General features: G+C 64.5%; 63 protein-coding genes and 1 riboswitch (2 of these 64 cut by a window edge). Of the genes, 28 read left to right on the top strand and 35 right to left on the bottom strand.

The features are described 5' to 3' along the window. A protein-coding gene (locus ASG57_RS13840; protein ID WP_035698168.1) for a L,D-transpeptidase crosses the window boundary here: on the top strand, positions 1-1,084 show its 3' portion. 131 nt of this gene lie to the left of the window's left edge; the window shows 1,084 of its 1,215 coding nt (coding positions 132-1,215); its start codon lies off the left edge, out of view; its stop codon occupies positions 1,082-1,084. A gap of 56 nt (positions 1,085-1,140) precedes the next feature. On the opposite strand, the gene ASG57_RS13845 is transcribed toward ASG57_RS13840, so the two are convergent. Further along, a complete protein-coding gene (locus tag ASG57_RS13845) occupies positions 1,141-2,103 on the bottom strand; it encodes a D-2-hydroxyacid dehydrogenase family protein (RefSeq protein WP_057196544.1) in 963 nt (320 codons plus the stop codon). A 129-nt stretch (positions 2,104-2,232) separates the two neighbouring features. After that, positions 2,233-2,448, bottom strand: a complete 216-nt coding sequence (locus ASG57_RS13850; protein ID WP_057196545.1) for a hypothetical protein — start codon at positions 2,446-2,448, stop codon at positions 2,233-2,235. A 234-nt stretch (positions 2,449-2,682) separates the two neighbouring features. On the opposite strand from ASG57_RS13850, the gene ettA reads away from it, so the two are divergent. Continuing rightward, entirely contained in the window at positions 2,683-4,332 is a 1,650-nt protein-coding gene (gene ettA, locus ASG57_RS13855; protein ID WP_057196546.1) for an energy-dependent translational throttle protein EttA, read from the top strand. A 7-nt stretch (positions 4,333-4,339) separates the two neighbouring features. Then, positions 4,340-5,566: a lytic murein transglycosylase gene (locus ASG57_RS13860; RefSeq protein ID WP_057196547.1), complete on the top strand. Its 1,227-nt coding sequence runs from the start codon at positions 4,340-4,342 to the stop codon at positions 5,564-5,566. A 77-nt stretch (positions 5,567-5,643) separates the two neighbouring features. Here ASG57_RS13860 and ASG57_RS13865 read toward each other — a convergent pair whose 3' ends face one another. Together ASG57_RS13865 and ASG57_RS13870 are read right to left on the bottom strand one after the other, a co-directional pair. Further along, positions 5,644-5,928 carry a hypothetical protein gene (locus ASG57_RS13865; protein ID WP_024339469.1) on the bottom strand — a complete coding sequence of 95 codons (285 nt, stop codon included), beginning with the start codon at positions 5,926-5,928 and terminating at the stop codon, positions 5,644-5,646. Between the two features lie 211 nt (positions 5,929-6,139). Next, positions 6,140-6,463, bottom strand: coding sequence for a hypothetical protein (locus ASG57_RS13870; protein WP_024339470.1), 324 nt, complete (start codon positions 6,461-6,463; stop codon positions 6,140-6,142). A 601-nt stretch (positions 6,464-7,064) separates the two neighbouring features. Here ASG57_RS13870 and ASG57_RS13875 point away from each other — a divergent pair. Continuing rightward, the gene (locus ASG57_RS13875) at positions 7,065-7,337 is read left to right on the top strand and encodes a (2Fe-2S)-binding protein (RefSeq protein WP_024339471.1); all 273 of its coding nucleotides are present in this window, start codon (positions 7,065-7,067) and stop codon (positions 7,335-7,337) included. Positions 7,338-7,467: 130 nt separating this feature from the next. Then, positions 7,468-7,956 carry a bacterioferritin gene (gene bfr / locus ASG57_RS13880; RefSeq protein WP_024339472.1) on the top strand — a complete coding sequence of 163 codons (489 nt, stop codon included), beginning with the start codon at positions 7,468-7,470 and terminating at the stop codon, positions 7,954-7,956. An 80-nt stretch (positions 7,957-8,036) separates the two neighbouring features. On the opposite strand, the gene ASG57_RS13885 is transcribed toward bfr, so the two are convergent. Together ASG57_RS13885 and ASG57_RS13890 are read right to left on the bottom strand one after the other, a co-directional pair. Further along, positions 8,037-8,639 carry an MSMEG_1061 family FMN-dependent PPOX-type flavoprotein gene (locus tag ASG57_RS13885; RefSeq protein ID WP_024339473.1) on the bottom strand — a complete coding sequence of 201 codons (603 nt, stop codon included), beginning with the start codon at positions 8,637-8,639 and terminating at the stop codon, positions 8,037-8,039. 71 nt (positions 8,640-8,710) lie between these two features. Then, complete coding sequence (locus ASG57_RS13890) at positions 8,711-9,061, bottom strand: hypothetical protein (RefSeq protein ID WP_024339474.1); 351 nt, start codon at positions 9,059-9,061, stop codon at positions 8,711-8,713. A gap of 231 nt (positions 9,062-9,292) precedes the next feature. Here ASG57_RS13890 and ASG57_RS13895 point away from each other — a divergent pair, with 231 nt between their 5' ends. Next, on the top strand, positions 9,293-9,559 hold the full coding sequence (locus ASG57_RS13895; protein WP_024339475.1) for a DUF2277 domain-containing protein: 267 nt from the start codon (positions 9,293-9,295) through the stop codon (positions 9,557-9,559). A gap of 97 nt (positions 9,560-9,656) precedes the next feature. After that, a complete protein-coding gene (locus ASG57_RS13900) occupies positions 9,657-9,878 on the top strand; it encodes a hypothetical protein (RefSeq protein ID WP_024339476.1) in 222 nt (73 codons plus the stop codon). A 25-nt stretch (positions 9,879-9,903) separates the two neighbouring features. Here the strand turns inward: ASG57_RS13900 and ASG57_RS13905 are convergent, their stop codons facing one another. The 3 genes from ASG57_RS13905 to ASG57_RS13915 form a co-directional block, all read right to left on the bottom strand. After that, entirely contained in the window at positions 9,904-10,422 is a 519-nt protein-coding gene (locus ASG57_RS13905; protein ID WP_024339477.1) for a collagen-like domain-containing protein, read from the bottom strand. Positions 10,423-10,531: 109 nt separating this feature from the next. Further along, positions 10,532-10,780 (bottom strand): helix-turn-helix domain-containing protein, encoded by a 249-nt coding sequence (locus ASG57_RS13910; RefSeq protein WP_024339478.1) that lies wholly within the window; start codon positions 10,778-10,780, stop codon positions 10,532-10,534. A gap of 187 nt (positions 10,781-10,967) precedes the next feature. After that, positions 10,968-11,735, bottom strand: a complete 768-nt coding sequence (locus ASG57_RS13915; protein ID WP_024339479.1) for an SDR family NAD(P)-dependent oxidoreductase — start codon at positions 11,733-11,735, stop codon at positions 10,968-10,970. Positions 11,736-11,846: 111 nt separating this feature from the next. On the opposite strand from ASG57_RS13915, the gene ASG57_RS13920 reads away from it, so the two are divergent. Further along, complete coding sequence (locus ASG57_RS13920; protein WP_057196548.1) at positions 11,847-12,332, top strand: molecular chaperone DnaJ; 486 nt, start codon at positions 11,847-11,849, stop codon at positions 12,330-12,332. A gap of 89 nt (positions 12,333-12,421) precedes the next feature. Here ASG57_RS13920 and ASG57_RS13925 read toward each other — a convergent pair whose 3' ends face one another. From ASG57_RS13925 to ASG57_RS13935, 3 genes are all read right to left on the bottom strand, one after another. Next, positions 12,422-12,673 carry a hypothetical protein gene (locus ASG57_RS13925; RefSeq protein WP_024339481.1) on the bottom strand — a complete coding sequence of 84 codons (252 nt, stop codon included), beginning with the start codon at positions 12,671-12,673 and terminating at the stop codon, positions 12,422-12,424. Positions 12,674-12,912: 239 nt separating this feature from the next. Next, positions 12,913-13,173, bottom strand: a complete 261-nt coding sequence (locus tag ASG57_RS38360) for a hypothetical protein (protein WP_024339482.1) — start codon at positions 13,171-13,173, stop codon at positions 12,913-12,915. A 142-nt stretch (positions 13,174-13,315) separates the two neighbouring features. Then, positions 13,316-13,699, bottom strand: a complete 384-nt coding sequence (locus tag ASG57_RS13935; RefSeq protein ID WP_024339483.1) for a RidA family protein — start codon at positions 13,697-13,699, stop codon at positions 13,316-13,318. A 462-nt stretch (positions 13,700-14,161) separates the two neighbouring features. On the opposite strand from ASG57_RS13935, the gene ASG57_RS13940 reads away from it, so the two are divergent. After that, positions 14,162-14,596, top strand: coding sequence for a hypothetical protein (locus ASG57_RS13940; RefSeq protein ID WP_057196549.1), 435 nt, complete (start codon positions 14,162-14,164; stop codon positions 14,594-14,596). Positions 14,597-14,612: 16 nt separating this feature from the next. Here the strand turns inward: ASG57_RS13940 and ASG57_RS13945 are convergent, their stop codons facing one another. The 3 genes from ASG57_RS13945 to ASG57_RS13955 all read right to left on the bottom strand — a co-directional run bounded on the left by ASG57_RS13945 (position 14,613) and on the right by ASG57_RS13955 (position 16,586). Next, a complete protein-coding gene (locus tag ASG57_RS13945) occupies positions 14,613-15,005 on the bottom strand; it encodes a hypothetical protein (RefSeq protein ID WP_057196550.1) in 393 nt (130 codons plus the stop codon). Between the two features lie 175 nt (positions 15,006-15,180). Next, a complete protein-coding gene (locus tag ASG57_RS13950) occupies positions 15,181-15,825 on the bottom strand; it encodes a glutathione S-transferase family protein (protein WP_057196669.1) in 645 nt (214 codons plus the stop codon). A 242-nt stretch (positions 15,826-16,067) separates the two neighbouring features. Next, positions 16,068-16,586: a mismatch-specific DNA-glycosylase gene (locus ASG57_RS13955; protein WP_057196551.1), complete on the bottom strand. Its 519-nt coding sequence runs from the start codon at positions 16,584-16,586 to the stop codon at positions 16,068-16,070. Between the two features lie 192 nt (positions 16,587-16,778). On the opposite strand from ASG57_RS13955, the gene ASG57_RS36675 reads away from it, so the two are divergent. Next, a complete protein-coding gene (locus tag ASG57_RS36675; RefSeq protein ID WP_162250056.1) occupies positions 16,779-18,293 on the top strand; it encodes a protein kinase domain-containing protein in 1,515 nt (504 codons plus the stop codon). Between the two features lie 26 nt (positions 18,294-18,319). Here ASG57_RS36675 and ASG57_RS36680 read toward each other — a convergent pair whose 3' ends face one another. The 8 genes from ASG57_RS36680 to ASG57_RS13995 form a co-directional block, all read right to left on the bottom strand. Then, a complete protein-coding gene (locus ASG57_RS36680; RefSeq protein ID WP_082528946.1) occupies positions 18,320-19,030 on the bottom strand; it encodes a PP2C family protein-serine/threonine phosphatase in 711 nt (236 codons plus the stop codon). Continuing rightward, positions 19,027-20,358, bottom strand: coding sequence for a serine/threonine-protein kinase (locus ASG57_RS13965; protein ID WP_057196553.1), 1,332 nt, complete (start codon positions 20,356-20,358; stop codon positions 19,027-19,029). Before ASG57_RS13965 ends, ASG57_RS36680 begins: the two co-directional genes overlap by 4 nt. 32 nt (positions 20,359-20,390) lie before the next feature. After that, on the bottom strand, positions 20,391-22,289 hold the full coding sequence (gene thiC / locus ASG57_RS13970; RefSeq protein ID WP_057196554.1) for a phosphomethylpyrimidine synthase ThiC: 1,899 nt from the start codon (positions 22,287-22,289) through the stop codon (positions 20,391-20,393). Positions 22,290-22,486: 197 nt separating this feature from the next. Next, complete coding sequence (locus ASG57_RS13975) at positions 22,487-23,095, bottom strand: thiamine phosphate synthase (protein ID WP_057196555.1); 609 nt, start codon at positions 23,093-23,095, stop codon at positions 22,487-22,489. Further along, on the bottom strand, positions 23,082-23,864 hold the full coding sequence (locus tag ASG57_RS13980; RefSeq protein ID WP_057196556.1) for a thiazole synthase: 783 nt from the start codon (positions 23,862-23,864) through the stop codon (positions 23,082-23,084). The genes ASG57_RS13975 and ASG57_RS13980 overlap by 14 nt, the downstream gene beginning before the upstream one ends. A gap of 151 nt (positions 23,865-24,015) precedes the next feature. Beyond that, on the bottom strand, positions 24,016-24,213 hold the full coding sequence (gene thiS, locus ASG57_RS13985; protein WP_024339493.1) for a sulfur carrier protein ThiS: 198 nt from the start codon (positions 24,211-24,213) through the stop codon (positions 24,016-24,018). Continuing rightward, positions 24,204-25,229, bottom strand: coding sequence for an FAD-dependent oxidoreductase (locus ASG57_RS13990; protein WP_057196557.1), 1,026 nt, complete (start codon positions 25,227-25,229; stop codon positions 24,204-24,206). Before ASG57_RS13990 ends, thiS begins: the two co-directional genes overlap by 10 nt. Next, positions 25,217-25,357, bottom strand: a riboswitch (TPP riboswitch). Its footprint overlaps the gene before it by 13 nt. A 155-nt stretch (positions 25,358-25,512) precedes the next feature. After that, on the bottom strand, positions 25,513-26,061 hold the full coding sequence (locus ASG57_RS13995) for a lytic transglycosylase domain-containing protein (protein WP_024339495.1): 549 nt from the start codon (positions 26,059-26,061) through the stop codon (positions 25,513-25,515). 226 nt (positions 26,062-26,287) lie between these two features. On the opposite strand from ASG57_RS13995, the gene ASG57_RS14000 reads away from it, so the two are divergent. Next, positions 26,288-26,503: a hypothetical protein gene (locus tag ASG57_RS14000; protein ID WP_024339496.1), complete on the top strand. Its 216-nt coding sequence runs from the start codon at positions 26,288-26,290 to the stop codon at positions 26,501-26,503. 2 nt (positions 26,504-26,505) lie between these two features. On the opposite strand, the gene ASG57_RS14005 is transcribed toward ASG57_RS14000, so the two are convergent. Continuing rightward, positions 26,506-27,828, bottom strand: a complete 1,323-nt coding sequence (locus ASG57_RS14005) for an ATP-binding protein (RefSeq protein ID WP_024339497.1) — start codon at positions 27,826-27,828, stop codon at positions 26,506-26,508. 15 nt (positions 27,829-27,843) lie between these two features. Continuing rightward, entirely contained in the window at positions 27,844-28,584 is a 741-nt protein-coding gene (locus ASG57_RS14010) for a response regulator (protein ID WP_024339498.1), read from the bottom strand. Between the two features lie 181 nt (positions 28,585-28,765). On the opposite strand from ASG57_RS14010, the gene ASG57_RS14015 reads away from it, so the two are divergent. Next, complete coding sequence (locus ASG57_RS14015; RefSeq protein ID WP_024339499.1) at positions 28,766-29,335, top strand: hypothetical protein; 570 nt, start codon at positions 28,766-28,768, stop codon at positions 29,333-29,335. Positions 29,336-29,551: 216 nt separating this feature from the next. Next, positions 29,552-30,100, top strand: a complete 549-nt coding sequence (locus tag ASG57_RS14020) for a PRC-barrel domain-containing protein (protein WP_024339500.1) — start codon at positions 29,552-29,554, stop codon at positions 30,098-30,100. An 81-nt stretch (positions 30,101-30,181) separates the two neighbouring features. Here the strand turns inward: ASG57_RS14020 and ASG57_RS14025 are convergent, their stop codons facing one another. The 3 genes from ASG57_RS14025 to ASG57_RS14035 form a co-directional block, all read right to left on the bottom strand. Next, a complete protein-coding gene (locus tag ASG57_RS14025) occupies positions 30,182-31,750 on the bottom strand; it encodes a DUF4403 family protein (protein WP_024339501.1) in 1,569 nt (522 codons plus the stop codon). Positions 31,751-31,891: 141 nt separating this feature from the next. Continuing rightward, positions 31,892-32,530: a Vgb family protein gene (locus ASG57_RS14030; RefSeq protein WP_057196558.1), complete on the bottom strand. Its 639-nt coding sequence runs from the start codon at positions 32,528-32,530 to the stop codon at positions 31,892-31,894. A 36-nt stretch (positions 32,531-32,566) separates the two neighbouring features. Next, on the bottom strand, positions 32,567-33,787 hold the full coding sequence (locus ASG57_RS14035; RefSeq protein WP_057196559.1) for a winged helix-turn-helix domain-containing protein: 1,221 nt from the start codon (positions 33,785-33,787) through the stop codon (positions 32,567-32,569). Between the two features lie 140 nt (positions 33,788-33,927). On the opposite strand from ASG57_RS14035, the gene ASG57_RS14040 reads away from it, so the two are divergent. Next, positions 33,928-34,722: a DUF899 domain-containing protein gene (locus ASG57_RS14040; protein WP_057196670.1), complete on the top strand. Its 795-nt coding sequence runs from the start codon at positions 33,928-33,930 to the stop codon at positions 34,720-34,722. Then, on the top strand, positions 34,719-34,991 hold the full coding sequence (locus ASG57_RS14045; RefSeq protein WP_057196560.1) for a hypothetical protein: 273 nt from the start codon (positions 34,719-34,721) through the stop codon (positions 34,989-34,991). The genes ASG57_RS14040 and ASG57_RS14045 overlap by 4 nt, the downstream gene beginning before the upstream one ends. Positions 34,992-35,181: 190 nt before the next feature. Here ASG57_RS14045 and ASG57_RS14050 read toward each other — a convergent pair whose 3' ends face one another. After that, positions 35,182-35,601 carry a c-type cytochrome gene (locus ASG57_RS14050; RefSeq protein ID WP_057196671.1) on the bottom strand — a complete coding sequence of 140 codons (420 nt, stop codon included), beginning with the start codon at positions 35,599-35,601 and terminating at the stop codon, positions 35,182-35,184. A gap of 114 nt (positions 35,602-35,715) precedes the next feature. After that, on the bottom strand, positions 35,716-36,432 hold the full coding sequence (locus ASG57_RS14055) for a L,D-transpeptidase (protein ID WP_057196561.1): 717 nt from the start codon (positions 36,430-36,432) through the stop codon (positions 35,716-35,718). Between the two features lie 274 nt (positions 36,433-36,706). Here ASG57_RS14055 and ASG57_RS14060 point away from each other — a divergent pair, with 274 nt between their 5' ends. The 3 genes from ASG57_RS14060 to ASG57_RS14070 all read left to right on the top strand — a co-directional run bounded on the left by ASG57_RS14060 (position 36,707) and on the right by ASG57_RS14070 (position 39,260). Next, a complete protein-coding gene (locus ASG57_RS14060; protein WP_057196562.1) occupies positions 36,707-37,759 on the top strand; it encodes a glycosyltransferase family 4 protein in 1,053 nt (350 codons plus the stop codon). A gap of 32 nt (positions 37,760-37,791) precedes the next feature. Then, positions 37,792-38,481 (top strand): class I SAM-dependent methyltransferase, encoded by a 690-nt coding sequence (locus ASG57_RS14065; protein ID WP_024339510.1) that lies wholly within the window; start codon positions 37,792-37,794, stop codon positions 38,479-38,481. 119 nt (positions 38,482-38,600) lie between these two features. Next, positions 38,601-39,260, top strand: a complete 660-nt coding sequence (locus ASG57_RS14070; protein ID WP_024339511.1) for a membrane protein — start codon at positions 38,601-38,603, stop codon at positions 39,258-39,260. A gap of 146 nt (positions 39,261-39,406) precedes the next feature. On the opposite strand, the gene ASG57_RS14075 is transcribed toward ASG57_RS14070, so the two are convergent. Beyond that, complete coding sequence (locus ASG57_RS14075) at positions 39,407-41,071, bottom strand: aminotransferase class III-fold pyridoxal phosphate-dependent enzyme (protein WP_057196563.1); 1,665 nt, start codon at positions 41,069-41,071, stop codon at positions 39,407-39,409. Positions 41,072-41,106: 35 nt separating this feature from the next. Between ASG57_RS14075 and asd the strand changes: the two genes are divergently transcribed. Further along, entirely contained in the window at positions 41,107-41,970 is an 864-nt protein-coding gene (gene asd, locus ASG57_RS14080) for an archaetidylserine decarboxylase (protein ID WP_024339513.1), read from the top strand. Positions 41,971-42,034: 64 nt separating this feature from the next. Then, complete coding sequence (locus ASG57_RS14085) at positions 42,035-42,595, top strand: NUDIX hydrolase (RefSeq protein WP_024339514.1); 561 nt, start codon at positions 42,035-42,037, stop codon at positions 42,593-42,595. Between the two features lie 39 nt (positions 42,596-42,634). Here ASG57_RS14085 and ASG57_RS14090 read toward each other — a convergent pair whose 3' ends face one another. Next, positions 42,635-43,414, bottom strand: coding sequence for a DUF2147 domain-containing protein (locus ASG57_RS14090; RefSeq protein ID WP_024339515.1), 780 nt, complete (start codon positions 43,412-43,414; stop codon positions 42,635-42,637). 193 nt (positions 43,415-43,607) lie between these two features. Between ASG57_RS14090 and ASG57_RS14095 the strand changes: the two genes are divergently transcribed. Then, the gene (locus ASG57_RS14095) at positions 43,608-44,474 is read left to right on the top strand and encodes a DUF2147 domain-containing protein (RefSeq protein WP_057196564.1); all 867 of its coding nucleotides are present in this window, start codon (positions 43,608-43,610) and stop codon (positions 44,472-44,474) included. A gap of 67 nt (positions 44,475-44,541) precedes the next feature. Here the strand turns inward: ASG57_RS14095 and ASG57_RS39645 are convergent, their stop codons facing one another. Further along, positions 44,542-44,667 (bottom strand): hypothetical protein, encoded by a 126-nt coding sequence (locus tag ASG57_RS39645; RefSeq protein ID WP_283806184.1) that lies wholly within the window; start codon positions 44,665-44,667, stop codon positions 44,542-44,544. A gap of 147 nt (positions 44,668-44,814) precedes the next feature. Here ASG57_RS39645 and ASG57_RS14100 point away from each other — a divergent pair, with 147 nt between their 5' ends. From ASG57_RS14100 to ASG57_RS14125, 6 genes are all read left to right on the top strand, one after another. After that, the gene (locus ASG57_RS14100) at positions 44,815-46,020 is read left to right on the top strand and encodes an extensin family protein (protein ID WP_024339517.1); all 1,206 of its coding nucleotides are present in this window, start codon (positions 44,815-44,817) and stop codon (positions 46,018-46,020) included. Positions 46,021-46,264: 244 nt separating this feature from the next. Beyond that, positions 46,265-47,563 (top strand): M20 family metallopeptidase, encoded by a 1,299-nt coding sequence (locus ASG57_RS14105; protein ID WP_057196565.1) that lies wholly within the window; start codon positions 46,265-46,267, stop codon positions 47,561-47,563. Continuing rightward, positions 47,560-48,399 carry an ABC transporter permease gene (locus ASG57_RS14110; protein WP_082528947.1) on the top strand — a complete coding sequence of 280 codons (840 nt, stop codon included), beginning with the start codon at positions 47,560-47,562 and terminating at the stop codon, positions 48,397-48,399. The genes ASG57_RS14105 and ASG57_RS14110 overlap by 4 nt, the downstream gene beginning before the upstream one ends. Positions 48,400-48,418: 19 nt before the next feature. Continuing rightward, positions 48,419-49,426 carry a taurine ABC transporter substrate-binding protein gene (locus ASG57_RS14115; RefSeq protein ID WP_024339520.1) on the top strand — a complete coding sequence of 336 codons (1,008 nt, stop codon included), beginning with the start codon at positions 48,419-48,421 and terminating at the stop codon, positions 49,424-49,426. Between the two features lies 1 nt (position 49,427). Then, on the top strand, positions 49,428-50,783 hold the full coding sequence (locus ASG57_RS14120) for an amidase family protein (protein WP_024339521.1): 1,356 nt from the start codon (positions 49,428-49,430) through the stop codon (positions 50,781-50,783). A 72-nt stretch (positions 50,784-50,855) separates the two neighbouring features. Beyond that, complete coding sequence (locus ASG57_RS14125; protein WP_057196566.1) at positions 50,856-51,584, top strand: Crp/Fnr family transcriptional regulator; 729 nt, start codon at positions 50,856-50,858, stop codon at positions 51,582-51,584. 15 nt (positions 51,585-51,599) lie between these two features. On the opposite strand, the gene ASG57_RS14130 is transcribed toward ASG57_RS14125, so the two are convergent. Both ASG57_RS14130 and ASG57_RS14135 read right to left on the bottom strand, forming a co-directional pair. Beyond that, positions 51,600-51,941 carry a DUF6665 family protein gene (locus ASG57_RS14130; RefSeq protein WP_024339523.1) on the bottom strand — a complete coding sequence of 114 codons (342 nt, stop codon included), beginning with the start codon at positions 51,939-51,941 and terminating at the stop codon, positions 51,600-51,602. 53 nt (positions 51,942-51,994) lie between these two features. Further along, complete coding sequence (locus ASG57_RS14135) at positions 51,995-52,630, bottom strand: TetR/AcrR family transcriptional regulator (protein ID WP_024339524.1); 636 nt, start codon at positions 52,628-52,630, stop codon at positions 51,995-51,997. Between the two features lie 195 nt (positions 52,631-52,825). Between ASG57_RS14135 and ASG57_RS14140 the strand changes: the two genes are divergently transcribed. Further along, positions 52,826-53,190, top strand: partial view of an HlyD family secretion protein gene (locus tag ASG57_RS14140; protein ID WP_024339525.1) — the start only. It continues 946 nt past the right edge of the window; 365 of the gene's 1,311 nt are visible here — the first part of the coding sequence; it begins with the start codon at positions 52,826-52,828; its stop codon lies off the right edge, out of view.

A 53,190-nucleotide genomic window follows, 5' to 3' on the forward strand; every position in this document is an offset into this window, starting at 1 on the left:
CGATCGCGTGCCGAATTTCGACGCGCTGGACGAAGACGACGAAGCCATGCCGCAGGCATCGCTGCCGCCGCCCGGTCCGGCTGATGATCCGCGCTATGGCCGCCCGATGGGAGGTCCGCCAGTCTATTCGGCCGCTCCCCCGCAAGGGCCGGTGATGTCGCCGGATGATCCGCGTTATGGTCGTCCGGCTGGCGCCACGCCGGTCTACTCGGCGGCGCCGCCGCAGGGCCCCGTGATGTCACCCGACGATCCCCGTTATGGCCGGCCGGCCGATCCGCCGCCGGTGATCTATGCCAATCGCCCGGGTCAGCAGGCGCCTGGCAATGACGGACTGCGTCCGCCGGAAGCTGTTGGCGGTCCCGCCGCGACCGGGACGGTCCAGGCCGCGCAGCCGCCCGTCGGTGCCGATGGCCGGCCGATCACGCTGGCCGCGCTGCCGCCCGAGGAGCAGCCCGACGCCGCGCCGGTGCAGCTGCCGCCGAACCTGCGCCGCCAGGAGGTCGCGTTCCAGACCAAGGAGCCGGTCGGCACGCTCGTGGTCGATACCTCCAACACCTACCTCTATTACGTGCTCGGCAATGGGCGTGCGATCCGCTACGGCGTCCGCGTGGGTCGCGACGGCTTCACCTGGACCGGCGTGCAGAAGATCACCCGCAAGGCCGAGTGGCCGGATTGGCATCCGCCGACCGAGATGATCGAACGACAGCCTTACTTGCCGCGCTTCATGGCCGGCGGCCCCGGCAATCCGCTTGGCGCCCGTGCGATGTATCTCGGCTCGACCGTGTACCGCATTCACGGCACCAACCAGCCCTCGACCATCGGCAAGTTCGTCTCTTCCGGCTGCATCGGCATGCTCAACGAGGACGTCTCCGACCTGTTCGAGCGCGTCAAGGTCGGCACCCGCGTCGTGGTGCTGCCGGGCGGCCCGCCGCCGGGAACGGCGACCGCCTCTGCGGCGCCGACACCCGGCGCTGCCGCACCCGGTACTGCTGGTCCGGCGCCAATGTCGGCCCAGGCTGGTCCCGTCCCGGGCACCCAGCCGACCGTCGTGCCGCCGCTGCCTGCGCCGGTCACTGTGCGCTGATCCCTGCAAGAAGAGCTCGACTGCAATGGGCGTGCCTTGGCACGCCCATTGTCGTTTCAGGCCAGCTTGCGCGGCAGTTCGCCGCTCCTTGTGAAGGCATCGATCGCCTCCACCATCTGACCGTAATGAGCGCGCAATCCGTCCGAGGTGGCGTAGCCGAGATGCGGCGTCAGCACGAGGTTGTCGAGCTTGCGGAAAGGATGGTCGATCGGCAGCGGCTCGACCGCGAACACATCCAACCCCGCGCCCGCGATCTGCCGCTGCTGCAAGGCTTCCAGCAGCGCCTGCTCGTCCACGATCGGCCCGCGCGAGGTGTTGACGAGGAAGGCGGTCGGCTTCATCCGCGCGAGATCGGCGCGGCTGACGAGACCGCGCGAGCGCTCGCTCAGCACGACATGGATGGTGACGATGTCGGCCTTGGCGAAAAGCTCGTCCTTGCTGGCATAGCCAACGCCAACCTCCCCGCACTTCTCAGGCGTGAGGTTCGGGCTCCAGGCGATCACGTTCATGCCGAAAGCCTTCGCGATCCCGGCCATCTTGCTGCCGAGCTTGCCGAGCCCGACGATACCGAGCGTCATCCCCTCGATTTCGACGCCGGCAAAGCTCTGCCAGGGCTCTCCGGCGTGCATGCGCGCGTTCTCGCGGCCGATGCCGCGCGTCAGTTCCAGAATCAGGCCCATGGCGAGCGGCGCCGTCGGATCGCGGGAATATTGCGTGCCGCCAACGGCAATGCCGCGCGCCTTGGCCGCCTGCATGTCGATCGCAGCGTTACGCATCCCCGAGGTCAGCAGCAGCTTCAGCTTCGGCAGGCCCTCGATGAGGCTCTTGGGAAATCCGGTGCGCTCGCGCATCGCGCAGATGATGTCGAAATCAGCCAACGCGCTGGCCGCCGCCTGCTCGGAGGCGAACGGGTGCCTGAACACCGTGACGTCGACCCGGTCGGACAGCTTCGACCAGTCGGCAACGTCGAGGGCGAGATTGAAATAGTCGTCGAGAATTGCACAGCGCAGCCGGCTCATCAGCGTTCATCCATGGCGAGAGGTGGGGGCGCTGGCGGGCGCCGTCTTCGGAACCTGGCCATGGTTGCGCGCAATCCAACCCGCACGCAAGCTGCTCGCGCCTTCAAAAATCCGATAGCGGAGAGCGGCTCAGAAGTTGCGTGGTTTCAGGCGGAGCGGCGCATCCATGCCGTGCTTGGCGCGCCAGGCCGGGCCCGGTCCGCGCATGTAGTGCAGCTCGGGCCGGTACGGGTTGAAGGCGGCGGCGAAGAAGCGCTTCCAGAAGCCCTGGATCTCCGAGACGAACCCGGAGACGTGGCCGGCTTCTGCCGGAGCATGAAGAGAGCTGGTCTCGGTCAGAGACATGATGCGGCCTCGCTGTGCTCCCGTTCGTTCTGATCGGGTGGCGCTGTTTCCGCGCGAAACCGAGCTTTCAGCCTGATTTACTAAAAGATGGTTTCAATTGTCCGGATCAGCGGCGAGATGGTATCCGGACCGTATTCATCCGTGGTGAACGGACGGAAAACGTTGCCCTTTGGGGGCGGGATCGTTACATCGGCGGCAAGCAAATTTCCTCAAATCGAAGGTTTCACGGGACCGATGGCGCGCCAGTTCATCTATTTCATGCAGGGCCTGACCAAGAGCTACCCGACCCGGAAGGTGCTCGATAACATTCACCTGAGCTTCTACCCGGATGCCAAGATCGGCGTGCTCGGCGTCAACGGCTCGGGCAAGTCGACGCTGCTCAGGATCATGGCCGGCCTCGACAAGGAATACACCGGCGAAGCCTGGGTCGCCGAAGGCGCCCGCGTCGGTTACCTCGAACAGGAGCCGCAGCTCGATCCCAAGCTGTCGGTACGCGAGAACGTCATGCAGGGCGTCGCCAAGCAGAAGGCGATCCTCGACCGCTACAACGAACTGGCAGTCAACTATTCCGAGGAAACTGCCGACGAGATGACCAAGCTGCAGGACGAGATCGAGGCGCAGGGCCTCTGGGATCTCGACAGCAAGGTCGACCAGGCCATGGACGCGCTGCGCTGTCCGCCCGACGATGCCGACGTGACCAAGCTTTCCGGCGGCGAGCGCCGCCGCGTCGCGCTTTGCAAGCTGCTGCTCGACCAGCCTGAACTGCTGCTGCTGGACGAGCCCACCAACCATCTCGACGCTGAATCCGTGTCGTGGCTGGAAGGCCATCTGCGCAACTATCCCGGCGCGATCCTGATCGTCACCCACGACCGCTACTTCCTCGACAACGTCACCGGCTGGATCCTCGAGCTCGACCGCGGCCGCGGCATTCCCTACGAGGGCAACTATTCGTCCTGGCTGGTGCAGAAGCAGAAGCGCCTCGAGCAGGAAGGCCGCGAGGACGCGGCGCACCAGAAGACGCTCGCCCGCGAGCAGGAATGGGTCGCGTCATCGCCGAAGGCGCGCCAGGCCAAGTCAAAAGCGCGCTACCAGCGTTATGAGGAGCTGCTCAAGAAGGCGAGCGAGAAGCAGACCCAGACCGCACAGATCATCATTCCGGTCGCCGAACGGCTCGGCGCCAACGTGGTCGATTTCGACGGCCTCAGCAAAGGCTTCGGCGATCGCCTGCTGATCGACAATCTCACCTTCAAGCTGCCGCCCGGCGGCATCGTTGGCGTGATCGGCCCCAACGGCGCCGGCAAGACCACGTTGTTCAGGATGATCACCGGCCAGGAGAAGCCGGACGCCGGGACCATCACGGTCGGCGAGACCGTGCATCTCGGCTACGTCGACCAGTCGCGCGATGCGCTCGACGGCAAGAAGACCGTGTGGGAGGAGATTTCCGGCGGCAACGAGCTGATCCTGCTCGGCAAGAAGGAAGTGAACTCGCGCGGCTATTGCTCGGCCTTCAACTTCAAGGGCGCGGACCAACAGAAGAAGGTCGGCGCGCTCTCCGGCGGCGAACGCAACCGCGTGCATCTCGCCAAGATGCTGAAGTCCGGCGCGAACGTGCTGCTGCTCGACGAGCCGACCAACGATCTCGACGTCGACACGCTGCGCGCGCTCGAAGAGGCGCTGGAGGATTTCGCCGGCTGCGCCGTCATCATCAGCCACGATCGCTGGTTCCTCGACCGCATCGCGACCCACATCCTGGCCTTCGAGGGCGACAGCCATGTCGAATGGTTCGAGGGCAACTTCCAGGACTACGAGAAGGACAAGATGCGCCGGCTCGGCCAGGACAGCATCATTCCGCACCGAGTGAAGTACAAGAAACTGACGCGGTGATCTCGGCATGATGCGGCGGACGTTCATCGCTGCTTTGATCTTGCTCACCTGCGGCTCGACGTCCGGCCGCGCCGCAGACGCTGGCTTCACGCAGTTCATCGCCTCGCTTTGGCCGGAAGCGCAGGCCGCAGGCGTCTCTCGCATGACGTTCGAGCGAGAGACGCGCGGGCTCGAGCCCGACTACAAGCTGCCGGACCTGCTTCTACCCGGGCGGCCCGCGACCGGCGCCCCGTCGCAGGCCGAGTTCGTCCAGGTGCCGGCGGACTACGTCAAGGAAGCCTCGATCGCGCGGCTCGCAGGCGAGGGGCAGCGGCTGCTGCAGAAATATCGCCCTGTGCTGACCGAGATCGAGAAGAACTCAGGCGTGCCGGCGACCGTGATGCTGGCGATCTGGGGCCGCGAGACCGATTACGGCCGCTACAGGCTGCCTTACGATCTCGTCCGGGTGCTGGCGACGCAGGCCTACGTCGGCCGGCGAAAGGATCAGTATCGCAACGAATTCATCCTCTCGCTCAAGCTTCTCGGCGAAGGCGTGGTGACGCGCAAGGACATGCGCTCATCGTGGGCCGGAGCCACCGGGCTCACGCAGTTCCTGCCCTCGGAGTATTACAAGCACGGCGTCGATTCCGATGGCGATGGCCGCATCGATATCTGGCGCTCCGTGCCGGATGCGCTGGCCTCCGCCGCGCAGCAGCTCGTCAACAAGGGCTGGCAGAGCGGCGTTCGCTGGGCCTATGAGGTGCAGGCTCCTGCGAAGGTTGATTGCACGATGGGCGTGCCCGAGGTGACGAAGCCGATCGGCCAGTGGCTGCGCGAAGGCTTTGTTCCGGTGCGTGGCCAAAAACTCAGCGCGGCCGAGCAAGCGCAGCCGGCCTCGTTGCTCCAGCCCGAAGGCATCTACGGCCCGTCGTTCCTGACCACGAAGAATTACTTCGTCATCAAGGAATACAATTTCTCCGATCTCTACGTGCTGTTCGTCGGCCACCTCAGCGATCGCATGACGAGCCCGTTGCCTTTCGCGACACGTTGGTCGGCTTCCAGGCAGTTGCGCACCAAGGACGTCGAGATCATGCAGCGCGAGCTCACGCGGGTCGGGCTCTACAAGGACAAGATCGACGGCAAGGCCGGCATGCAGACCCGCGCCGCACTCGGCGCCTACCAGAAGTCGGCGGGTCTCAAGGTCGATTGCTGGCCGAGCGAAGACGTGCTGCGCGCGGTCCAGGCGGCGCGATAGCAGAGGGTCAAACGAAAAACCCGGCCGAGGTGCTCGGCCGGGCTTCGATCGCGGCGCGAATGCGCGCGCCGATCAGATCAGTAGCAGACGCGGACCGGGCGAACGACCCAGCCATAACCGTCCCAATAGCGCTGGCGCTGCCAATAGCAGGGCGGGGGCGGCGGGCCGGGCTCGGCCACGTAAACGGGACCGCCATAGGCGGGACGGCTCGACGCGATCGCGCCGCCGACGATGGCGCCGCCGATCAGGCCGGCCGCGATGCCGGCGCCGATGCCGTCATGGGCCTTCGCGGACGGAGTGGCGGTCACCAGCGAACCGGCGACCGTCGCAACCGTCAGGACGGCAACTAGTGTCTTCTTCATGCTCAAGGCTCTCCTGGGAGATGGGCTCCCCTTGTTAGGGGCGCTCGGGTTTCAAAGGTTCACGCAGACGCGGATGGAATTGGCCGTGCAGCTAGGAAGCGCGCAATTGGTCAATCCACGGTAAACGCGCACGGAGCTGTGACGAGAAAAAGCGGTCTTTTTCAGGCTTCCAGATGAACGGTGCATCCATGCCGAGGTGGGCTCCAGCGCCTCAACGGCAGACTCTGACGCGGCGGGCGCGCCAAGCATAGCCGTCCCAGAAGCGCTGCTTCTGCCAAATGCAGCGACCGCCGTAATAGTCGTCGACGACGTAGGCGGGGGCGGGCGCGTAATAGCGGGGCGGGTAGTAGCCCGGCTCGTAATAGCCCGGTCCAGGTCCGTAATAATACGGAGATGCCAGCGCGCCGCCGACGATGGCGCCGCCGATGATCCCGGCCGCCACGCCCGCAGCGACGCCGCGCTGCGCCTGGGCCGGTGTGCCGGCCGTGAGGGCCAGGGTGGCGACGGCAACCACCGCCAGGAGTGGCTTCTTCATGAGCTTGACCTTTCGCACAAATTACGCGGGAACTCTTTGGGAACAGAGTTCCACACTTCGATTGAATGATCAATGAACGGCACCCCTGCCGGGGACGACCAACCGGCACGGGCCGAAGCTCCGACAACGAGGCGAGAATGAGCAAGGCGATGATCAATGCACTGATTGGCGCCGGGGTCGTTTTCGCGATCGGCTACGGTTGGATCACACACCTCCAAAATCGCGCCCGGCGGTCCCGTGTGACAGCGGGGAGCGATGGCGGGAGTGGCGGCAGCACCTATGCCGGAATAAGCGACGGCTCCTCCCTGAGAGACTTGTTTTCCGGCACCGGGTCGGGGAACTCGGCTGACACTCGCAGCTGCTCCAGTGGCGAGGGCGGCAGCAGCGGAGGCGATTGTGGAGGTGGCGGAGACGGCGGCGGCGGTGGCGGCGGTGACTAGATCCGCTCTAATCTTGATGCAGCGCAACGCTCTGCTTTGGAGCCGATCTAGGCTGCGTCCGGGCTAGTTTGGAATAGCTTCAAATACTGGTTTTTCCTTTTGCATCCGGCCGGCCCGTTAAATATCGATGATGACGCATCACCGAAGGGCGTGCCGCTTCCATGATCGTTTGTTCCTGTAACGTGCTGAGCGATGACGACATCCGCGCTGCCGTCGCCGAGTCCGACGATGCCGTGCGCCATGCCAAGCAGGTCTACGGATGTCTCGGCTGTAGCGCTGAATGCGGCCGGTGTGCCCGGACTATCAAGACCATCATCGATGAAGCGCTTGGACCCTGCGCCGATTCATGCTGCGCCGGCTGCCCCCATAGCCACGCCGTGGCCGCCAATGACGAGACGGCCGAGCCCGCCGAGTTTGCCCTCGCGGCCTGCTGAAAGCTTCAGCATCCTCCCCAGCGTTTTCCCCGGCTGCGTCTCCGTAGCCGGTTGCCCCGGTCTACGAACTCATTTAGAAGCGTTCTAAATACGGTTATGGCCGATTTGGACTGCAAGACTGGAGTGAACCATGCAGGGCGACGCAAAAGTCATCGACTATCTCAACAAGGCGCTGCGTCACGAACTGACTGCGATCAATCAGTACTGGCTGCACTACCGCTTTCTCGACAATTGGGGCCTGCTGGACATGGCGAAGGTCTGGCGCAAGGAGTCCATCGAGGAGATGGAACATGCCGACAAGCTCACCGCGCGCATCCTGTTCCTCGACGGCTTTCCGAACATGCAGGTGCTTGATCCCCTGCGCATCGGCCAGAACGTCAAGGAGATCATCGAGTGCGACCTCGCTGCCGAGATGAGCGCGCGTGCGCTCTACCAGGAGGCGGCGACCTACTGTCACGGCGCCAAGGACTACGTCACGCGTGACCTGTTCGAGAAGCTGATGAGCGACGAGGAGCACCACATCGATTTCCTCGAGACCCAGCTCGATCTGATCGGCCGCATCGGTCTGGAGCTCTACACCCAGAAGCATGTCGGCGGCCTCGAGGGGGAGGGGCACTAAGCTCCTCTCGCTTCATCGTCATGGCCAGGCCTGACCTGGCCATTGCTGCCTCAAGACGGCGTGTCTGGAAAGCTGCCCGGCTACAACTGCGTCTTGTAAAGCTCTTCCACGGCCTGCTGACTCTGCGGCTCGCCCAGGCCCGTCTGGTCGTGAATGACCTCGACAATGCTCGGCATCACCGAGCGTTGCACCTTCTCGGGCGACCAAAGCTTCGAGCGCATCAGCGCCTTGCCGCAATGGAAATAGACTTCGCTGACGGCGACGTTCAGCACGGCGCGCGGCGGCTTCCCGAACTCCACCATCGTGGCGAGCAGATCCGGATCGGCCGACAGCGTGCCGCGTCCGCCGACGCGCAGCGTCTCGTCGATGCCGGGAACGAAGAACAGCAGATGCACGAAGCCCGAGCCTTCGACGACGTTCCGAAAACTGTCGATCCGGTTGTTGCCGGAGCGGTCGGGCATCAACAGCCGGTTGGGGCCGGCGACGCGGACGAAGCCGATGCTGCCGCCGCGCGGCGAGGCATCCACGCTGCCGTCCGCGCCTGATGTCGCGAGCACGCAGAATGGCGACATCTCGATGAACTTCCTCGCATGCGCATCGATGGCGGGACGCGCCTTCGCGATCACGCGCGGAGTCGGCTTGGCATAGATGGCGGCGAGGTCTTTGGCGCTAAGATCGGTCAACGGCATGGCTCCGCTATAGCTTGGCATCAGGCTACCCGATCAAGCCGCGCCAGCCAACGAAATCCATCGTGCTAAACTGCATCAGCCGGCACGAAGCAGCTGATGATGACGGCGCCGCGGTGATGGACGTACCACACCACGGCTTGGCCGACCGGATTGCCGCGATTGCGGATGATGGCGCGTTCCGGGACCTCCGTCCATTGTCCCTCGATCGGCACCCAATAAGCGCCGTTGCGCACGTCGTATTCGGTGCGATGGCCATCGGAGATGTCGCAGCAGGGAACCCCGTTCGGCGCGATCACACTCTTGAACCAGGCGCGGATGTCGGGCGGGACGTGGTCGTACTGGCCGTTGTCGCGCGCGAACGCGGTGTTCGTCAGCATCGTCGCAGCCAACCAGACGCACAGAGCCAGCCTGTGCATGCGATCCTCCTCATCGCGTCTCGATTCGTGTCGTTGATGCGATTAAGCCCGAGCTGCCATCACAATGCATGCTCAAATAATATGCGGCGGCAAGGCGCGCATGATGCGATGCGAAATCAAGCCGTGCCCGCGTGAAGCTCAGGGGCGCCACCGAACTTAACAGGCGTGCGGGCGAGGATGTAGGATTTCGTCGCCGCCGTTCGTCGTTGAGGAAAGATCCGGAGAGATTGCATGTGCCGCAACATCAAGACGCTGTTTAACTTCGAGCCACCGGCTACCGAGGACGAGATCCACGCCAGCGCGCTGCAGTTCGTGCGAAAGCTGTCGGGCTTCAACAAGCCGTCACAGGCCAATGAGGAGGTGTTCGAACGCGCCGTGGCGGAAGTCTCGGACGCCGCGCGAAGACTCCTGACGTCGCTGCATACGCACGCGCCGGCGCGCGACCGGGAGGTCGAGGCGGAGAAGGCGAAGGAGCGCTCGCGGCTGCGGTTCGGTTAGCTCTCCCCTGGAGGCTATTGCGTGATCTGGCTCACGGAAGAGGTCGCCTGATCGCGCGAGGATGCTCGCCGGGCTTTTGGCAACCCGGAGCACGAACATGAGCCGCCCTCTTCTTCCTCTGAAAGCAGGCGCCGTCGCCTTCACGGTGCTGTGGACCGCCTGGATGATGTGGTGGAGCGGCTCATACAGCAGCGTCAACCTCGTCATCCTGACGCTGCTCGGCACGATGGTCGGCTATCTCTGGTATCGCGCCATGCGCTGGCAGTTCGAGCGCATGGGCATGCTGCCGCGCAAGGATGATCCGTCCGGGGCGTCTTGACTGCTGCGCGCGTTCTGGCGCCCGGCTAATCCTTGCCGTGTTTCTTCTTTCTCTTCCTTTTCTTGTGCTCACCGCTTTCGCCGTCATCGCTCTCGTGATCGGCGACCGGCTCATCAACTTCCCGCACGGCGGCCTCGAGCGCGTCGCGCTCGGCGGCTTCGCGCTCGCGCTGGCGGCGACGTTCGTCCCAGGCATCGAAGAGCTGCTCGAGCCACGGCAGCACCTGCTCGATCGACGGCAGCTGACCGGGGGGACCTGGTTCGCCGCGCGGTCCTTGCGGGCCTGCCGGGCCCTGAGGTCCGGCGGGTCCCTGCGGCCCGGCCGGCCCGCGCGGGCCGGCTTCGCCCTGCTTGCCTTGGGGGCCGGGCTTGCCGGGCGGGCCCGCCTTCCCGACCGGACCCGGCTTGCCCTGCGGTCCCGGCTTGCCGCGCGCGCCGTCGGGCCCGCGCCGGCCGGGATGACCTTGCGGCCCCGGCCGTCCCGGTTCTCCTTGTCGCCCGCGAGGGCCCTGAGGTCCCGGCCGTCGTCCCTGATCGTCTGCCACGCCGCTGCTCCCTTCACCGAAGCAAGCTACTTAGCGGCGTTTGACGACAGCAGCAATTCTTCCCGTGCATCGCGGGACGCCGTCCACGTCGAAGCACGCGACCCTCGCTCTAGTCCTGGCAGGCGGGCACGTCGATGCCGGAAGCGGCATAGAGCCGGATCTTGTTGCGCAGCGTGCGTACCGACAGGCCGAGCACGCGCGAAGCGCGGGTGCGGTTGCCGTCGCAGCGCGCCAATGTCTGCAGCACGAGCTCGCGCTCGACCTCGTCGACGGTCGCGCCGATCAGCAGCGGAACGACCTGGTTGGGGGCAAGAAACTGTGCGGCCGATTCGGACGCAGCGACATGAACAGTGGTCATCAACACACTCCCCGATCAACGCCCGCTCCCATCGTCGGAAGCGGATCGAGAACAAACGACCCCCAAGCCGTAGATCTACGGTGGTCGCGTTTGGTTAATGAAAGGTTAATCGCAGGGCGCCGCAGCAAATTGACCTTGAGAATGCCAAGATGCGGCCGCGATTCCCGCGGGCGGGAGATGTCTTCCCTCACACCGTCCGATATCCGCCGTCCACCATCACGATCGTGCCCGTGACATAGGCGGACATGTCCGAGGCCAGGAAGATCGCGGGTCCCACGATGTCCTCGGGCTTGCCGGTGCGCGCCAGCGGGGTGTGATCGAGGAAGGCCTGCACCAGCGCCGGATTGGTCGCGCGCACATTGGCGTTGATGTTGGTCTCGATGAAGCCGGGGCCGATTGCGTTGACGCGCACGCCTTCCTTGCCGAGTTCGGCCGCGAGCGCCTTGGTGAAGCCGAGCACGCCGTGTTTCGATGTGGTGTAGGCCGCCGAGCTCGGCGTGCGCAGATGCACGAAGGACTGGATCGAGCCGATGTTGACGATGCGCCCCTTGCTGGCGCGCAAGGGCGCGAGGAACGCCTGCGTCATGTTGAAGACGCCGTTGAGGTTGAGCGAGATGATGTCGTTCCAGTCCTTTGCCACCGTCTCGGTCTCTGCGGTGAAGGCATTGCGGCGGGTGATGCCGGCGTTGTTGACGAGGATCGAGACCTGCCCGACCTTGCCCTCGACCTGCTTGGCCAGCGCGAAGCAATCCTCGCGCCGGGTCACGTCGAGCGCGAAGCTCTCGGCCTTGCCGCCGGCTTTGCGGATCTCCTGCGCGGCCTCCGCGACGGTGTCGGCGTTGACGTCGAGCAGCACGACCTGCGCGCCTTCCCGCGCGTAGCCGGCAGCGATCGCCCGGCCGATGCCGGAGCCGGCACCCGTGACGACGGCGATGTGGTTTGCGAGCTGCGCCATGACATATTCCTCCCGGTTTCTTTTCGAAGTGCCACGAAAAGCTAACTCGAAATTAAGGGGTCGGAAACGGCGGCCTTGGCATACTGATTCTGATTGCTAAACGTTGCGCGCATGATGGAACGGCTCGACCCCTGGAAACTCGCCCTCGAACGATTGCGGTCGGCGCACTCGCCCGACTGGGCCGAGGCCGGCCGGCTGGTGGCCGAGATCGCGCGGATGAGCAGCGACGTCACGCTGCGCCAGGCCGCCGAGCAGGCCCTCCCGGTGCTGCGTCAGGCGGTGGACAACGACGATCATAGCGTGACGCTGGCGGCGCAGCGCCGTCTCGGCGTGGTGCTCGAGGTCGTCCACGATCTGACCGCGCCGCGCTTTGGTCGCCGCAATGCGATGCCGAAGAAGCTGTCGAGCGAGGATCGCGCCCGCAAGATGCTCGGCCTGCCGCTCGCCGTGCAGCTCACCTGCGAGGACATCAACCAAGCCTATCGCCGCGCCGCCAAGGGCATGCATCCCGATCACGGCGGCAGCGCGCAAGCCTTCATCGACCTCGCCGCCGCGCGCGATATCCTGATCCATCCCGGCGCGCACAAGGACGCGTGAGCGCGCATCAGCCCGCGATCACGCAACACAAACAAAACCGGGCAAGGACGGATGCCCGTCCTTGCCCGGCTCTTCGTCCGCCGATCGAATTACCAAGTGCAGCTGCCGCTCTTCAGCGCGGCATCCTTCAGCACGAGAGCGTCGATGAAGGTCGGCACGCTGGCGCTGGCGCGGTGATAGCCGGCCGGCCACGGCGTGGTCGGGATGCTCTCGTCCCAGATCTGGCAGAAGCCGCTGTCCTGCCAGCGGATCAGGTGATAGCCGGCTTCGGCCGGGCTCGCGGCGACGAACGCAGTGACGGCAAGGCCGGCGGCAGCGCACAGCACGGAAATACGACGCATGATCAGCTCCTCGAAATGAATGATGTGATGCGCCTCCCGGCAATGCGGGGAGGGCTGGCGCGGGACGCTTCTGGGCAGGCGCCCCGGACAAGATGTGAGTAGTTCCGCGGCTGGGACAGGTTCAAAGCGGGCGCGCGAAACGCAGGATCATGGCTGGAAAATGCGGGGCCGCGTCCGCAACGAGAAAGGGCGGATCGCGCCCGCGACCCGCCCTTCGAATGCGATCTGCCGCGTCCGGCTCAGAGCGTGCACTTGCGCTCGGCGCGCATCTTGATCTGGAGGTCGGAGGCCTGCTGGAAGGTGGGGAACGACTTGCTGACGACCTTGTAGGTGGAGACGCCGATCTGGAGCGGCTTGTACTGCAGGTCCTCGTTCCAGACCTGGCAGATGCCGGTGTTGTCCCAGCGGATCACGTAATAGCCGACCTTCGCCGAGGCCGGCACGGCGAACACGGAACTGGCAATGCCGGCAACGGCACAGAGGGCGAGAACGCGACGCATGAAATATCTCCTGGTGGGGAATGTGATCCAAAAACTCGTGCGGTAAAAGCCAAGCCTTGGCAAGCCGGGGAGCCGCCGCTCACGGACATGTCAGGTGCGCACGAGGCATTTGGTTCGGCCGCGTGCCCGGCAGGCCACACGCTCACCCCGCCAGCGACGCCACCGCTTCGATCTCGATCAGCATCTCCGGCCTGGGCAACGCCTGCACCACGCAGGTGGTGCGCGCCGGATAGGGCGGCGGGCCGAAGGCGCCGGCATAGAGCGCGTTCATGGCGGCCACATCGCCGGCGCGGGTCAGCAGCACGTTGACCTTGACGAGGTCGCGGAACGTTGCGCCCGCCTCGCCCAGCACGCGGCGGATGTTGACGACGACATTGGCGAACTGCGCCTCGAAGCCGTCGGGCAGCGCGCCCGATGCATCGAAGCCGGGAATGCCGGAGACGAACAGGAGATCGCCGACGCGCGTCGCAAAGGACAGCGGCGGCGCCTGGACGTGCGGCGGGGGCGCGAAATGCTGGATCGGCATGGGATCACCTCGATTGCGGTCGCTGACGCGTGAGCGTAGCGGCAGACGGCGGCCTCTCAAAACGAAAATGCGAAAACAACCCCATGCACAGTAGGCGCTGCACGGAAATCATTGATGTTTTCCAGAATTCGTGAAAGTCGAAGTAGTCGCTTGCGCCGTCGGGCAAAACAGGGGCAGAATGGCATGCTGGCGACGGTCGGTGCGCGGCCCAAGACTCCGCCGTCATGCCCCGGCCTGGACGTGGCATCCAGTGCGCTGCGTCTGATATGGCGAGAGTGACTTCCAAACGCGGACCTCTGGAATGCCGGATCGCCCGGCTGAACCGGGCGATGACAATTGGGGCGTTGCTACAACCCGCAACCCGCGTCCTCCGCCCCATCATGTTGCCGCCGCGATCGATCGGGTAAATTCCTCGCGTCTGATTCGCCAATCCTGCCCTGGAAACAGCCCCCGGAGACACCCATGAAGATCGCATCCACCTTTCGCGCCGCGCTGCTCGTCATCGCCGCTTTGGCCGGCCTCTCGAGCGCCGCGCGGGCCGACAGCGGCTTCGTGACGCTGACGATCTACAAGGCGGGCTGGATCATCGGCGGCTCGGGCGGCTCGGGCGTGCTGAACTTCCGCGGCCGCACCTATGCGCTCTCGACCGGCGGGCTCGACTACGGCCTCGTGTTCGGCGGCTCCAAGACCGTGCTGCGCGGGCGCGTCTCCAACATCAACCGTCCCTCCGACGTCGCCGGAGTCTACGGCGCGGCCGGTGCCGGCCTTGCGGTCGGCCGCGGCGCCCGCGCCATCGTGCTGACCAACCAGAAGGGCGCGGTGCTGGAGCTGACCGGCCACCAGGTCGGGCTGATGGCGAACGCCGATCTCAGCGGGTTTGCGATCACGATGCGGTAGGGGATCGCAGAATGGATCAGCGTGCCGGCTCCTTGGCACGCCTTTCGGTCGTTACCGCCTGCGCAGGCTTGCCGGCGCGGATCATCAGGAACGATCCGGAATGGCCCGGCAGGCGCCAGCGCCCGTCGATCTCGGTCGCCTCGGCGTTCACCGTGCCCTCATAGGTGACACGGTCGTAGCCGAAGCCGGGGGGCTCGTAGCGCTTGATGAACGAGACCGCACTGCCGGAGCGATGACCCGAGATCGAGGAATTGTGCGTGCTCACCGGGCAACCCGGCATCATGCAGGGCTCGGTCACGCTCCCGCTCAGCGCGCCCCCGGTCTCGACGAGGGTCGCCGTGAACGTGATCATGCCGACGCCGGGCTGGATGTAGCTGCCGTCCCAGACGCCGGAGAGATCGTCGCTCATTGCGCAGGTTTCCTCAGGTGTGGAGGCGGTTGATAACCGGCTCATTCACCCGGAGTGGTATCGCCGGAATGTCGCGGTTGCAATACGCGGGCCTGCGGCCATCGTTGCATCGAAGCACGCGCGGCATCGCGCGTTCGACGTTTAGCCGAGAGACGATGCAGCCGGCCCGTGGTTGCTACGAACGCGCGGCGTTGAACACCGCAAGCTGCGCAGCGAAGGCCTGCTGAAAGGCCGGCCGCGCTTCGCCGCGGGCGACATAGGCGGCGAGGTCAGGATACTCTTCCAGCAGCCCCGACGTGTTCAACCGCCGCAGCACCGTCACCATCATGAGATCGCCGGCGCTGAACGCGCCATCGAGCCATTCGGCATTGCCGAGGTGGCAGGACAGTTCGCCGAGCCTGACACGGACGCGGTCCTGCAGCATGGGCAGGCGCTCGGCGTACCAGCTCCTGTCGCGCTCGAGCAGCATGGCCATGCCGAGCTCGACGATCGGCGGCTCCACCGTGTTCAGCGCCGCGAACATCCGGGCGATCGCACGGCACCTGCCGTTCGCGTCAAGCGGCAGCAGCCCGGCATGGCGCTCGGCGATGTGCAGCACGATCGCGCCGGACTCGAATAGCGCGAGATCGCCGTCCTCATAGGTCGGAATCTGCCCGAACGGATGCAGCGCACGATGCGGCGGCTGCTTCAAGTCCTCGAACGAGACGAGGCGAACGTCGTAGGGCTGGCCGACCTCCTCCAGCGCCCAGCGCACGCGCATGTCGCGCGCCTGTCCTCGGCCACGATCGGGAGAGCTTTCGAAGGCGGTGATGGTGGGCATCGTCTGTAGCTCCATACTCCGTCATTGCGAGCGCAGCGAAGCAATCCAGCTTTGTCGCGGCGCAGGCAGCCTGGATTGCTTCGTCGCAAGGGCTCCTCGCAACGACGGGTTTTTGCGTCCTGGCACTCTGCTTCCAAGGACGAACGGGCGCGCCGGCTTCCGACAATGCCCGCCCTTCAATTGGTCGTACCCGGCCTTCGCCGGGACGACAGCGGAGCATGAGGCGCTATTGTTTGCTGACCCTATGAACAAAGCCACGCCGCAAGCTCCCGCCAAGGCTCCAGCGTCCAGCTCCCGGACGCCGCGCCCGACGGCGAGGGCAGCACGAAGATCTCCGGCAGGCTCGCATCGCGCGTCTGCCGCCCCAGCGCAATCGCTGCCGACGGCCGGCCGTAAAACAAGCTCGCCGCCTTCTTGCTCGTGAACGCAATCGCGCGCGGCTGGTGCTTCTCCATCTTCGCCCTGAAGCCGGCTATGTCGATCGTCTCCGGCGCGATCTGGTGATCCATCCCGGCGCCGGTCTTGGAGAGATCGGTGAAGCCAATCCCGAGTTTGATCAGCGAAGCGAACTCGCTTGGCTGATAGCGCCGCGGCGTGATGCCGGCCTCGTGGAGCGCACGCCAGAAGCGGTTGCCGGGATGGGCGTAGTAGTGCCCGAGCTCCGCCGAGCGCGTCGAGGCGGCGGTGCCGACGAAGACGAGGCGGAGGTTGGGGCGGAGGAGATCGGGGAGGCGGTGGGCTTCGCTCCTTAGCTTATTCACTGCGCAAACTGGACGGGCTATGGGCTGCGGAAATCATTCGTGCGAGGGGGGCAGGGCGGGTTAGCCCATTTCGGAAGCCAGCAAGACTGAAGTCATCTTGCCCCCGCATTTGAATTATTCAATCGCTTGTTGTGCCACAAAGCTCGCTGTAGTTGAATGTGGGTCGTTTCAACTCGATGGGCTGCGAATATCTTGAATAATGATCAGATTAAACCTGGCCTATCGATCGATGGGCGATACTCGCTGGTCAGGCAATTAGGTCTAGGGTTGTCTGGGGCAACTTGGCTTGCGAGAGATACCCTGGCAAGCTCTGATGTCGTAGTTAAATTTTTTCCCAAGCGCACCTCCGCTCAAGGCGACTACCAGCGCCACTTGATCGCACTGCATAGTCTCCTGTCTGGCATCCCCTTAGCGAGATGGGCGGCTCCGATAGCTGTAGGAGAACTTGACCAATTTGATTATCAGATACTGCCATTTTTTAATGATTACAATAGCTTAGCTGATATTATAAGGAACGGTACGGAGGGGCTACGAACAAACTTCCATTTTATTGCGGAAGTTGCCGAAGCTCTGGCCGAGTTGCATGCCGCGCAGGTCGTTCATGCCGATCTCAAGCCTTCAAATATCCTCGTTCGATCAGATCATGAAGAGGTCCGCCTTATCGACTTCGGGATGATCCGTAGACTTGATAATGCTGTGGAGCTTGTTTCGACGTGGCGGTACTTGCATCCCGTGTTTAGAGAGGGAGCTTCAGCCCACAGCGAGCGGGTTCATACCGATCGCATCACCGTTAGTCGAGGGATGTTGGCTGGCACGCCTGTTGATACCTACGTCGATGTTTATGCTTTGGGGATTATCTCCCTCGAATTGCTCACCAGCCAGACAAGTTACGATCGGCCTCTAACCGATCGTTCCGTTTCGGATCTCATCGCAAAGCATAATGAGGCATTCACGCGTCTTCCAGGCGGTCTGAAGGCGCGCATAGCAAACTTCGTAGCTCAACTGCTATCCGTTAGCCCCGATCGCGAAGTTATTGAAGCTCGTACTGCTGCTTCAATAGCGAGATCAATTTTATCAGATATACCATCTGATGTATCGTTTACGACAATTGAGCAACGGCAGCTTCGCGCAAAACACGATCAGGATGCTGGCACAGCAACGGCGGTGGTTGCACTACGAGATATTCGAGCCAATCTCGAACAGGAAACGCTAGTATTATTTGCAGAGGGAAATCGGCAGGTTTCCATTTCCGCTGCAGAGCCCGAGGCAGCAATCCTCGATCAGGTTTCGGAGGTGTTTACAAGCGCTCGCGAAAGAGTGAAGTCGGCTTGGCGCATTGGGATGGCAATGACAGTCATCTGTTTCTCGTTGATCATATTGATGATCGTAATTGCGGTGGTTATGTCGATCACAACGGGCAGCTTCGCGTGGGGCGGAATATTTGGCTCGCTGGGAGTGTCGTCCGTGATCGGAACTCTTATCTGGCGACCTTATGATAGGTTGTTTCGTGCGACGATATTCGCTCAGCAGATTGAGGTTATCCATATTCGCGTGATCGCTGGCCTGCGAAGCATTGATCGTGGAGAACAGCTTCGCGTATGCGAAGAAGCGATTGCGTCATTAAGTGACGTATTCAAGGAGCACACTGTCGGAGATAAGAGCCTCGCTACAGCGCGCAGGAAACCGGGGCGGAAAAAGCTCACATAGAAAAAAGATTGCTTTATCGAATCGCATCATAGAATGTCGATACATATGGCCGAATAGTCGTCTCTAGGGTCACGAGATTCGACCTCTCTCATGAGGCGGGCGCAGAATTCCTGCGCGGTTTTGCATTCGAGTGATAAGTCACGAAGCTCTTTGGCAAAGATTTTGGACGATATGCCGTCGGTGCATAAAACGAGCCGGTCACCCTCTTGTAGTTCAAAGTCGGTTTGAAATAACTGAAACTCACTTGCAGGGGACAAGACCGATAGGAGAACATTTCGTCTAGAGTAGCGGCGAGCGCTTGCCTTCGAGAGTACGCCACGAGCGATTAGTTCCTGAACTTCAGTTTGATCTACGGTCCTCGCGACGATGCCTTCGTTTCGAAGGTGATAGATTCGCGTGTCCCCTACATGACCCACACTAGCGTGTGTTCCTTCGATTACTACTAACGTCAGTGTTGTGCCCATGCGCGATAGTTCTGGGCGCTCCTCAGAGCGGCGCTGGAGTTGATGTTTGGCTTCTGCAAAAATCTCACTTATGGACGGTCGGGGTATCTTATCTACGGCCCGATCCACGGCCTCAACGGCTATTGTTGATGCGACTCGACCTCCAGCTTGTCCCCCCATTCCATCGGCGATTGCGGCCAACCAGGTTCCGTCCTGCGCACCCCGAGACAGCATAGCGTCTTCATTTTCAATTTTCTTGCCGACGACGGAGAAGCAGTAGCTATTTATCGTCATGTGTCTGCCGCTTCAGATTTCTCGCGAAGAATTGGATGAAGATTTCCTCTTTGAGCTCCTATTGACCGTTCGAGTCGATCCATCTCGTTGCTAAAATCTATTCCTTGAACGTCGATCTCAGTTGCGATTCGCTTTGCCAGATCGTCGGATATGCCCGTTCCCACCATTCGGACGAAGGTTCTTTCAACAAACCATCGATTGTGGCTAATGCCCAAGTCCAGAAGGGCAAGAGCAATGTTCGCCTTTAGATCGAATTCGCCCTCCCTATAAAAGACCTCCGCCCGATTGGCGATTACATCGCAATAGTCAAAATCAAATCCGCCGCTGGTTGCGTATTTTGCATAGTCTTTACCGAGTGAGGCGAAGAGATCCGGCGCATCCTGCGCGAGCTTCTCGAGCTGAGAAATGCTGAGCGAGCGAAATAGTGCATGGTTTGTGTTGCCCTTTTCGTCGTTATCATCGATCTGTTGAAAGACGCGATCCCATTCGTCGGGCGTAAGTTCCTCTTTCGAGTGAAGTAGATTGACAACCTCCTCTTCTTCTTTGGAGGTAAAGGATATTTTCTCCTTGCTCAGGGCTTCGTAAAGGTCCTCTCGAAGCTTGGCGACATTCGGGTATCGTCGTCGAACGTTCTGCTTTGTGCATCGTTGAACGATGGGTGACAGGCTACCAGAAACATTTAGTTCCACGTGCGGAAGCCGATTTACGCCACCGCCGAAGATGTCATGTAAGATCGCGCCCACAGAGTAAATGTCGGATTGAATCGTGGCGCGCTTGAAATTAAGTGCGCATTCTGGCGCTCGATACAGTGGTGTCCCGCCGCCCATGTTGCTCGCCGTCAACGTTGAAGTCAGGCCGGCCTCAGGGGACATCAAGCCAAAATCCGAGATCGCGTAGCGACTATCTTTCTTCGAAGAGTTAAATTTCAAGACATTCGCTGGCTTGAGGTCACGATGCTTGTACCCTTTTTCGTGAATGGCTTCTAGCCCCGCAAGAATATCAAACAATGGTTTTCTGGGGTCGCCGCCCAGCGTGCGATCCGCTTTCAGCTCATCTGCTAGACTGCAGCTCGCAAGCTCCATAACGAACCACGGCGGATTTGCATCCAGATCGAAATCGTGGATGTTCACAACATTTGGATGGTCGATTTGAAGCTGGTAGCGAACTTCCCGCTCAAATCGAGCTCTCAATTCCTCGGCGGTCACCCCGGGCAATGTGGGCGGTGTGAAGGTCTTCATCGCCCACCGATGACCTTTGGAGTCCTCGACTAAATCGACGACGCCAAAGGAGCCTTTTCCGATTTCTTTTAGTCTTTTGTACTTCGCCAATGTTCACCCAATCGCTAAGGGCAGTCAGTCCCTCACAACACCCGGTTACTCTCCTTCACCTTCTCCGCATCCAGATAAACGCTGCTGCCCATCTCCTTGAACTTGGCGCTCATCCTGGCCATGCCGTCCTCGGCCGTGCCGCTCATCGACATCCCCACGCTGTTCGGATCGTTCAGCGTCGCCGCGTAGTCCCGCACGTCCTGCGTGATCTTCATCGAGCAGAATTTCGGGCCGCACATCGAGCAGAAATGCGCGACCTTGTGGGCTTCCTTCGGCAGGGTCTCGTCGTGGAAGTTCTTGGCGGTCTCGGGGTCGAGGCCGAGGTTGAACTGGTCGGTCCAGCGGAATTCGAACCGCGCGCGGGAGAGGGCGTCGTCGCGCAGTTGCGCGGCGGGGTGGCCCTTGGCGAGGTCGGCGGCGTGGGCGGCGATCTTGTAGGTGATGACGCCGGTCTTGACGTCGTTGCGGTCGGGCAGGCCGAGATGCTCCTTCGGCGTGACGTAGCAGAGCATGGCGCAGCCGAACCAGCCGATCATGGCGGCGCCGATGCCTGAGGTGATGTGGTCGTAGCCCGGCGCAATGTCGGTGGTCAGCGGCCCAAGCGTGTAGAACGGCGCCTCGCCGCATTCCTTGAGCTGCTTGTCCATGTTGATCTTGATCTTGTGCATCGGCACGTGGCCGGGGCCTTCGATCATGACCTGGCAGCCCTTGTCCCACGCGATCTTGGTCAGTTCGCCGAGCGTCTCCAGCTCGGCAAACTGCGCGCGGTCGTTGGCGTCGGCGATCGAGCCCGGGCGCAGGCCGTCGCCGAGCGAGAACGAGACGTCATACTTGCGCATGAGGTCGCAGATCTCGTCGAAGTGGGTGTAAAGGAAACTCTCCTTGTGATGCGCCAAGCACCACTTCGCCATGATCGAGCCGCCGCGGGAGACGATGCCGGTGACGCGGCTGGCGGTGAGGTGGATGTATTGCAGGCGCACGCCGGCATGGATGGTGAAATAGTCGACGCCCTGCTCGCACTGCTCGATCAAGGTGTCCTTGTAGAGCTCCCAGGTCAGCTTGACCGGATCGCCGTTGCACTTCTCCAGCGCCTGGTAGATCGGCACCGTGCCGATCGGCACCGGCGAGTTGCGCAGGATCCATTCACGCGTGGTGTGGATGTTGCGGCCCGTCGAGAGGTCCATCACGGTGTCGGCGCCCCAGCGGATCGCCCACACCATCTTCTCGACCTCCTCCTCGACCGACGAGGTCACCGCAGAGTTGCCGATATTGGCGTTGATCTTGGTCAGGAAGTTGCGGCCGATGATCATCGGCTCGAGTTCGCTGTGGTTGATGTTGCAGGGGATGATGGCGCGGCCGCGCGCGATCTCCGAGCGCACGAACTCCGGGGTGAGGAAGGCGGGCACCGAGGCGCCGAAGCTCTCGCCGTCGGCAAGCGCAGCCTCCGCACGTTCGAGCTGCTTCTTGCGACCGAGGTTCTCGCGCTCGGCGACGTAGATCATCTCCTTGGTGATGATGCCGGCGCGGGCGAATTCGAGCTGGGTGATCTTGTGGCCGTCGAGGCCGCGCAGCGGCTTGTGATAGGCCGAGAAGGCACGCGCGGCGTTGTCCGTGGAGACGCTGCCATTGTCCTCCGGCTTGATCTGGCGGCCCTCATATTCCTCGACGCCGCCGCGCTCCAGCACCCAGGCCTTGCGATTGCGCGGCAGGCCGGCGTTGACGTCGATTGTCACGCTCGGGTCGGTGTAGGGACCGGAGGTGTCGTAGACCGGCAGGTTTGGTTCGCCCGCGCCTTCGGACAGGATGATCTCCCGCAGCGGCACGCGCAGGTCCGGCGCGGCGTCCGGCGTGGCGAAGATTTTTCGGGAGGAGGGCAGGGGACCGGTGGTGACGGCCGGCACGGTCTTGTCAGGGTTGGAGCGGATGTTCATGGGGAATCCTCCGGGTTAATTCTGGTGTGCGTGCGTTGGAGCGACGGCGTTGAATTCTCGCTCCGTCATTGCGAGGAGGCCGCGACAAAATTGCGTAGCAATTTTGCGCTGGTGCGACGAAGCAATCCAGACTGTCTCCGCGGAGGGATTCTGGATTGCTTCGCTTCGCTCGCAATGACGAGCGGAGAGAGTTTCGGTCATGCCGTCTCCTTGGTCACGCCGAGCCACTGCCGCACGCGGGCATCCGGATCGGGGTTCTGGATGACGTCCGAGACGACGGCGATCGAATCCGCGCCCGCGGCAAAGATCTCCGCGGCGTGCTCGAACTTGATGCCGCCGATGGCGACCAGCGGGATATCGCCGATGCGCTTCTTCCATTCCGTGATTTTGGGAATGCCCTGCGGCTCGAAGCGCATCGATTTGAGCGTGGTGAAGAAGATCGGGCCCAGCGCGACGTAGTCGGGCTTGGCTTCGAGCGCGGTGGCGAGCTCGGCGTCGTCATGGGTGGAGATGCCGAGCTTGAGGCCGGCTTCGCGGATCGCCGCGAGGTCGGCCTCGGCGAGGTCCTCCTGGCCGAGATGCAGATATTGCGCGCCGGCGACGATCGCCGCGCGCCAATAGTCGTTGACGACGAGCTTCGTCTCCGTGCCCTTGGTGATCGCCAGCGCGTCGGTGACGATCTGCAGAGCGGCGGCGTCGTTCAGCTCCTTCGCGCGCAGCTGGATGGTGCCGACGCCGAGCCTGGTCAGGCGTTCGACCCATTGGAGGCTGTCGACGACGGGATAGAAGCGATCAGGATACGGCATGCCAGAACGGGGTCCCAACGACAGGGGTGGAAGGAGAGGCGAAGTCGCGGGCGTTCATCAGCCCGGCCTCGTAGGCGGTGCGCCCGGCCTCGCAGCCGAGGCGGAAGGCGGTCGCCATCGCGACGGGATCGGCGGCCTTGGCGATCGCGGTGTTGAGCAGCACGGCATCGTAGCCGAGCTCCAGCGCCTGCGCGGCGTGGGAGGGCGCGCCGAGACCGGCGTCGACCACCAGCGTGATGTCGGGCAGCCGCTCGCGCAGCAGCCTCAAGGCATCGCGGTTGGTGATGCCCTTGGCGCTGCCGATCGGCGCGGCCCATGGCATCACCACCCTGCAGCCGGCATCGACCAGGCGGTTCGCGACCGAGAGATCCTCGGTGCAATAGGGGAACACCTCGAAGCCGTCCTTGGTCAGGATGGTCGCGGCCTCGACCAGGCCGACGACGTCGGGCTGCAGCGTGTCGTTGTCGGCGATGACCTCCAGCTTGATCCAGGCCGTGCCGAACAATTCGCGCGCGAGCTTTGCCGTGGTCACCGCCTCGCGCACGGTGCGGCAGCCGGCGGTGTTCGGCAGCACTGACACGTCGAGCTCGCGGATCAGCTTCCAGAAGGCGTCGCCGGTCTTGCCGCCGGCGGATTCGCGCCGCAGCGACACCGTGACGATGTTGGCGCCGGACGCGCGGATCGCGTCCTGCATGATCGCGGGCGAGGGATAGAGCGCGCTGCCGATCAGGAGGCGCGAGGCGAAGGTCTTGCCGTAGAAGGTCACCATGTTGAAGTCCCCGTCATTCCGGACGGGCCGCGGTACGCGGGCCGATCCGGAATCTCGAAGTTGTGGCGCGAGATTCCGGGTTCACGCTTCGCGTGCCCCGGAATGACGGGCCAAAAAGAGCCGTCGCCGCGAAGAGAGTGCGCCATCCCGCTCACCCTCCCTGCCGCGGCGTGATGATCTCGATCTCGTCGCCGGCCTTCAGCCGCGTTTCGGCCCAGCGGCTTTTCGGCACGACGTCGTAGTTCAGCGCGATGGCGAAATGGGTGCCCTCGTAGTCGAGCTCGGTGAGCAGCGCGTCGACGCTGGCCGCGTTCACCTCGCGCTGCTCGCCGTTGACGATCACGCGCATCGCATCACCTCGTTGTCGATCTGGCCGCGCTCGACATAGGCGAGGGTCAGCTCGGCGAGCGCGGGCGCGATCAGGAAGCCGTGGCGGTAGAGCCCGTTGACGCTGATCCTGCCGCCGCGGATGCCGATGCGCGGCAAATTGTCGGGATAAGCGGGGCGCAGGCCCGAGCCGAATTCGACGATGCGGGCCTCGCCGAAGGCCGGATGCACGGTGTAGGCCGCGCCCAGGAGCTCCAGCGCCGAGCGCACGCTGACGCCGGTGTCCTCGGCCTCGATCGAGGTCGCGCCCAGCATGAACCGGCCGGCCTCGCGCGGGATCACGTAGAGCGGCCAGCGCGGATGGATCAGCCGCACCGGGCGCGCTAGCTGCACCTCGTCGGTCTCGATCAGGATCATCTCGCCCTTGACGCCGCGAAGCTCGCTGTGCTCGTCGCGGGCACCGAGGCCGCGGCAGTCGATCACGATGCCCTCGGGATCCGAGTTGGCGAGATCGCTTGCGGTGACGTCGCTGCAGAACCTGATGGTGCCGCCGGCGGCGCGGATGCGCGCGTGCAGCTTCGGCAGCACGCGGCGCGGCTCGACATGGCCCTCGGCCGGGAAGAACAGCGCGTCGCGGAAGCGGCCCTCCAGCGAGGGCTCGAGCTCGGCGAGGCCCGCGGCATCGAGCCGGCGGTGGTCCTCGGTCATGCGCGCGAAGCGCTCGAAGTCGTTGCGCTCGCGCGGATGAGCGACGACGAGCGAGCCGTTGAAGGGCGTGTCGGGCAGCTCGCGCCGCCATAGATCGAGCGAGCGCAAGCCCAGGCGGCTGATGATGGGTTCTGCGACCTCGGCCTCGCAATAGGGCGCCAGCATGCCGCCGGCCCAATGGCTGGTGGCCTCCGTCATCGCCTCGTCGCCGCGCTCGTGCAAGGTGACGGCGTGGCCGGCCTGCGCGAACAGCAGCGCCTGCCATGCGCCTGCAATGCCTGCGCCGATGATGGATACCGGGGAATCCGGTCGCTTGGTGGTCTGCAACATCCCTGTCCCTTCGCCGGCATGACCCGGATCAGGTTCAAAGGGTCACCGCGGTCTTGGGCAGCCGGTGTTGGCGGATTGCCCATTTAGCGGTATCTCAGCTCCTCCTCGGAGCACCCCTCGGAACGGGTCTAATGTATGCCAGTGGCGGGCGGTGTCAACGCGTGTTGCCGCGGACGAGTCATTCCGGGGCGGACCGCAGGACCGGGCCCGGAGTCTCGAGATTCTCGGGTGCGCAATTGCGCACCGGGGTTCGATGCTTCGCATCGCCCCGGAATGACGGTGGTTAGTGCGGAACCTGCGCCCGCGCGTTGCGGACGCGCTGAGCCAGCTTGCGAGGCGGCGCCGTGCCGAACATCGGCTGCGGATTGCCGTTCGGCTCGAGCCAGGGCTGGCCAAAATTGCCTTCGCCCATGCCGGCGAGCTGCACGGACTGCTGACGCTGGCGCTTTGCAGCGTAGTAATAGCCGCCCGCGAAATAACGCACGGCTCGGGCGTGGTCGCCATTGGCGGCGCGATAGGCGCCGGCGAGGTACTTCACCGCATAGGTGAGGTTGGTGTTGGGATCGCGCAGGCCGGCGGCATCGCCGGTGTAGCCGACGCCGCGGGCGGTCGCGAGCTTGATCTGCATCAGCCCGATGGTGCCGCCACGGCCGACGAGGTGGGGCTGGTAGCGGCTCTCGCGCATGATCACGCGGTGCACCAGCGCTTCCGGCACGCCATTGGCGCGGGCATGGGCTGCGACCATCTCGGCATATTCGGCTTCGCCGGCGAAGGCGGCCTGCGGCAACGTCAATCCGGCCGCGAGCAGCGCGACAACGCGTAAAATTTTCATCAGTTATTCCTTGAGCAGCCTGCGCCCGCTGCGGTTAAGCGACCAGAACGCGGCGATGATGTGACCAAACGCCGCCGATGGCGTTTTTGCGGTGCCGTGCCGCCGTTACGACCCAAAGCTGGCGTAGCGTGATCGGGATGGAACCCGCGCTCGCGGCAGCACGCCTGTCTATTCGCGCCGGCGTGTGAAAGCGAGTATGCAAGCGCTGCAAATCGGGAGAGGTGCCATGACAAAAGCCGGTCTCGTCACTGCACACGCCGCCGTCATCCCCAGACACAATCCCTGCGCCCAATGCGGCACGCCGATCCCCGCACCCGATTGGATCGAGCCGGGCGAGGGGCGCGTCTCCTACCTCTGGACCTGCCACGCCTGCAATTATCGTTTCGAGGCGGTGGCGATCTTCGGGGAGGTTGCCGCCGAGCATCCGCCGCTGGCGGCCTGACATCAAGCCGCCAGCCGGGTCGCCTGCGATCGCGGCAATTGCATCCGCACGATGAGCCCGTGCGGCTTGCGGTCATGCAGCGACAGCTCGCCGCCATGGGCGAGTGCGATCGCGCGCGCGATCGAGAGGCCGAGCCCGAAGCCGGTGGAATCGTCCATGGTGCGCGCGTCGTCGCCGCGCACGAACGGCTCCAGCATCTCCTGCTTGCGCGCATCCGAAATGCCGGGGCCGTCGTCCTCGACGTCGACGACGAGCGCCGTGTCCGAGACGGCGAGCCGGATCGTCACCTCGGCGCCGAAGCGCGCCGCGTTCTCGACGAGATTGGTGATGCCGCGATGCAGGTCGTCGGGCCGCGCGGCGGCGGTCGCCGACGCCGGGCCTTCGTAACGCACCACGTGGCCCATGTCGCCGAACTGGTCGGCGATGAGCTGCAGCGTGCTGGCGATGTCGACCAGCGTCACGGCCTCGATCTTGCGGTCGTTTCGCAGCAGCGACAGCACCGATTCCAGCATCGCGCGCATCTGATCGAGATCGACCAGCATGCGCTTGCGGTTGCCCTCGTCCTCGATGAACTCGGCGCGCAGGCGCAGCCGCGTGATCGGCGTGCGCAGATCGTGGCTGATCGCGGCCAGCATCCGCGTGCGATCCGACATCAGCCGCGCAATGCGCTCGTGCATGCGGTTGAGCGCGCGCGCCACCGAGCGGATCTCCTCGGGGCCGCGCTCGGGCAGCGGCTCGGCGGTGCCGTCGAGACTGAAATTCTCGGCGGCCTCGGCAAAGGAGGACAGCGGCCTAGTCAGCGCGCGCGCCGCCCAAAGGCCGAGCACGGTGACGCAGATGAAGGCGGTCATCAGCGCCATCAGCCAGGGCGCCCCCCAGAACCACGGCCGGGGGCCGCCATCGACACGAGCTACGATCATGGTGCCGTCGGGCAGTTCGACGCCCACGCGCTCCGGAGTCCCGTTCGGGGCAAGCTGCATTGCCTTGAAGCCCGGGCCGAGATGGCGGCGCATCCCGTGCAGGTGCGGACTGTCGCTGGTCTCGACGGTCGCGGTGCCGGGTGCCAGCATCTCGATGCCGAGCCTCGGAAAGGCGCGCGCCAGATCCGCAAGCAGGCGCGGCCGCTCGCCGGGCTCGGCCGCGCCGAGCAGCAGCGCTGCATCGGCGAGTTGATGCGCCCCGTCCGGCGGCGCGTCGTGGCGGTCCGACCGGTTGATCAGGAAAGCGGTCGTGACGACGAGATGGAGCGCGACGGTCGAGGCCAGCACCAGTGCGGCGATCTGCCCGCCGATCCCCTTGAGGTGGAAGAATCCGAACGGCTTCATCGTCGGCATCCCCGCTCAGCTGCTCAGGGAAACCGTGACCGCTTCAGTCCTCGGCGTGAACAGATAGCCGCCTGAGCGCACCGTCTTGATCATGGTGGGATCGGCCGGGTTCGGCTCGATCTTGCGGCGGATGCGGCTGACCAGCACGTCGATGGAGCGCTCGAACGCGCCGGTGTTGCGGCCCTGCGTGAGGTCGAGCAGGCTGTCGCGCGACAGCACGCGGCCCGGCCGTTCGCAAAAGGTGCGCAGGAGATCGAACTCGGCGCTGGTCACCGCCACGCGTGCGCCTTCCGGATTGCGCAACTCGCGCAGGCGAAGATCGATGCGCCAGCCGTCGAAGGCGAGCGTCGAGGCGCCCTCGATCGCGCTCGCCGCCTGCGCGGCAGCCTGGCGGCGCAGCACCGCGTTGATGCGGGCGAGCAGCTCGCGCGGGTTGAACGGCTTCGGCAGATAGTCGTCCGCGCCCATCTCGAGGCCGACGATGCGATCGACGTCCTCGCCGCGTGCGGTCAGCATGATGATCGGCGTCTGCGATTCGGCGCGGACCTTGCGGCAAAGGCTGAGGCCGTCCTCGCCGGGCAGCATGACATCGAGAATGATGAGGTCGACGCGGTGATCGGTCATGGCGCGGGACATCTCGCGGCCGTCGCTCACGGCGGTGACGTTGCACGCGTTGTTGCGCAGGTACTTCGCGATCAGCGTCCGCGTTTCGCGGTCGTCCTCGACGACCAGGATGTTGGGATTGGAAATGGCCATGCGTTCTGTTTGTCCAAAATTCGGGCCAAATGGCGAAGATTTTTGTTTCAGATTGTTTCTGTCCGCCTGTCCGCAACGGGCGGCAATCGAGGTGGTGTGGAGCGGCAAGATCTCGTTAAGGCCGCTAACCATAGCGTGGAGTCGTCAAGCAACGAAACCCCGCAAGATCCACGGAGCCATCATGACCTCGATCTCGGCGGCTTCCGCCGGCAGCTATCAATCGCCGCTCCAGCGGCTTCAGCAGGAACTGCAATCGCAAGTCTCCGCCGGCACGATCTCGTCGACGGACCAGTCCGCGCTCTCGACGGCCCTGACGGATATCGACACGGCGCTGCAGCAGAGCCGATCGAGCGGCCAGTCGAGCGGTACGCGTCCGTCGAAGGAGGCGATGCAGTCGAAGATCGACGATCTCATCTCGAACGAAGTGTCGAACGGGACGCTGACCTCCGATCAGGCGGAGGAGCTGAAAAGCGTGTTTCAATCCGCCTTCGCGAGCGGTCCCGCCAGCGCGGGTGGACCCGGTGGCGCAGGTGGCCCGCCGCCCGGACCGCCGCCGGACGACAGCTCTTCGGATTCGGCGACGACGGATTCGACGAGCAGCAGCTCGACCGAGCAGACCACGGCCGAGATCCTCCAGCAGTTCCTGCAGGCGCTGCAACAGTCGCAATCGTCGGCATCGTCCTACGGCGCCAACGGCAATTCATCGAGCAGCTCGAATTTCTCCGCGCTGCTGATCGACTTCACGAGCTGACCCGAGCCAAGCGAGGTCGGCGCGGTCCTCGCCGCGGTCATGCGTCGCCCAGGACGTATGATCGTCGGCGGGAACCGTGCATCGCAGAATGTTCCTGAGTGACGCAGGAACAAGCCTCGCCTGCTCGCATCGCGCGACGAAATTGTGGCGCGCACGGAACCGGGCGAGATCAGAGCTGTTTTCTCCGCACGAGTTTTCTGTGAAGGAGAGGACAACATGATGAAGTCGATCGTTGCCGGCCTCGCCGGTACTGCACTGCTCACCACCGTCGCGTTTGCGCAATCGCCGACCGCCACCGGCGACAAGGCTGCGCCTTCGGCCACGGCCCCGACGACCTCCACATCCACGACGGCGTCGACCACGGCGTCCGGCCAGTGGCGCACGTCCAAGATGGACGGCCTGAAGGTCTACAACGAGGCCAACGAGAACATTGGCACGATCAATGATCTCTTGATGGACAAGAACGGTGACATCAAGATCGCGGTGATCGGCGTCGGCGGCTTCCTCGGCCTGGGCGAGCATCTCGTGGCCGTGCCCTATGAGAAGCTGAAGTTCGTCAACGAGCCCGTTGCCTCGACCACGGCGAACATGGGCACCAAGCCCGCCGGGACCGCCGGTACTACGACCGGCGCTGCGACCGGCACCGACAGGCCCGCGGCGACCGCGACGACGTCGTCCACGTCGAAATGGTATCCGGACCACGCCGTGTTCAATGCGAGCAAGGACGAGCTGAAGAACATGCCGGAGTTCAAGTTCTCGGAATAATGTAGCTCCGACGCTCCAACGAAGCGCGCCCGGTTTTCACCGGGCGCGTTATCGCTTCTTTGTGGAGCGCCATCTGGTGGCCTACATCCCCGACAGCTTCGTCACGAAAACGTTCAGCGTGCCGCCGGCTTCCGCGACCACGCGAAGCGTCTTCGAATCGAAGGCGATGTCGGCGAGAGTCAGGCTGTCGATCTTGGCCTCGACCCTAAGGCCATCCTCGATCTTCTGATAGTCCGCGATCACGGCGGCGATCTTCTCGCGCGCATTGGCGGCGATCGGCTTCAGATCGAGCGTTGCTCTCTGCAGCAGCGCCTGCTGCATCTGCGGCACCACCGCGCGCGCGGCGGCGCCGAGCAGACCGAACGCCGCCTCGGATTCCACCGCGAGCTCGATGTCCGTCAGGCGCAGCGTTTGCCGCGCCTGGTCGAGCACGGGCCGGCCCCAGATGTGCACCGTCGCCTCGGCGCCCAGGCCGAGCCAGCTCTTCTTCTCCTTCGCTTGCACCAAAAGCGAGATCAGCAGCCGGTCACCCGAGGGTGTCACGTTGGCGCTCCTGACGGTGACGTCGACCGGGCCGGAGCCGTCCTCGGGATAGGTCCGGCCCACCATCTGGGCTGCGATCAGCTTGTTGATCTCGGTGAAGGGCACGTCGATCGGCACGCCGATGTTCACGCCCGTGCCGGTCGGCGGCACGATCGAGATCTTGTCGGGGAAGGGGCAGTCGGGTTTGGTCGGTGTCGAGGTCACGCGTGTCTCGGCTTCGAGGCCGAGCAGCAGCGTCACGGCCTGCGCGTCGACGCGCGGCTGCGCTGCGATGGCGCGGACCGGCTTCATCTCGAGCCAGAGCGGCGGCAGTGCGGCTGACGAGCCCGAGCCTTGCAGCGGAATCGAGCGGCACGCCTTGACCCATTGTGCCCTTGCATTGTCGCGCAGCGAGGGATCGTTGCGGATGCGCTCGGAGACCGCGTTGATCTGCTCGCCGACGGTCTTGTCGATCAGCGGCTTCACCTGCGCCGGCACGTTGACCCTGGCGCCGGCGACGTTGAGGTTGGTGTCGCCGAGATTGACCTGGGCGCCGAGATTGGGCTCCAGATGCCAGGCGGCCGCGAGCTTGGGACGCGAGGTGACGACCACGTTGCCCTTGATCTCGGCGTTGGCGTTCAGGTTCTTGATGTTGACCGCGCCGATCCGTTTTGCTGCGTCACCGCCAAGCACGCTGCCGAGCGCGTCGCCGAGTGCGCCGGTGGCTTTCGACGATAGCGAGCCCGTGACGTTCAGCCTGCCGGTGAGCGGCGTCGAGATCGTCAGCACGTCCTTGTCGCCGCTGGTCGCCATTGGCCCGCGCACGGCGGACCAGCCGATATCGGCGTTCTCCAGGATCTGCGAGATCGGGTTGTCGGCCTTGCCGGCAAAATTGCGCGGCGCGGCCTTCTCGGCCTGCTCGCGGATCGCAGACAGCGCGATGGCCACCGGCGCGATCACGATGGAGCTCTTCGAGGCGGGCGGAAGCGGCGGCAGTTGCGCGACCGGGGGTGCCGAATTCGTCGCCCGCGGCGACAGCAAATCCATTGCCTTCAGGCTGATGAAGAACGACGCCGCGAGCACAGCGACGCCGACCAGGATAGTCTTCAGATTCAATGTCGGTCGCATCAATCCCCCAAGCCGCCCCATCGGGGATTCTACAGGGCAGGCGAGGAGGGCGCTAGAGCGCACCGGTGGGGTAGAATTGGGGCGGACAGGTTAACGGCTGCGAACGCGCCCCTCGATACGTGTTCAGGCCGCCACTGGTAGCTAGCTGCGCTTCGGACGGCGGATGGCTCTCACGTTGCCGCGATCGCCGCCGCCGCAGAAGAAGCGATCGCCGCCATCAGACTCGAGCCCCGACACGACCGTTCCGGCGGGCAGATCTAGCTGCTCCATCACCTTGCCGGTTTCGGGGTCGATGCGCCGCAAGTCGCTCTGCTCGTTCTCCCAGGTGCCATGCCAGAGCTCGCCGTCGACCCAGGTCACGCCGGTCACGAAGCGCTTGCTCTCGATGGTGCGGAGGACCTCTCCAGTTTCGGGATCGACCTGATGGATCTTGCGCTCGCGATATTGTCCGACCCAGAGCGAGCCCTCGGCCCAGGCAAGACCGGAATCGCCGCCGCCGCCGGGCGCCGGGATGGTACCGAGCACCCTGCCTGAGGCTGCATCGATTTTCTGGATGCGATCCTCGGCGATCTGGAACAGGTGCCGGCCGTCGAACGCCGTTCCCGCATGCGCGGCGACGTCGATGGACCGCGCGATGCTGCCGTCGGCCGGATCGACCGCGTTCAACTTGTCGCCGGATGCGAACCAGACATGCCTGCCGTCATAGGTGACGCCATGCACGGTCTCGACGCCTGGAAAAGGCCCATACTCCGTGATGATCTCGGCGGCTGAACGTTTCATGTGCGCGATCCCTGTTGGATGTGACCTGATCTCATCCTACGTTTTCAGAAACGGTCCGGGGAGTAACAAGCCTGTCGGGAAACCTGGAACGGGCGGCGTCATCCAGCGGCGCGCCCGGCCGTGTCCGAATGACTGCACCTTGCCGGATCGCGCCAGCTCCTCGAGGGCGCGCTGCACGGTGCGCGGACTGATCCCGAGCGCAAGCGCGAGCGCCGAGCTCGACCATGGTTCGCCATCGGCAAGGAAGGCAAGAACGGCGGCGTGCTTCTCCTCGACGGGCCGCGCCAACACGAGGACGTCGCGCGTCTTCCGCGGCGCAAGCACGAAGCCCTCCCTGGTCGCGCTGATGTCGGCCAGAGGTTTGAGCTTGGTGCGAAGCCGTCCGATTTCGACGCGCAATCGCGCGCGGTGCGACTCGTCGGCGTGCCTGGCTCGAAAAGCGCCCGATATCAGCATCTCGCGCGAGACATCCGCGGGCCATGCCTGCGCCAGCAGACGAGCGAGCGCGAACAGCACCGGGCGCGTTCCGAGCGACACGACGACGCCTTGCCTGCGCACGACGTGATGAAAGGTGTCCACGAGGAGCGCGGCCGAGGTCGTCAGTCGTTCGACCTCGCCGAGCAACAGCGTATGTTCGCTGCCGCGACAGATCAGGCGCGCTGCGGGCGCATCGAGGATGAGCTTCGCGCCATCGACCTCGGCCGCGAGCGCCGGGATTCTCGCCATCCGTGCTGCGTGAGCTGCGCGGCTGAGTGCCGTGCGTGCTTCCTTCGTCCTGAGGCGCCTGATTGCAATGCCTGCGACCACAAGCTCGCGGGTGACTTGTGATGCCGGCGGGAGCGGCGTGGGTCGGATTTCGGCCAGCGTGCGCTCGGCCTCATCAAGGCGCCCGACCAGAAGCAAGCGGCGCGCTTCGACGTGACCCGCATGGGCGGCATTGGCGAGATCGCCATGCATTTCGAGCGTCGCGCGTGCTGCCCGGAGGGCCGTCACGGGCCAGCTCAGATCGCGCGAGACCAGCGCGATCTCGGCTTCGGCCACGACGCATCTTGCGCGCGCGACCGCCTCGCGCGGACCGAAGGCGCGCGCTGCGCTTCGCAGCAGCGCCTTGGCCCTGGCGAGATCGCCGAGTTGCGCCATCGCGATGCCGCGCAGCGCAAGCGACGGCGCATCGTTGCGCAATGCAACGCGGTTGAGCGCGCCGAGCGGATCGCCGGCCTCCAGCGCGCGCGCCGCGGCGGTGATCAGCGACTCCATGTCAATCCCGCCACACTTGTTACTCCCACCACGCAGCTGTCCGGTGCCAGAAATCGCAGACGGCCGAGAAGGGGCGGCAGGTTCCGCTTCCGGCACGGCGGGGTGTGCAACGATGGCCGAGGCAAGAGATTTGGAGAGTGATCATGACATCAGTTGAAAACGCAGGGACCAACGGAGGGACCGCCATGCAGACCCCGCCTGTGGTGTCGCCGCAGGACTGGGAGGCGGCTCGTCTGCAGCTGCTCGTGAAGGAAAAGGCGCATACTCGTGCCCGCGATGCCCTGGCGGCCGAGCGCCGGCGCATGCCGTGGATGGCAGTGGACAAAACCTATGCGTTCGAGGGGCCCGGCGGCAAGCTCAGTCTGCTCGACCTGTTCCAGCGGCGGCGGCAGCTGATCGTCTACCGCGCCTTCTTCGAGCCCGGTGTGTTCGGCTGGCCCGATCATGCCTGCCGCGGCTGCTCCATGGTGGCGGATCAGGTCGCGCATGTCGCGCATCTGAACGCCCGCGACACCACGCTGGTGTTCGCCTCGCGCGCGCCGCAGGCCGAGATCACCAGGCTGAAGCAGCGGATGGGCTGGACCATGCCGTGGGTCACCATCACCGACAATTTCGATGCCGATTTCGGCGTCGGCGAATGGCACGGCACCAACGTGTTCTACCGTGACGGGACGCGCATCTTCCGCACCTATTTCGTCAAGAGCCGGGGCGACGAGCAGATGGGCGGCACATGGAACTATCTCGACATCACGCCGCTCGGCCGCCAGGAGGTGTGGGAGGATTCGCCGAAGGGCTATCCGCAGACGCCGACCTATAAATGGTGGAACTGGCACGACAGCTACACGAAGGGCGCGGCGCCCGACAAGAGATGGGTGGAGATCTCGGACGCCGGCGAGAAGGCCTTTCGCGAGGAGGCCGCGGGGGAAAGGAAATGACCGGTTCGGTCAGCGCGGCCGCCGGCACCGGCCACGACGGCATGCGGGCCGCGCGCCACCTCGCCAGGTGGCTCGGGCTGGCGGCCACCCCGACCTTCGCGATCATGGCCGCGTCGACGGCTGTGCTTGGCGACGGAGCGGCGGACATGCTGTGCGCCGGGCAGGGCTCCGTGCTCGGCGGGATGGTGCCGATGTATCTCTTGATGAGCGCGTTTCATTCAGGGGCGTGGCTGAAGCTGATTGCGGAGCGGAGGCTTCGGCCGTCGTGAACGCCTCGTCGTTTCGAGACAACCGCTTGGCGGTCTCCTCAGGATGAGGCTAACTGTTGGCCGTGCCTTGGCGCGAGCATCGTGGAAGGACTGGCGGCCACTTGCTCAGCCCTCATCCTGGGGGCCCGCCAAAGGCGGGCATTTCGAAGGATGCGCAGCGACTTCCGAATCGCCGACGTCGGGCGGGCTATTATTGCGAGCCCGCCTCCTGCAAATACGCCACCACCTTCGCCGCCTCATCGGCCGAGATACCGCCATAGGGCTGCATCTTGTGGCCGGACACGACCTCGTCCGGCTTGACCATGAAGCGGGTGAGCCTGTCCTGGTCCCAGACGAAGCCGGCTTCTTTCATGGACGAGGAGTAATTGTAGTCCGGCAGCGAGCCGGCCTTGCGTCCGACGATCTTGTTGAGATTGGGACCGAGGCGATTGTCGCCCTCCCTTATGGAATGGCAGGTGCGGCAGGAATTGTTGAAGGCCTGCTTGCCTGCGTCTTCATTGGCGGATTGCTGCGCGAGCGAGGACGGCGCGGACAGCAGCAGCATCAGGGCTCCAGCACCGACGAGGACGTGCAGCCACGGGTTCGGCGAGGATTGCAGGCATGATTGCATTTGCGCCTCCATCGGGGACCTGCGCCGCAGCAAGCGCGCGTCGGGAATGCCGAGGGCAAACTAATACGGCCCCGGCGGGTTCCGGGGCCGTTTGCGTCACGATGTCCTGTCGCTTTACCGCGTTGCGGTGCCGAGGTCTGCGCGGCGCTCCGTCATCGGAAGCACGATCACCTTGGTGCCGACGTTGACGCGGGAATAGAGGTCGGTGACGTCTTCGTTGGTCATGCGGATGCAGCCGGAGGAGACACGCTTGCCGATGGTCTCGGGGGCGTTCGTGCCGTGGATACGGTAGATGGTGCCGCCGAGATACATGGCGCGTGCGCCGAGCGGATTGCCGGGGCCGCCTGCCATGTGACGCGGCAGATACGGCTGGCGAGCAATCATTTCCGGCGGCGGGGTCCAGGCCGGCCATTCGGCCTTGCGGCTGACCGACTGGATGCCGGACCAGGTGAAGCCTTCGCGCCCGACGCCAATGCCGTAGCGCAGCGCCTGCCCGTTGCCGAGCACATAATAGAGATAGGTGTTGGGCGTATCGATGATGATGGTGCCCGGCGCTTCGCGCGTTGCGTAGGCAACGGTCTGGCGGCGGAAACGGGCCGGCAGTTCGACTGCGTCCTGATCCTCGGACGGCGCGGCCTGGTAAGGCGTTGCCTGGTTAGGCTGATAGGGTTCGAACGGCTGCGGCGCGGCCAGCTGCGGCAGCGGCTGGAAGAACGGGAAGATTTGCATTGGCGCGGCGTTGGCCGCGCCTGCGAACGCGATTGCGGAGATCGTGGCTGCACCGAGCGCGACGGCGCGCGAATAGGTCTTGAAGGTGTCCAGATTGAACATTTGATCGCCCCTGTTTGCCCGGTGTCGTTGCTCACCGCGGCACCGTTTCGGTGCTCCGTTGCCTAAATCACTAACGGAAAAGCGTTTCGGGACATTTGCGCGGAAAACCGAAATTGGTTTCGTGGCCGCAAGGATTGTTTCATGACAGTTTCGTGGCCTTGACGGCCCGTTAACGAACAAAACAGCCCGCCGACATTTCGATGACGTCACACGCGTGAAATATCCTTCGTTGATGGTCGATGCCTGAGAATCATCAAACTCTCGGGATTTTCCGATGCGGGTATTAATCGCGACCGACGCCTGGCATCCGCAGGTCAACGGCGTGGTGCGGACGCTGACCTCGCTGGCGAATGCGGCCAAGGGCCTCGACGTCGAGATCGACTTCCTCACCCCGGACGGCTTTCCGTCCTGGCCGCTGCCGACCTATCCCGGCCTGCGCTTCGCGCTGCCGGGCGGAAAGGAGATCGCGCGGCGGATCGAGAAGGCCGCGCCGGACGCGCTGCACATCGCGACCGAGGGCCCGATCGGCTGGGCGGCGCGGGCCTATTGCCGGCGCAACCGGCTCGCCTTCACCACCTCTTATACGACGCGCTTTCCGGAATACGTCGCGGTGCGGACCGGCATCCCGGCCGCGGTCGGCTATGCCGTGCTGCGTCACTTCCACGACGCCGCCGCCATGACGATGGTGGCGACGCCTTCGCTGCGGCAGGAGCTGTCCGAGCGCGGCTTCAAGCGGCTCGGCTTCTGGACGCGCGGCGTCGACACCGAGCTGTTTCATCCCGACGCTCCGGCTCAGCTCGACCTTCCGCGTCCGATCTTCATGACGATGGGGCGCGTGGCGGTGGAGAAGAATCTGGAAGCGTTCCTATCGCTTGACCTGCCCGGCACCAAGGTGGTCGTCGGCGATGGCCCGCAGAAAGCTGCGCTGGAAAAGAAGCACCCTGATGCCGTCTTCCTCGGCGAGAAGAAAGGAGCGGATCTCACCGCCCATCTCGCCGCGGCCGACGTGTTCGTGTTCCCCAGCCTGACCGACACGTTCGGCGTTGTGCAGCTGGAGGCGCTGGCCTGCGGCACGCCGGTTGCGGCGTTTCCGGTCACAGGTCCGAAGGACGTCATCGCCGATCATCCGATCGGGGCGATCGACCATGATCTGCGCGCCGCGTGCCTGCGCGCGCTCACCATGTCCCGCGAGACCTGCCGCAATTTCGCGCTGGAGCGCTCGTGGGAGAACAGCGCGCGCCAGTTCGTCGGCAATCTCACCTCACTTCAGCCCAGCCGCGCCTTGCGCGCCTCGCCCCGCATGGCGAGGCGGCCGGTGCGCGGTTGATCGTCCATTTGAACCACAGCGAGAACCCATCGATGGCTAAGATCATGAACCTTGACGGCACGCAGCAGCTCGACCTCACCCGCGGCACGGTCGAGCAGGCCTACGACCGCTGGGCGCCCGTCTATGATCTCGTGTTCGGCGGCGTGTTCGCCAAGGGCCGGCAGGCGGCAATCGCGGCCACCAACAAGATCGGCGGCCGCGTGCTCGAGGTCGGCGTCGGTACCGGCATCTCGCTGCCGCTCTACGCGCAGAACCTGCGCATCTTCGGCACCGACATTTCGGAAGCGATGCTGGACAAGGCGCGCCGCCGCGTGAAGGAGCAGAAGCTGAAGAACGTCGAGGGTCTCGCGGTGATGGACGCCGAGAAGCTCGAATTCCCGGACAATTCCTTCGACGTCGTGATGGCGCAATATGTCGTCACCGCCGTGCCGAACCCGGAGAAGGCGCTGGACGAATTCGCCCGCGTTCTGCGCCCCGGCGGCGAGCTGATCATCCTCACCCGCGTCAGCGCGGACACCGGCATGCGCCGCTTCATCGAGCAGAAGCTGCAGCCGGTGGTGCGTCCGCTCGGCTTCCGCACCGCCGAATTCGCCTGGTCGCGCTATGCCAAATGGCTCGCCGGTGCGAAGGGCATCGAGCTCGCCGAGCGCCGCCTGATTCCGCCGCTCGGTCATTTCTCGCTGGTGCGCTTCCGCAAGATAGACGTCGCCAAGGCGGCGTGAGCTTACGCGTCGCGTGCGTCACCGCGCCGCTGCGCATCGTCACATGACAAGATGATGATGTCACACGGCCTACATCGAATCCCTGTAATTCCGGACCCGAAAGCATTTTGGGGGAGAGCATGATCAAGAATTATCTCGAGCAGCTGCGAATCCAGCGCTGGGACGACCATCGCTACTATCACCACAGCCGCATCAATCAGAGCCTGCACTTCATCAGCGCCTTGAGCTTTCTCTTCGCCTATGTCTGGCTGTTCATCGATCCCGTGGTGTCGGCGCTGGTCGGCTGGCTGGTCTCGATGACCTCACGCCAGGCCGGTCACTTCTTCTTCGAGCCGCACACCTACGACCACGTCAACCAGGCGACACACGAGTACAAGGAAGAGATCAAGGTCGGCTACAACTTGCAGCGCAAGGTGGTGCTGATGGCGATCTGGGCGCTCTCGCCCCTGGTGCTGGTGGTTGATCCGACGCTGTTCGGCCTGTTCACCCCGTGGGCGAGTGCGACCGACTTCATGCGCCAGGTGGCCAAGATCTGGCTGGTGGTCGGCGGCGGCGGCCTGTTGTTCCGCACGGTGCACCTGTTCTTCATTCGCGACGTCGAGACCGGTCTCGTCTGGATGACCAAGATCCTGACCGACCCGTTCCACGACCTGATGCTCTATCACAAGGCCCCGCTCGCGCTGTTGCGGGGCGAGCTGATGGACCCCGGACTGCACCTCAACCCCGAGCACACGCTGGGCCTCGCCGGCGAGCCGGTGCTCGAAGAGCAGCACGCCTGAGCGCGCCGGCCTCACCAAGCAATTCGATGTCTCATGGTTACGTCATGCCCGGGCTCGTCCCGGGCATCCACGTCTTGGAGCTAGCGCGCGGAGACGCGCGGATGGCCGGGGCAAGCCCGGCCATGATGCCCCTGGAGCAATTGGCCTCAGCGCCCGAAGCGTTTGGCCAGCATCTCTTTCAGAATCTGCCGCTTGATGTTCTTGTTGGTGAGCACACCGTCGTGCCACCAGAAGCCGTCGGCCTTCATCTTCTCGGCGGCGCGCACGAACCGTTCGGCCACCTCGTTGAAGTCCGCGTCGGTGTAGTTGAGGCTGAAGATCAGCCGTCCGGTGCCGACCCAGCTCAGCGCCAGGCCCTCGGCGCGCAGATAGTACTGCAGCATCCAGTTGTAGCGGGACGGCGTGGTGTACTTCACCGTCCAGATCGACGAGAGGTTGGCGAAGCGCACCGGCAGGCCGGCGCTCTCCATCATCCGGTTCAGCTTCTGGACTCGGCCGTTCCAGGTTTCGTCAAGCCGGTCGTAGACGGCGCGGAAGTTCGGGCTGGCGAGACGGCTCAGGAACTCGTCCATCGCCGTCATGACATAGGGGTGCGAGTTGAAGGTGCCGCGGGCGAAGCAGATATCGGCGGGCCGATCGTCGCGGAAGCGGCGCATCAGCTCGCGCTTGCCGCAGACCACGCCGACCGGCAGGCCGCCGGCAAGGCTCTTGCCGTAGGTCACGATGTCGGCGCGCACGCCGAAATAGTCCTGGGCGCCGCCGGCGGCGAGGCGGAAGCCGACGAAGACCTCGTCGAAGATCAGCACGATGCCGCGTTCGGTGCAGACCTCGCGCAGCTTCTTGAGCCACTCGGTGTAGGCGGCACGATCGAAGTGGCCGCCGCGGGAGGAATCGACCAGCGAGGAATCGCCGGGTGCGTTGGCGTTCGGATGCAGCCCCTGCAGCGGATTGACCAGCACGCAGGCGATATCCTTGCGTGTGCGCAGGACGTGCAGCGTCTTCTCCGACATCTCGGCGAGGGTGTAGGTCTCGTGTGCGGGAATCGGATTTCCGACGCCGGGCTGCACGTCGCCCCACCAGCCGTGATAGGCGCCGGCGAAGCGTACCAGATGCGTCCGTCTGGTGTGGTAGCGCGCGAGCCGTACCGCCTGCATCACGGCCTCGGTGCCGGACATGTGGAACGAGACTTCGTCGAGGCCCGAGATCCGGCAGAGCCGGGACACGTTGTCGAGGATGACGGGGTGGTAGGGGCCGAGCACGGGACCGAGCGCGTGCGCGCGCTTCTCGGCACCCTCGATGCACTCCTTGTAGAAGTCGTTTCCGAAGATGTTGACGCCGTAGGAGCCGGTGAGGTCGTAGAAGCTGTTGCCGTCGACATCGGTGACGGTGACGCCGCTCGACGATTCCACGAAGGTCGAGGTGCCCAGATGCTCGCGGACGAGGCGCGAGAACTGGAACGGCACGCGGTAGCTCTCGGTGAAGTTCAGATCGGAGATTTTTTCCGCGGCGTCCCTCGTCATCGCGCGACCCTTCGGGTAGCGCTCGGCGTAGAGGGCGGCGAGACGGAAGAAGCCGTCCTTGCGCTGCGCGGCGATGTTCGCCGGCGCGCCGTCGCAGGAGAAATAGTCGGCATCCGCGAATTCGTAGAATGGAAGCAGCCGCGCCACCCGGCGCGACATCTTGGAATGGCCGGCAAGCGAGCGGTGCTTGGCGCGGGACAATTCGACCCGCGCCTTGAGCTTCGGGAGGACGGCGGCAGCGGACGCTGCGGCGGCCACGGACATCGAGAGAATCGGGAGTGTCGTTTCCATGACAACAAGCGCTAACCCTGTGAGCTGACAGATTCATGACAGTCAAAGCCCTCATCGCCTCTTTCACCCAGCAGGAAGACCTCAACTTCCTGTTGACCAACCGCATCCCGCGCGCGGCCCTGACCCGCTTCATGGGCTGGTTCTCCAAGATCGAGAATCCCCTGGTGAGGGATTTCTCGATCGCGCTGTGGAAGCTGTTCTCCGACCTCGATCTGTCGGAGGCGCGCAAGACGCATTTCAGGAGTCTGCACGACTGCTTCACCCGGGAGCTCAAGCCGGGCCTGCGCCCGTTCGATCCGGATCCTGCCGTTGTTGCCAGCCCCTCGGACGGCATCGTCGGCGCTCACGGGAGGATCGCGGATGCCGAGCTGTTCCAGGTCAAGGGCGCGCCGTATTCGCTGCTGGATCTGCTCGGCGATTCCGCTCTGGTCGACCAGCATCGCAACGGCTCGTTCGTCACGCTGCGGCTGACCTCCAGCATGTATCATCGTTTCCATGCGCCCTATGACGCGCACATCGAACGCGTCACGCTGATTCATGGCGACGTCTGGAACGTCAATCCGATCGCGCTCAAGCGCGTCGAGCGGCTGTTCTGCAAGAACGAGCGCGCGGTGATCCGCACGCGTCTGTCGACCGGCGAAGCCGTGACGCTGGTGCCGGTCGCGGCGATCCTGGTCGCGAGCATCCGCCTGCATTTTCTTGACGTGGTCCTGAACGCGCAGACGCGCGGCCCGGTCAATTTTCCCTGCGACGTGAACGTGACCAAAGGCGAGGAGCTCGGCTGGTTCGAGCACGGCTCGACCATCATCATCCTGGCGCCCGGCGATTTCGCCTTCTGCGACGGGATCGCAGAAGGAACGCGCATCCGCGCAGGCCAGGCGCTGCTCAGAAGAAAGTAGCCTTCAATCCGTCGTCCCCGCGGCCTATATCATCCCGCGGGGACGACCATACTGGATATGAGCGATGGCACGGGCGCCGGTCATGGCGGCGGGCGGTATTGTGTTGCGGCGGGGCCCTCAGCCGCTGATCGCGATCGTGCGCCAGCGCAAGCGCAACGAATGGGTCCTGCCCAAGGGCAAGCTCGACGACGGCGAGACGCCGAAGGAAGCCGCGCACCGCGAGGTGCTGGAGGAAACGGGCCACGACGTTGCCGTGCACGAATTTCTGGGCACGCTCGCCTATCAATCCGGCGGGCGCTCCAAGGTCGTGCATTTCTGGCGGATGGAGGCTGGCGATGGGCCGGTCCGCAAGCTGATGAACGACATCAAGGCGGTCGACTGGCTGGGATTGGACGATGCGATCGCGCGGCTGTCGCGGGAATACGAACGCGCGTTCCTCTACCAGGTTGGCCCGATCGCGCTCGCGGCGGCGGGGCTGGCATCGCCGCTCCCCGACGCGGCGCAAGCGGCCGACGACATTGGTACGGCCTTGCAGACGCTGACGCCGGCTGAAGTCGCGTCGGTCGATCAGCTACGACACGGTCTGCTTCAAAAGGTGAAGGCGTGGTTGCGCGGCGAGGCGTGAGCGAACCATTGTGTCGCCCGGCTCGACGCGCTCCGCGCGTCAGCTCACGCGCTTCCAGGTCTGGCCGCCGCAGAACATGCCGCCGAAGGCGCAGCCCTGCACGCGCATCGCGTTCGGGCCCTTCATCGAGATCGTCGAGTCGTAGTTGCGGCCGGAATTGGGATCGCGAATGCGGCCGCTCCACTTCGAGCCCGCAGGCCTCATGTTGATCAGGATGCGCTCATTGGTCTTCTCGGCGTAACCGCAGAGATTGGGGCCGCACTGTTCGACGCGGACGTTGCCCTTGTTCTCTTCGGTCGCCCACAGGCCGACCGGGGAGTTCGCTGCTGCCACGGGCGCGGCGGCCACCGGGGCCGGAGCGGGAGCCGCGGCCACGGGAGCGGGCGCGGCGACGGGGGCAGGCGCAGCAACGGGCGCAGGCTGCGTGTTGACGACGGCGGCTGGGGGAGCGGCGGCGACGGCTCCGGCCGGGGCAGCGGGCGTGGTTACGGCCGGTGCGGCGGGCGCGGTCGACTGCACCGGCTGCTGCTGCACCGGAGCCGGGGCGGGCTGCGCCGTGGTGGGCGCCGGCGCGGGCGTGGTGTCGACGTCATCGTCCTTGGAGCCGCCGAGGCCCTTGAGGTTGATGTTGTTCAGCTTGATCGGCTTGTCCGAAAGGCCCGGCGCCACGATAGTCACGCAATCGAGCGAGGCGCAATTGCGCGGCGTCTCGATGCGGATGCGCTGCCCCTCGATCTGGAACGAGATCGAATTGCCCGCATGCGCGGCAGCAGTCGAGGCGAGGAAGAGGGCGGCGGCAGCGATGGTAAGCCTGTTCATGACAACCTCCCGAATGCGTGGTCCCGACATGGATTGATGTCGCTGGTGAATGAAGCGTGGTTTGACCCTACGCCGGGGTGACCGGGCGTTCTGTGATGGGCATCACAACGGCCGCATGCCGCCTGGGTGAGGTGGCGCACATTCAGCCGCACTTGCTCTGCGCAAAGTGGTCGCGGCATTGAGGGAGACGCCGATGCAGCGGCTTGCGATTTCGCTTGGCACATCGATCGCGCTGTTGGCGGTCGCGCCCGCAGCCGAGGCCGGCTCCTACACCTTCTCGATTGGCGGCCACCGATTCCATGTCGAGGCGCCGCGCCATTGCCGGTCCGCGTCCTGTGTCACAGTGTCGAATCGCAGCTTGCGGCCGACCGAAGATGCCGGCCCAGCACGGGCCTTGCCGCAGGCGCCCGCGCCGGTCGTCCAAGCGCCGCAGCCTGCTTGTCCGACGGTGCCGGTCGGACCGCCACAAGCAAGCGAGGTCGTGCCATCGCCGCCGGCGCCTCCCGCCCTTGCCGCGACGGCGTCGCAGTCCGTTGTGCCGTCGGCGGCTTCAAGATTGGAGACGCCAAAACTGGAGACGACGCCAAGATCGGAGGCGCTGAGCTCCAACCCGCCGCGGATTGAACTGGAGCGCAGCGAGCCGCCGGTCACCGCTCCAAACTCCGAGATCATGCACACCGCAACGGTTGCACCGCCGATTGAAGACCGGGCTTACACGCCGCTTGGCGAGTGGGAGAGCGCGGGTGCCAATGGGACGGTCCGCATCGAGCGCTGTGGGCCTGCACTGTGCGGCTACGCCCTGACGGATTCCTTGCGCAGGGGCGAGAGCGTGCTCGTCAACATGAAGCCGAAGAAGCACGACGTCTGGACCGGCAGCATCTACAGCCGGGCCAGCGGCAACACCTATCGTGCGACGATGACGCTGAAGGGCTCGGGCAAGCTCCACGTCGAAGCCTGCGCGCTCGGCCGCTTCTGGTGCTCCGGCAACGACTGGACGCGCGTCGATGCGCCGCGCGAGCAAATGATCACGACGTCGCGGCAATGGAGTGCACGGTCGTGATGACAAGCGTTCTTGTCACCGTCCGGGGGAGGGCAAGCAAGCTGCCTGCATGGTCGACGGCTGCCTTCTAGATCATCCCGAGCACGATGGCGCCGACGAAGGCTATGGCGAAGTAGGCGGTGATAACGCTCAGTCTGCCGGTGAACGTCATGAGGTCGCTCCCGCTGGTCGCGCGCTTTGCCGCGGCCGTCATGGTTAACAGAGAGTCTCTCAACGGAAAAGTCAGCCTTGCTGTCGCTCAAGGGGGGCGCAGCGTGCCGGGCCACGTGGGCGCCATGGTTAAGGAAGGTGAAATCAACACGTTGAAGAGTCTTTAAGTAAATTCACCGAACGTGCGTGCATGACGCGCGGAGTTCGTTTGTATCTCGTCGGCTCCATCGTCCTTGTTTCGCTAGCGGGTTGCGGACGCGGTTTCTTTCAGGCCGAACGTGAACCATGGCGGGCCGAGGCGGAGGCCGCATGCCTGAAATCGGGGGCGGTCAAGGAGAGTGCGGACATCGTCCGCATCGAGCCGATCTCCGGCCCCGGCCAGTGCGGCGCCGAATTTCCACTCAAGGTCGCAGCCATCGGAGAAACCTCCGGCACCTACGGCTTCGCCGACGAGCAACTGCGTCCGCCGGGGAACATCGGCAGCCAGCCGCGCTGGCCCGTGGCGCAGCCGCGATCGAACTATCCGCAGAGCCAGAACTATCCAGCCTCCTCCTATCCGCCGCGCCCGAACTATCCCGACAGCGAGGTGCGCCAGCCCTCCGGCTACGGCGGCTCGACCGGACCGATCTCGCTGAACGCGCCCGGCGTGGCGCCGCAGGAAGACGAGATCGATCTGCCGCCCGAGGGCATCGATGCCGCGGGTGCCTCGCGCTACATGAATGCGCCGAGCTATCCGGCGCGGCCGGCGCCTTATTCGCAGGCCCCCGCGCAGCAGCCGCTGCCGCGTCTTGGTCCGGCGCAGGGCAATCCCGTCACCGCCGTTGGTCCCGTGGCGATCAAGCCGACGGCGACGCTGGCCTGTCCGATCGTGTCCGAGCTCGACCGCTGGCTCGCCGACACCGTGCAGCCCTCGGCCATGCGCTGGTTCGGCGTGCGCGTCGCCGAGATCAAGCAGATCTCGGCCTATTCCTGCCGCGGCATGAACGGCAACTCGCGCGCCCACATCTCCGAGCACGCCTTCGGCAATGCGCTCGACATCTCGGCCTTCGTGCTCGCCGACGGACGCCGCGTGACCGTGAAGGACGGCTGGCGCGGCGTGCCGGAAGAGCAGGGCTTCTTGCGCGACGTGCAGGCAGGCGCCTGCGCGCATTTCACCACCGTGCTCGCGCCGGGTTCCAACGTCTTCCACTACGATCATATCCACGTCGATCTGATGCGCCGCCCCAGCCGTCGCCTGATCTGCCAGCCCGCCGCCGTCTCCGGCGAACAGGTCGCCGCGCGGGCGCAATCGCGCAGCCCTTATGCCAATGCGCGCGAACCGTCAGTCACTGGCTCGCTGGGTGCGCGTAAGAGCACCGCGCGCAAGCGCGAAGACGACGACTACATCGACGAATAGGCGACGCGCGGCGTCAGCGGAGACCAACCGCCCGGATGCGGCTGGTCTGCTCAGCCGGCGCTGTGTCTTTGGCAAAGCGCGGCTGCCGCGCAAAAATTTGCACAGTCGCAATTTTCATCCAAGGCATTGAATTGAAACCGCTATTCGTTGCCCGAATGGGGTTTCTGACGGTTGGCACATTCGCTGCAATGAGGGTGCTGCAACGAAGCGGCGCGGCCGGCGCCGTGAGCCAACGGAACCCGTCATGCAGATGCCTGTCACACCGCCTTACTCCGATCTCGAGCAGCGTGTGCTGTCGCGCATCACGGAGGAGCGCTGGCTCGAACTCGCATCGGAGTTGATCCGCACCGGGCAGCCGCGCTCGGGAAATCCGCTCGATCCCGATCTGCCGCCCGCCGAGGAAGAGGCGATCTCAATGCTGGTTGCGGGCAAGCTCGAAGCCCTCGGCATGGTCGTCACCAAGCACAGCGCGCAGCCGCACCGGCCGAACGTGCTCGGCGTGCTGAAGGGGCGGGAGGGCGCGCCCTCGCTGATCTTGAACGATCATCTCGATACTTATCCCGTCGTCGAGCCGGAGAAATGGCACATGACGGATTTCGATCCGTTCAAGGCGACGCGGCATGGCGACCGACTCTATGCGCGCGGCACCTCCGATACCCGCGGCAATCTTGCGGCATCACTGCTCGCGGTGCAGGCCCTGATCGAAGAAGGCGTGAAGTTCGATGGCACGCTGATGTGCTGCTACACCGTCGACGAGGAACGCAACGGCACCGAGGGCTCGATTTATATGCTGGAGAAGGTCGGCCTCACCGCCGACTACGAGATCACCGCAGAGCCGACGGCTTGGGGTGATGTCGGCAAGGACTGGGGCATGAACCTCTCGGTGGCCAACTCCGGCCATTGCCTGGTCGAGGTGACGGTCCGAGGGATCAAGTCGCATATCTGGCGGCCCGACATCAGCGTCAACGCCATCATGGAAGCGGGGAAGCTGCTGCCGAGGCTGAAGGAGATGGCCTTCACGCATGTGCCGAGCAAGTTCATGGGGCACACGCCGCCATGTTGCTCCGTGGTGCGCATCCGTGGTGGTCTTCCCGGAGAGATGCAATTCTCCCCCGATGCCTGCACGATCACGCTCGCGGTGGTCGGCATTGTGCCGGGCATGACCCTCGGCAGCGTCATTTCCGACATCGAGCGCCTGGGGCAACAGACGTTTGCTGGTGTCAACGACGTCGAGGTCGAGGTCCGCCAAGTGCCCGGCTCGCTGTTCGTCAACGCGACCGAACCGGTGCCCGTCGAAGAGGAGCCTTGCCGCTCTCTTCGCGCGGTCTACCGGCGCCTGATGGGGCGTGAGCCCGGTGTCAATCGCAAGAACGCCTTCAACGACACCATCCGCTTCCGCGAAGCCGGGATCAACGCGGTGACCTTTGGTCCCGGCGAGGATGGTTGGGCCGTCGACAACGAGAACATCTCGGTTACCAAGTCGGTGATGGCGACCCGAATCTACGCGCTGACCATCATGCAGATCCTGGGAGTGCGCGCATGAGCGTCGAGGCAGCTCCCATGGCCATGCCGATCTCGGCCGATCGCACGCGGCGAGGCAGCCTGAGGATGCCGAACGTCTCGCGGTCGGTGCTGCTCTCGACGCTCACCGTCGCCGTGTTGCTGACCACATGGATCATCGTCACAGAGATCCGCTGGGCCAACGAGCTATTCCTGCCGAAGCCGCAGGCGGTATGGGCCGCGTTCGTCAAGACCATGACGAAGGGCTATCAGGGGACCACGCTGCTCCAGCATCTCGGCGCCAGCCTCTATCGCATCCTCGTGGCCTTCGCATTGGCCTGTCTGGTCGGCATTCCGCTCGGCGTTCTCATGGGGGTCTCGAGGAATGCACGTGGGTTGCTCAATCCGTTGATCGAGTTCTATCGCCCGTTGCCGCCACTAGGGCTCTACACGCTCCTTGTGATGTGGCTCGGCATCGGCGAAAGCTCCAAGCTGTCGCTGCTGTTCCTTGCAGGTTTGCCGGGCATCGTGATCTCGACGATCCAGGCCGTCACCAGCGTCGATCCGGTCTACGTGCGTGCCGCGCAATCGCTCGGCGCCACACGCCGCCATCTGCTCTTCCACGTCTATCTACCGGCAGCGGGGCCACTGATCCTGGCCGGCATGCGCATCTCACTCGGCTTCACCTACACCGTCCTCGTCGCCGCCGAGATCGTCGCGGCCTCGGCCGGTATCGGCTGGATGATCTGGGATGCCGCAAAATTCCTGCTGTCCGACGTCGTGATCATGGGCCTGATCGTGCTTGGCCTGACCGGTGTCGTGCTCGACCTGATGATGCGCGCGATCGCCAAATTACTGATGCCGTGGGCCCGAACCTGATGATCTAGGAGAGATCGACATGAAGAGACTTGTTGCCGCGCTTGCACTTGCTACGTTGACTTTCACCGCCACGGCTCGCGCCGAGGACAAGCCGCCCAAGGTGACGGTCGGCTACCTGAATTTGGTGAATGCGCAGCTTGTCACCAAGCATCTCGGCCTGCTCGCCAAGGAGATGCCCGGCGTCGACATCAAATACGTCAAGGTCGGCGGCGGCGGCGACATGCTGCGCGCAATCGCGGGCAACGACGTCGACTTCGGTGGTCTCGGCAATCCGCCGACCGCTATCGGCGCGACCCGCGGGCTCCCGATCAAGGGCATCCTGGTGATCAACATGCTCGACTATGTCGAGTCGATGGTGGTTCGCGCAGACAAGAACATCACTTCGCTCAAGGACCTGAAGGGCAAGACCGTGGCTGCCCCCTTCGGTTCGACCACACATTACCTGCTGCTCCAGGCGCTGAAGAACGAAGGCGTCGACCCTGCCTCGATGAAGATCATCGACCTTGCCCCGTCCGACATTGCCGCCGCCTGGCTTCGCGGCGACATCGACGCCGCATGGTTCTGGGAGCCGAACCTGGACAAGGCCGTGAAGAACGGCGGCAAGATCCTCGTCACCTCGGGCGACATGGCGAGGCGCGGCTACCCGACCTGGGACATCGGGGTCGTCATGAACGCGTTCGCGGAGAAGTATCCGTCCTACGTCGAGAAGTTCGTCAAGGCTGAATGCGAAGGCATCGATTTCTGGCTGAAGAATCCGGAGAAAACGGCCGAGATCATTGCGGAGGAGCTCTCGCTGCCGCTCGAGGACGCAACCCGCATGATGAAGGGCACCGGAATGGTGCCCTGCGACAAGCAGCTTACGGAGCAGTATCTCGGTACATCCGCGAAGAAAGGCGAGTTCGTCGATACCCTGGTCGCGACCGCGGATTTCCTGGTCAAGCAGGAGCGCCTGCCCAAGCTGTTGCCGCGCGCCGGCTTCGAGGCCTTCATCCAGCCGGCCTATCTCGAGAAGGTGATCGGCCGCTGACATGGATGTCTCGCCAGGCTCACTCCGCGCCGCCTATCGAAGCGGCGCGCTCAAGCCTTCCGATGTCGCGGCGCATGTGCTGTCGCGCCTGAGCGGCGCCGATCAGAGCGGGGTATGGATATCGACCGCCCATCCCGACAATGTCATGACCGCGGCGCGCGCGCTCGATGCGCGTATCGACGAGATCGACAGGCTGCCTCTCTACGGACTCATCTTCTCGGTGAAGGACTGCATCGATGTCGCAGGCGAGCAGACGACTTCGGCGTGTCCGGAGTTTGCCTACCTCGCGAAGGATACGAGTCCTGTCGTCGCTGACGCGATTGCCGCCGGGGCGATCTATGTCGGAAAGACCAACATGGACCAGTTCGCGACCGGCCTCGTCGGCGTGCGCTCGCCCTACGGTATCGCCCGCAACCCGCATAATCCGGATTACATTCCGGGCGGCTCCAGCTCGGGGGCCGCGGTGTCGGTCGCAACCGGCACATCGTCCTTTGCCTTCGGCACCGACACCGGCGGATCGGGCAGGGTGCCGGCGTCTTATTGCGGCGTTACGGGCTTCAAGCCGGCGCCCGGAGCCTTCAGCCAGCGCGGGATGGTCTATGCTTGCCGAAGCTTCGACACGATCTCGCTTTACACGCGCGAGCCGCGCGACGGCTACGAGATCTATCGCGTTCTGGCGCGGCGCGATGCCGACGACTGCTTCTCGCCGCTCGACTTTCCAGGCTGGGCGGAGCAGCGGCCGCCCGCGCGGCGGTTTCGCATCGCGATGCCGCGCCTCGATCAGCTCAGATTCTTTGGCAATCCCGAGACCGAAAGTCTGTTCGGCGATGGACTTCGCCGGTTGCGGCAGATCGACATGCCGGCCGCACCGGTTGATTTCTCGCCGTTCACCTCGATCAACGATCTGATGTTCTTCGGGCCGTTCCTGGCCGAGCGGGATGTCTCGGTCGGCGCGTTCCTCGACGCAAATCCCGGTGTGGGCGTCAAGATCGTGCGCGATCTCGTCCTCGGCAGCCGGACGTTGTCCGCAGCCGATGCCTACCGCGCTCTCTACAAGGTCAAGGAGGTCCAACACGCGTTGAGGGACTTCTGGCAAGACCACGATGCGCTGATCGTGCCAACGGTCGGAACCGTGCTCAGCATCGATGATGTCGCGCGTGATCCGCTGACGGCCAACTTCAACAATGGCTACTACACCAACTACGCCAATCCGCTCGGGCTCGCGGCAGTCGCGGTCCCGCACGCGGTGACCGGGGCCGGCGTGCCCTACGGCGTGACGTTTCTGGCGCCGGCGGGGAGGGAGCGTCTGCTCACCGACCTCGCCTGCGCGTTCATGGGAGCGGCAGCCCAGGCTTGAGCATTTGCGCCGCGTTGCAATCCGACCGGAGACCTCCTAGCCTTCGAGCCGTCACTCGAAGGGAGACCGAGCGTGGGGCGCAGTCATGCCCATGAGGTGGCCGATCCAGGTGAGCCGTGTGCCGAACAGCGAAGGGCCGGGACCGGACGATATGTGCTGAATACGCTGGATAAGCCCGATCTGGATCTGGTGATGCGGACCGGCAGGTTGGCCAGCTACCGGAACCGCCAATACCTGCTGCGAGAGGGGGAGCCCGCGAGCGGCATCCACATCATCCTGAGCGGCATCGTCGAAAGCACCCATTCCGGGACGCAGGGCCGCGAATTGATGCTGTCGACCTGGGAGGCCGGCGATTTCGTGGGCGCACCCTACATCCTTGGCGATCACCGCCATAGCTGGTCGGCGCGCGCGCTCGGCCGGGTCGAAGCGTTGCATCTCGACCAGGATGCGATCCGTCGGCTGATCGCGCAGTCGCCATCGTTCGCCGTGGCGTTGATCGAGTGTCTCGGCTTCAAGGGCGAGACCTATTCCATGCTGGCCCAGACGCTGGCGGGGCAGAAAGCCGCGGAACGACTGGTGCTCCTGCTGGTGAAGATGTGCGAGAATGCCGCGCAGGACGAGAGTGGCCCCATTTCGCTCGGCCGCATCACGCAGGCCAATCTCGCGCGCATGATCGGGGCAACGCGGCAGTCGATCAGCCTGATTCTCAACCGTCTGCAGGACGACGGCATCATCTCGACCGGTCCGACCAAGATGGTGGTCAACGATCTCGCGGCGTTGAGGAAGCAGATCACCGACTGAGGGCCGCAGCCGGCGTCACGTCGAGGCCGGCTTCGATGGCGTGGGCGCCAGCCCCATGCACCGCTGCACTTCGCTTGGGACGTTGTAGGTGCGCATGATATGGCGGCTGTCGCGCAGGCCGGACGCCTCGCGTTGCACCACGAACATCCACAGGGCCTGGCCAGCTTCCACCACCAGCTTGCGCCTGGCCGATTGCATTGAGGGCGGCAACTCGGTGGCTGCGTGCACGGCGTCGAACTCACGCAAACGCGTCAGCGCCTGTTCGAGTGTGCGGCCCATCCGTCCAAGCGCGGAGGCCTGTTCCTGGACGATCTCGTAGTGGAGGATATCGACCGGCGGGCGAAGATCACGAGACATGACCGCAATATAGTGTCGCGCGGCCGGCCCGTGCAACGCGTGGCTCGTCGGTGCTATCTGGCCCGGTATGCGGCCAGGAACATCCGCGTCGCGCTCTCGACCACCTCGGTCATGCGCTGTTCCGACGGCGCGGGTGCGGCCTGGAACACGAAGGGCAGGAAGAGCGAAGCCTTGGACAGCTCCATGAACTGCGAGGCGGCGAGATCGCATTCGCCGATCTCAAGCTCGCCGGCGGCGACGCGGGCCTTGAGATAACCGGAGAGGCGGTTGATGGACTTGTCCAGCACGCGCGCATAATAGCGGCGGCCGACATCGGGCATGCGCTCGGCGATCGCCATCACGGTGCGGATCGCCGATCCGCCGCCGGGCCGGCAGACCAGCTGAAGGTAGGCGAGGCCGAACTCCTTCAGCGTCGTCTCGGCATCTCGCGCAGGATCGAAATTGAACACGACCTGGCCGTGCCGGAGTGCCTCCTGTTCGAGGATGGCTTCGAACAGCGCGGATTTGTCGGCGAAGTAGACGTAAAGCGTGCCCTTGGAGACCTGCGCGGCACGGGCGATCTCGCCCATGCTGGCGCCGTCGAAACCCAGGTCCATGAACACCTTGCGGGCACCGTCCAGGATCTGGCGGCGCTTGGAATTGTCCTCATCTTGGACGACGTGCAGATGTTCGTCGCTGGCTACAACCATTGGTTTAGGGTCTCGGAAGATTTCTGGCCGGGATGTTGAACTGTGAAGCGCCAACGAAAGGTCGACCCACTAGGGTCCAGTCCGAGTTTGATATGTATATTGACCGAACCGTTCGGTCAATGATATTTGGAATGAGCGAGGAACCGGCCGCAAGCACGGTCGACCTCGGTTGCGTATATTTTGGGGGAGGCCGTTATGGCCGTATCGAGAGACCAGACGGCGCGCGTCCTTCGCCAGGAAGTGGCGGAGGAGCAGTCGAGCGGTGATGTCGCGTCGGAGGCATCCGCACCCCCTGCCGAGCAGTTGCGCACTCATGTCGCCGAGGACGCGAGACGGCCGCCTCCGGAGACGCCGGAAAAGCCCGTGACCGACAAGCCGGCTGCATCCGCGCCAGATGCGCCCGCCGCCGGCGCTCCGAGATCCGGCAAGCGCAAATTCGTCCTGATGGGCGTCGGCCTCCTCCTTGCGCTCGCTGTTGCGGGCTATGCCGGCTATTACACGCTGGTCGGACGTTTCTATATCTCCACCGACGATGCCTATGTCCGCGCCAACAACACCAT

The sequence above is a fragment of the Bradyrhizobium sp. Leaf396 genome, assembly GCF_001424605.1.
In the GTDB taxonomy this organism is placed as follows: domain Bacteria; phylum Pseudomonadota; class Alphaproteobacteria; order Rhizobiales; family Xanthobacteraceae; genus Bradyrhizobium; species Bradyrhizobium japonicum_C.

What these genes read in the sequence shown, in the direction of transcription:
- ASG57_RS13925 (WP_024339481.1), bottom strand. Translation starts at nt 12,673, where the DNA reads ATGCGTCGTATTTCCGTGCTGTGCGCTGCCGCCGGCCTTGCCGTCACT.
- ettA (WP_057196546.1), top strand. Translation starts at nt 2,683, where the DNA reads ATGGCGCGCCAGTTCATCTATTTCATGCAGGGCCTGACCAAGAGCTAC.
- ASG57_RS38360 (WP_024339482.1), bottom strand. Translation starts at nt 13,173, where the DNA reads ATGCGTCGCGTTCTCGCCCTCTGTGCCGTTGCCGGCATTGCCAGTTCC.
- ASG57_RS13915 (WP_024339479.1), bottom strand. Translation starts at nt 11,735, where the DNA reads ATGGCGCAGCTCGCAAACCACATCGCCGTCGTCACGGGTGCCGGCTCC.
- ASG57_RS14135 (WP_024339524.1), bottom strand. Translation starts at nt 52,630, where the DNA reads ATGGTTGTAGCCAGCGACGAACATCTGCACGTCGTCCAAGATGAGGAC.
- ASG57_RS13870 (WP_024339470.1), bottom strand. Translation starts at nt 6,463, where the DNA reads ATGAAGAAGCCACTCCTGGCGGTGGTTGCCGTCGCCACCCTGGCCCTC.
- ASG57_RS14110 (WP_082528947.1), top strand. Translation starts at nt 47,560, where the DNA reads ATGAGCGTCGAGGCAGCTCCCATGGCCATGCCGATCTCGGCCGATCGC.
- ASG57_RS13900 (WP_024339476.1), top strand. Translation starts at nt 9,657, where the DNA reads ATGAGCCGCCCTCTTCTTCCTCTGAAAGCAGGCGCCGTCGCCTTCACG.
- ASG57_RS13920 (WP_057196548.1), top strand. Translation starts at nt 11,847, where the DNA reads ATGATGGAACGGCTCGACCCCTGGAAACTCGCCCTCGAACGATTGCGG.
- ASG57_RS13940 (WP_057196549.1), top strand. Translation starts at nt 14,162, where the DNA reads ATGAAGATCGCATCCACCTTTCGCGCCGCGCTGCTCGTCATCGCCGCT.
- ASG57_RS13945 (WP_057196550.1), bottom strand. Translation starts at nt 15,005, where the DNA reads ATGAGCGACGATCTCTCCGGCGTCTGGGACGGCAGCTACATCCAGCCC.
- ASG57_RS14010 (WP_024339498.1), bottom strand. Translation starts at nt 28,584, where the DNA reads ATGGCCATTTCCAATCCCAACATCCTGGTCGTCGAGGACGACCGCGAA.
- thiC (WP_057196554.1), bottom strand. Translation starts at nt 22,289, where the DNA reads ATGAACATCCGCTCCAACCCTGACAAGACCGTGCCGGCCGTCACCACC.
- ASG57_RS14085 (WP_024339514.1), top strand. Translation starts at nt 42,035, where the DNA reads ATGGCACGGGCGCCGGTCATGGCGGCGGGCGGTATTGTGTTGCGGCGG.
- ASG57_RS14095 (WP_057196564.1), top strand. Translation starts at nt 43,608, where the DNA reads ATGCAGCGGCTTGCGATTTCGCTTGGCACATCGATCGCGCTGTTGGCG.
- ASG57_RS14020 (WP_024339500.1), top strand. Translation starts at nt 29,552, where the DNA reads ATGATGAAGTCGATCGTTGCCGGCCTCGCCGGTACTGCACTGCTCACC.
- thiS (WP_024339493.1), bottom strand. Translation starts at nt 24,213, where the DNA reads ATGCGCGTGATCGTCAACGGCGAGCAGCGCGAGGTGAACGCGGCCAGC.
- ASG57_RS14130 (WP_024339523.1), bottom strand. Translation starts at nt 51,941, where the DNA reads ATGTCTCGTGATCTTCGCCCGCCGGTCGATATCCTCCACTACGAGATC.
- ASG57_RS14030 (WP_057196558.1), bottom strand. Translation starts at nt 32,530, where the DNA reads ATGAAACGTTCAGCCGCCGAGATCATCACGGAGTATGGGCCTTTTCCA.
- ASG57_RS13975 (WP_057196555.1), bottom strand. Translation starts at nt 23,095, where the DNA reads ATGCCGTATCCTGATCGCTTCTATCCCGTCGTCGACAGCCTCCAATGG.
- ASG57_RS14115 (WP_024339520.1), top strand. Translation starts at nt 48,419, where the DNA reads ATGAAGAGACTTGTTGCCGCGCTTGCACTTGCTACGTTGACTTTCACC.
- asd (WP_024339513.1), top strand. Translation starts at nt 41,107, where the DNA reads ATGACAGTCAAAGCCCTCATCGCCTCTTTCACCCAGCAGGAAGACCTC.
- ASG57_RS14065 (WP_024339510.1), top strand. Translation starts at nt 37,792, where the DNA reads ATGGCTAAGATCATGAACCTTGACGGCACGCAGCAGCTCGACCTCACC.
- ASG57_RS13860 (WP_057196547.1), top strand. Translation starts at nt 4,340, where the DNA reads ATGATGCGGCGGACGTTCATCGCTGCTTTGATCTTGCTCACCTGCGGC.
- ASG57_RS14060 (WP_057196562.1), top strand. Translation starts at nt 36,707, where the DNA reads ATGCGGGTATTAATCGCGACCGACGCCTGGCATCCGCAGGTCAACGGC.
- bfr (WP_024339472.1), top strand. Translation starts at nt 7,468, where the DNA reads ATGCAGGGCGACGCAAAAGTCATCGACTATCTCAACAAGGCGCTGCGT.
- ASG57_RS13990 (WP_057196557.1), bottom strand. Translation starts at nt 25,229, where the DNA reads ATGTTGCAGACCACCAAGCGACCGGATTCCCCGGTATCCATCATCGGC.
- ASG57_RS14105 (WP_057196565.1), top strand. Translation starts at nt 46,265, where the DNA reads ATGCAGATGCCTGTCACACCGCCTTACTCCGATCTCGAGCAGCGTGTG.
- ASG57_RS13995 (WP_024339495.1), bottom strand. Translation starts at nt 26,061, where the DNA reads ATGAAAATTTTACGCGTTGTCGCGCTGCTCGCGGCCGGATTGACGTTG.
- ASG57_RS14035 (WP_057196559.1), bottom strand. Translation starts at nt 33,787, where the DNA reads ATGGAGTCGCTGATCACCGCCGCGGCGCGCGCGCTGGAGGCCGGCGAT.
- ASG57_RS14015 (WP_024339499.1), top strand. Translation starts at nt 28,766, where the DNA reads ATGACCTCGATCTCGGCGGCTTCCGCCGGCAGCTATCAATCGCCGCTC.
- ASG57_RS14075 (WP_057196563.1), bottom strand. Translation starts at nt 41,071, where the DNA reads ATGGAAACGACACTCCCGATTCTCTCGATGTCCGTGGCCGCCGCAGCG.
- ASG57_RS13845 (WP_057196544.1), bottom strand. Translation starts at nt 2,103, where the DNA reads ATGAGCCGGCTGCGCTGTGCAATTCTCGACGACTATTTCAATCTCGCC.
- ASG57_RS13950 (WP_057196669.1), bottom strand. Translation starts at nt 15,825, where the DNA reads ATGCCCACCATCACCGCCTTCGAAAGCTCTCCCGATCGTGGCCGAGGA.
- ASG57_RS13935 (WP_024339483.1), bottom strand. Translation starts at nt 13,699, where the DNA reads ATGCCGATCCAGCATTTCGCGCCCCCGCCGCACGTCCAGGCGCCGCCG.
- ASG57_RS14100 (WP_024339517.1), top strand. Translation starts at nt 44,815, where the DNA reads ATGACGCGCGGAGTTCGTTTGTATCTCGTCGGCTCCATCGTCCTTGTT.
- ASG57_RS39645 (WP_283806184.1), bottom strand. Translation starts at nt 44,667, where the DNA reads ATGACGGCCGCGGCAAAGCGCGCGACCAGCGGGAGCGACCTCATGACG.
- ASG57_RS14120 (WP_024339521.1), top strand. Translation starts at nt 49,428, where the DNA reads ATGGATGTCTCGCCAGGCTCACTCCGCGCCGCCTATCGAAGCGGCGCG.
- ASG57_RS14005 (WP_024339497.1), bottom strand. Translation starts at nt 27,828, where the DNA reads ATGAAGCCGTTCGGATTCTTCCACCTCAAGGGGATCGGCGGGCAGATC.
- ASG57_RS13850 (WP_057196545.1), bottom strand. Translation starts at nt 2,448, where the DNA reads ATGTCTCTGACCGAGACCAGCTCTCTTCATGCTCCGGCAGAAGCCGGC.
- ASG57_RS14055 (WP_057196561.1), bottom strand. Translation starts at nt 36,432, where the DNA reads ATGTTCAATCTGGACACCTTCAAGACCTATTCGCGCGCCGTCGCGCTC.
- ASG57_RS13890 (WP_024339474.1), bottom strand. Translation starts at nt 9,061, where the DNA reads ATGCACAGGCTGGCTCTGTGCGTCTGGTTGGCTGCGACGATGCTGACG.
- ASG57_RS13980 (WP_057196556.1), bottom strand. Translation starts at nt 23,864, where the DNA reads ATGGTGACCTTCTACGGCAAGACCTTCGCCTCGCGCCTCCTGATCGGC.
- ASG57_RS14000 (WP_024339496.1), top strand. Translation starts at nt 26,288, where the DNA reads ATGACAAAAGCCGGTCTCGTCACTGCACACGCCGCCGTCATCCCCAGA.
- ASG57_RS14025 (WP_024339501.1), bottom strand. Translation starts at nt 31,750, where the DNA reads ATGCGACCGACATTGAATCTGAAGACTATCCTGGTCGGCGTCGCTGTG.
- ASG57_RS14090 (WP_024339515.1), bottom strand. Translation starts at nt 43,414, where the DNA reads ATGAACAGGCTTACCATCGCTGCCGCCGCCCTCTTCCTCGCCTCGACT.
- ASG57_RS14045 (WP_057196560.1), top strand. Translation starts at nt 34,719, where the DNA reads ATGACCGGTTCGGTCAGCGCGGCCGCCGGCACCGGCCACGACGGCATG.
- ASG57_RS13895 (WP_024339475.1), top strand. Translation starts at nt 9,293, where the DNA reads ATGTGCCGCAACATCAAGACGCTGTTTAACTTCGAGCCACCGGCTACC.
- ASG57_RS13875 (WP_024339471.1), top strand. Translation starts at nt 7,065, where the DNA reads ATGATCGTTTGTTCCTGTAACGTGCTGAGCGATGACGACATCCGCGCT.
- ASG57_RS14050 (WP_057196671.1), bottom strand. Translation starts at nt 35,601, where the DNA reads ATGCAATCATGCCTGCAATCCTCGCCGAACCCGTGGCTGCACGTCCTC.
- ASG57_RS13865 (WP_024339469.1), bottom strand. Translation starts at nt 5,928, where the DNA reads ATGAAGAAGACACTAGTTGCCGTCCTGACGGTTGCGACGGTCGCCGGT.
- ASG57_RS13910 (WP_024339478.1), bottom strand. Translation starts at nt 10,780, where the DNA reads ATGACCACTGTTCATGTCGCTGCGTCCGAATCGGCCGCACAGTTTCTT.
- ASG57_RS36680 (WP_082528946.1), bottom strand. Translation starts at nt 19,030, where the DNA reads ATGACGATAAATAGCTACTGCTTCTCCGTCGTCGGCAAGAAAATTGAA.
- ASG57_RS14070 (WP_024339511.1), top strand. Translation starts at nt 38,601, where the DNA reads ATGATCAAGAATTATCTCGAGCAGCTGCGAATCCAGCGCTGGGACGAC.